Source organism: Devosia sp. (assembly GCF_041917035.1).
Taxonomy (GTDB): domain Bacteria; phylum Pseudomonadota; class Alphaproteobacteria; order Rhizobiales; family Devosiaceae; genus Devosia_A.
In genome coordinates this window covers 1-54,682 of sequence record NZ_JAYRYM010000002.1, presented here as the reverse complement: position 1 = coordinate 54,682, position 54,682 = coordinate 1, and the positions used below count along the sequence as shown (strand labels likewise).

Sequence of the window (54,682 nt, the reverse complement as noted above, 5' to 3'; positions counted from 1 at the left end):
CAAGGACAACCAGCAGAGCTGGGAGGTATTGCCTGATGGCAGTTCGGACCGCGTGCGGCTGCAGGAGGGCGATGAGCCGTTCAGCGCGCACGAGTACTTCATGACGAATGCGAGCCTCTCGGGCCGCGGCAGCGCCTCCAAGCGCGACAGCGAGGACAGCGACGATTGAATCAGTACTGGGGCGTTGATGCCGACCCCACAGCGCAGGGCCGAATCAAGGGTGCTCGCCCAGTGGCCGTGCTCGACATCGGCTCGAACTCGGTGCGGCTGGTCGTCTACGAGCGGCACGCGCGCTCGCTGACGGCCCTGTACAACGAGAAGTCGGCGTGCTCGCTCGGGCGGGGCCTCGCTCAGTCCGGCCGGATCGCCTACGAGAATATCGATCGGGCGCTGACCGCCATCCAGCGCTTTGCACTGGTGTGCAGGCTGATGAAGGTCGGCAGGACCTTCGTGCTCGCCACCTCGGCCGTGCGCGAGGCCGCCAACTCGGCCAGCTTCGTCACCGCCGTCGAAGAACTGATGAACGCACCGGTGAACGTCCTGAGCGGCGAGGAGGAGGCGCATTTCGCCGCCCTCGGCGCGATTTCCGGAATGCCGGATTTCGCCGGTCTCGTCGGCGACCTGGGGGGCGGCAGCCTCGAGCTGTCGATGATCCGGTCGGGACTCGATTCGACCGGCGAGACACACGGCCTTGGCGTCATCCGCATTCAGGACGACTCGCAGAACAGCCCGTCCAAGGCCCAGGCGGTTGCCCGGCAGAGGCTGAAGCGGTCGGAACTGTTGACCGGGCAGGGGGGCGTCTTCTGCGCCATCGGCGGCACCTGGCGGTCGCTGGCGAAGGTGCACCAGATTCTCCGCGGGTACCCGTTGCACATGGTGCAGCACTATTCAGCGCGTGCCGCCGACATCCTCAAGCTGTGCGAGGACATCGTCGCGGCAAATGCCGCCGGCAAGCCGTACCCGGGGGCCGAGGTGGCCAGTTCCGGACGGCGCGACCTTGTGCCGTACGGGGCCGCCGTGATGATCGAGGTGCTGCGGGCCGGGCGCTTCGACTCGGTTGTGTTCTCGGCACTCGGCGTGCGGGAGGGGTACCTCTACGGGCTGCTGGACGAGCGGGAACGCCGGCTCGATCCGCTCATCCAGGCCGCCGAGGAAATGAACGTGCTGCGCTCGCGCGCGCCCGAGCATGCCAGCGACCTCGTCACCTTCACCTCGGGCCTGCTGCACGCCCTCGGCATCGTCGAGACGGCGGCGGAAAACCGGCTGCGCACGGTTGCCTGCCTGCTTGCCGATATCGGCTGGCGCGGCCATCCCGACTATCGCGGCGAACAGGCCGTCGACATGGTGGCCTATGGCTCGATGACCGGCGTCGACCACCCTGGTCGCGCCTTCCTCGCCGAGGTGCTGGCCGTGCGCTACATGGGGCTCAAGCAGAAATCCATCAGCCAGGACGTGCTGGCGCTGGCCGGCCCGACGGCGAGCCAACGGGCCCGCCTGCTGGGGGCGGCGCTGCGGGTGGCCTACCCGATGTCCGCCGCCATGCCGGGGGTGCTGGGGAAGACCCGTTTTGCGCTGGACAAGGGCAGCCTGCATCTGCACCTGGCGCCAGAGCTCGCGTTCCTCGACGGCGAGCACCTGCGGGGTCGCCTCGACCAGCTGGCCGGCGTGGCGGGGATCAAGGCGATGGCCGTGGTTACGGGATAGGGCCGTAGGCGGCAATCATGGCATCGACGGCGCGTTCGAGGGGACCGAGGTCGTCCTTGTAGATGTTCTAGAGCACGTCGGGCTGAACCGAGTGGTAGACGTGACGCAGGATGTTCCCGATACCGTGAACCTGCTGCCAGGGTACGTCGGGGTGTTGCGCCTTCCATTCGGCGGGGATGTGGCGCGATGCTTCGCTTATGATCTCGATCAGGCGTTCAAAGGCGGCCCTAACGACGAAATCCGTTCCTAGGTCGGCGACCACCCTGTCTTTCAGCAACGTTCTGATCTGCTGGGCGGCTACCTGGATATGCTCCAGTCGCCATAGCGCGCGTTCTGCGTCGCTGCTCAAAATACGGTCACCTGATCGCGTTCGACCCTTTGCTTGAACCTGCCCTCGAGGCTGCCTCTCGTGGTGATGTGCGCTGGCAGGCCGATGCGGTCCTCCACGAGGTCGTGAAAGCCGACGATGTCGAGGAGCGACAGGCCACGACTGTCATCGAGATCGACGATCAGGTCGATGTCGCTGTCGGGGCGGTTGTCGCGGCGTGCCCGCGAGCCGAACAGCGCCATATGCCTGACGCCTCCCTTCTCGAGCTCCGGCTTCAGCCGCAGCAACTCGGCGATGAGTTCTTCGCGGGCGATGTCGCGCATGATCGGACCTCGACTGCGGGACATGTAGCATTTCGCGGGTGCTTTCGCCACCCGAGGACCCCGTCCCCCGGTTCGACGGGGTGACCACGGCGGGCGAGGGACGGGCTGCGTTCGAACCTCGGATGGGTCCAGCGGACGACTCGACCCCGCGGGGCGATTCTCACTCGTCGTCGTCGATGATCTCGATCTCGATCACGCCGCCCTTGCCGGCGGCGAGGCCGATGCGCCCGTGCTTGAGCGCCAGGGCCTTGTCGCCGAACAGCTTGCGGCGCCAGCCCTTGAGGGCTGGCACGTCGGCGTCGTCGTCGAGCACCAAGGCGTCGATCTCGTCGGACGTGGCGATGATGCGCGAGGCGACGCGGTTATCCTCGGCGACGGATTTGAGCAGCACGCGGATGAGATCGCCGACGGCTCCCTTGGGGGAGGGGCCGCGATAGCGTTCCGGCAGTTTGGGCAGGTCCGATTTCGGCAGCGCTTCGACGTCCTTGAGGATGCCAATGATCTCGGCGGCCGCCGAGGAGCGCCCGTAGCCGCGCTGAACGGCCCGCAGCTTGTCGAAGGCCTCGGGGGAGGTCGGGCGCTGCATGGCCAGTTCGACCAGGGCGTCGTCCTTGAGGACCCGGCTGCGCGGCTGGTCCGCGTCCTGGGCGCGCCGTTCGCGCCACGCCGCGAGGGCCTTCAGCGCCGCCACGTCGCGCGGCTTGTTGAGCTTGGCCTTCAGCCGTTCCCAGGCGTGCTCGGGCTGCACGACGTAGGTGTGGATGGATTCGAGCACCGCCAGTTCGTCCTCGACCCAGTCCCAGCGACCGGTGTCGTCGACCTGCTTGAGCAACGAGGCGTAGACGTCGCGCAGGTGGGTGACGTCGGCGAGCGCATAGACCTTCTGCTTCTCGCTCAGCGGTCGCGCCGCCCAGTCGGTGAAGCGCGACGACTTGTCGAGCTCCACTCCGGTGATCGAGCGCACCAGGTTGTCGTAGGAGACGCTGTCGCCGAAGCCGCAGACCGAGGCCGCGATCTGCGTGTCGAAGATGTTCGATGGCACCTTGCCGGTCAGCTTGACGAAGATCTCGATGTCCTGCCGCGCGGCATGGAAGACCTTTCGGACCGTCTCGTTGCCGAGCAGTTCGAGGAAGGGCTGCAGGTCAAGGTCCGGCGCCAGGGGATCGACCAGTACCGCCTCGTCGAGGGTGGCGACCTGCAGCAGGCACAATTTGGGCCAGTAGGTGGTCTCGCGGAGGAACTCGGTGTCGACCGTCACGAAATCATAGCCGGCGGCCCGCACACAGAAGGCTGCGAGCACGTCGGTCGAGGTAATGAGTTCCATCAGGACTCTTTCGCCAACCAGACTGTGGAATCTGAATAACAGGCGAATCCCCGGCCTGCCAGCAGCGAATCGCTGGGCCCGCCGGTCGCCCCCGGCAACTTGACAAAGTCTGGCGTGCATGCGCTTGTCCCGCGCCTGAATCCGCCGCTTTCCGAGAACCGAAATGACCGAGATGCACCGCTATCGCTCCCACACCTGTGCCGCCCTCCGGACCGGTGACGTGGGCAATAATGTGCGCCTTTCGGGCTGGGTGCACCGGGTGCGCGACCATGGCGGCCTGCTGTTCATCGACCTGCGCGACCACTACGGGCTGACCCAGCTGGTCGTCGATCCCGATTCCAGCGCCTTCAAGCTGGCCGAGACCGTGCGCTCGGAATGGGTGATCCGGGTCGACGGCGAGGTGAAGGCGCGGACCCCCGAGACGGTGAACGCCAAGCAGCCGACCGGCGCGGTGGAAGTCTTCATCCGCGAGCTCGAGGTGCTGAGCGAGGCCACTGAGCTGCCGCTGCCGGTGTTCGGGGAGCCGGACTATCCCGAGGACATCCGCCTGCGCTACCGCTTCCTCGATCTGAGACGCGAGACGCTGCACGCCAACATCGTCAAGCGCACCCGGGTCATTTCGTCGATGCGCCGGCGGATGGGCGAGATCGGCTTCGCCGAATACTCGACCCCGATCCTCACCGCCTCCTCGCCTGAGGGTGCGCGCGACTTCCTCGTGCCGAGCCGGATTCACGCCGGCAAGTTCTTCGCGCTGCCGCAGGCGCCGCAGCAGTACAAGCAGCTGCTGATGGTGGCCGGCTTCGACCGCTATTTCCAGATCGCGCCGTGCTTCCGCGACGAGGATCCGCGCGCCGACCGCCTGCCGGGCGAGTTCTACCAGCTCGACCTCGAGATGAGCTTCGTCACCCAGGAAGAGATCTGGGCGACGATGGAGCCGGTGATCACCTCGGTGTTCGAGGAGTTCGGCGACGGCAAGCCGGTGACGAGGGGCTGGCCGCGCATTCCGTACCAGGAGGCGGTACGCAAGTACGGCTCGGACAAGCCCGACCTGCGCAATCCCATCGAGATGCAGGGCGTGACGGAGCATTTCCGCGGCTCGGGCTTCGGCGTGTTCGCCAACCAGATCGCCACCGACGACAAGGTCGAGGTCTGGGCCATCCCCGCCAAGGGCGGCGGCAGCCGCGCCTTCTGCGATCGCATGAACGCCTGGGCACAGGGGCAGGGCCAGCCCGGGCTCGGCTACATCTTTTTCAAGGACGGCGCCGGCTCGGGCCCGATCGCCAAGAACATCGGCGAGGAACGGACGGCCGCGATCCGTACCCAGCTCGGTCTGGGCGATGGCGACGCCGTGTTCTTCGTGCTCGGCCGGCCCGAGAAGATGTACCGCTTCGCCGGCGAGGCGCGGGTCAAGGTCGGGCTCGACCTGAACCTGACGCAGCTCGACCGCTTCGCGTTCTGCTGGATCGTCGATTTCCCGTTCTACGAGTGGAACGAGGACGAGAAGCGCGTCGACTTCGCGCACAACCCGTTCTCGATGCCGCAGGGTGGGATCGAGGCGCTCAACACGCAGGACCCGCTGACCATCAAGGCCTACCAGTACGATGCGGTGTGCAACGGGTTCGAGATCGCCTCGGGCTCGATCCGCAACCAGTTGCCCGAAACCATGGTCAGGGCCTTCGAGATCACCGGCAAGTCGCGCGAGGAAGTGATCGAGCAGTTCGGCGGCATGTACCGGGCGTTCCAGTTCGGTGCGCCGCCGCACGGTGGCGCCGCCTTCGGCATCGACCGGGTGGTGATGCTGCTGTGCGGGGCACAGAACCTGCGCGAGATCACGCTGTTCCCGATGAACCAGCAGGCGGAAGACCTGCTGATGGGCGCGCCGAGTCCGGCGTCGCCGAAGCAACTGCGCGAGCTGAGCATCCGCGTCATCGCCGACAAGTAGCGGGCTGGACGCGCCGTCCCATCCCGGCACGCCGCGGACATTTCGTTGACACTCCCTTAAACCGAGCCCTGCTAGGCATTTGTTGCCTAGCACCCGGGCCTGGATTCGAGGCGACGTGAAGTCGAAATACGCGCATGTGCTGACACTGATCGCGGCGATAGCCGCGTTCCTGCCGGTCATGGCGGTGGATTTCCTGCTCGATTCCTACGTGCGGGTGCGGGAACGGGCCGTGCTGCAGGGGACAGCCGACGCGGTGGCGGCGCGCGTTCAGGCGACGGTCTACGATGCCATCGGCTCGCTGCGGCACATCCTCGCCGACAGTGCATCGCTGTGCACGCCCGGCTTCGTCGCCAGCGTGCACCAGCAGATGGAGCGCAGCCTCTACCTCAAGCAGGTGCTGGTCGAGAATTATGACGGCGTGCAGTACTGCGACGCGCTGGGCAAGCAGGTGCAGCATGCCCCGCTGACCAAGCCGTTCAGCATCCCGAGCCAGACCGAGACGATGGAGGTGGTTCGCTTCGCCGATCTGGCGGCGCCCTTCATCAAGGTCACGCAGGGCTTCGGCCAGTCGCGCAAGGTCTCGACCTTCGTGCCGGTGATCGCGGCGGAGGCGGCCAGCCTGCTCAACGGCCTGAAGCCGACCAGCGTGGTGCGGATCGCACTCTCCGACGGCACCGCCATGCTGACAGCCGGCGACTCGGCAGGCTACGACGCGCGGGGAACGACCGAGTTCCTGTCCGTCGAGAGCTTTGCGGGCTCCCTGCCGATCCGCGTCATGGCCGCAGTGCCCTTCGCCATCGTGCGGGCCGACTACGCCGATCTCGATACCAGCTTCACCATCATCTCCAGCCTGATGAGCGCGGCGTTCCTCATCCTGGCGCTTCAGTACGTGCGACGCTCCGACCTGCCCGCGTTCGACCTCGAGCGTGCGATCAAGGCGGGCGAGATCAAGCCCTACTACCAGCCGGTCATCAACCTCAGGACGGGGGGACTGGCCGGCTGCGAGGTGCTCGCCCGCTGGGAGAAACGATCGGGCGAGGTGGTGTCGCCGGGCGCCTTCATCGAGTACGCGGAGGTGACCGGTCTCGCCATTCCGATGACGATCAGCCTGATGCAGCAGGCGCGCGACGACCTCGCCGACCTCTGCCGGGAGATGCCGGAGCTCAAGATCTCGATCAACCTGTTCGAGGGGCACTTTCGCGACGGCAACGTGGTCGACGACGTGCACACGATCTTTGCCGGCACGACCATCTCGTTCCGGCAACTCGTGTTCGAACTGACCGAGCGCCAGCCGATGGACCGGATGGCCACGGCTCCCGGCGTCATTGCCGGGCTGCATGCGCTGGGCTGCCGGATCGCCATGGACGATGCCGGCACCGGACACTCCAATCTCGCCTACCTGCAGCCGCTGGGTGTCGATGTCATCAAGATCGACCGCATCTTCGTCGACATGATCAAGCCCGGGCTCACCCAGGTGCCGGTGCTGGACGGCCTGATCTCGATGGCACGCGACCTCGGCACCGAGATCGTTGCCGAAGGCGTCGAGAACGAGGAGCAGGCGGTCTACCTCAGGTCCCATGGCGTCACCCTGGCCCAGGGCTACCTCTTTGCGCCGCCGCTCAAGGGCACCGCCTTCCGGGAACTGGCTCTGGCGCTCAACGGGTCGGCGCGGCCCGCCGACCTGCCGAGGGCGGCGGCCTGAGCCGAGGCCGGGCCGAACAGCCGCTTTCCATTCGGCGCGATTAGTGGCACTCACTCAGCCCTTGCGATGAGGGCCAAAGATGTCCGCCGACCTGACCGAACAGAGAAAGGCGCTGCGCGAAGCGGCGCTGCATTTCCACCAGTATCCCAAGCCCGGCAAGCTCGAGATCCAGGCCACCAAGCCACTGGGCAACCAGCGCGACCTGTCGCTGGCCTATTCGCCCGGCGTGGCGGCGCCGTGCGAGGAAATCGCCGCCGATCCGGATGCCGTGACCCGATACACGTCACGCGGCAACCTCGTCGCCGTCATCTCGAACGGCACCGCGGTGCTGGGTCTGGGCAATATCGGCGCCCTCGCCAGCAAGCCGGTGATGGAGGGCAAGGCGGTCCTGTTCAAGAAGTTCGCCGGCATCGACGTCTTCGACATCGAGGTGGACGAGACCGACCCCAAGAAGTTCATCGAGGTGGTACGGCCGCTGGAGCCGACCTTCGGCGGCATCAACCTCGAGGACATCAAGGCGCCGGAGTGCTTCGAGATCGAGGAAGCGCTGCGCGAACGCATGAAGATCCCGGTCTTCCACGACGATCAGCACGGCACGGCCATCATCGTCGGCGCGGCGGTGTTGAACGGACTGGAACTGAGCGGCAAGAGGATCGAGGAGGTGAAGATCTGCACCTCCGGCGCCGGGGCGGCGGCGATTGCCTGCCTCAACGTGCTGCTGGCGCTGGGCGCCCGGCTCGAGAACATCTGGGTGGCCGACAAGGACGGCCTGCTCACCTACAAGCGCAACGACGTCAACGACCGGTGGCGGGGCAAGTTCTGCCGGCCCGACAGCGAGGCGACGACGCTGGCCGAGGTGTTCGATGGCGCCGACGTCTTCCTCGGGCTGTCCGCCGCAGGGGCGCTAAAGCCAGAGATGCTGGCCAGGATGGCGGCCAACCCGCTGATCCTGGCACTCGCCAACCCCGTGCCGGAGATCATGCCGGAAGTGGCGCGGGAACTGAGGCCCGACGCCATGGTCTGCACCGGGCGGTCGGACTATTCCAACCAGGTCAACAACGTCCTCTGCTTCCCCTACATGTTCCGCGGCGCGCTTGACGTGGGCGCGACGGCGATCAACGAGGAGATGAAGCTCGCGGCGGTGAAGGCCATCGCCAAGCTGGCGCACGATCCGGGGCTGGAAGTCTCGCCCTCCGGCCAGCCGGCGGTTTTCGGCCCCGACCACATCATCCCCAACCCCTTCGACCAGCGGCTGATCCTGAGGATCGCGCCGGCGGTGGCGCGGGCGGCGATGGAGAGCGGCGTCGCCAAGCGGCCGATCCTCGACTTCGATGCCTACCACGACAGCCTCAATCGCTTCGTGTTCCGCTCCGGACTGGTGATGAAGCCGGTGATCGACCGGGTGCAGGGACACAACAAGCGCATCGCCTTCGCCGACGGCGAGGACGAGCGCGTGCTGCGCGCCGCGCAGGTGCTGATCGAGGACCGCGTGGCGCAGCCGATCCTGATCGGCCGGCCGCAGGTGATCGAGAGCCGGCTGCAGCGTTTCGGGCTGACCATCAAGCCGGGGCGCGACTTCGAGGTGGTGAACCCCGAGGACGACCCGCGCTATCGCGACTATGTCACGCTTTTCCATTCGCTGGTGGGCCGCAGCGGAGTGACGCCGGACATCGCCCGCACCATCGTGCGCACCAACACCACGGTGATCGCGGCACTGAGCGTCAAGCGCGGCGAAGCCGACGCCATGCTGTGCGGCTTCCAGGGGCGCTTCATCAAGCACGTGCGCGACATCCGCTCGATCATCGGCCTGCAGGACGGGGTGCGGGACGTGTCGGCGCTGTCGATGCTGATCATGCCGCGCGGGGTGTTCTTCCTTGCCGACACCTACGTCAACGTCGACCCGACGCCGGACGAGTTGGTCAGCATCGCCCTGCAGGCGCGGGATCATCTCAAGCGCTTCAACATCGAGGCCAAGGCGGCCCTGCTCAGCTACTCTAATTTCGGCTCGCGCGACGGCGAGAGCGCCTTCAAGATGCGCGAGACCTACCGCAAGCTGAAGGCCGTGGCGCCCGAGATGATCGTCGAGGGCGAGATGCAGGGCGACGTGGCGCTGAACGAGGAACTGCGCCGCCGCTACGTCCCCGACTCGGTGCTGGGTGGCGAGGCGAACCTGCTGCTGTTTCCCACGCTCGACAGCGCCAACCTGTCGATGACGCTGCTCAAGGAGATGAACAACGCCCTGGCGGTCGGCCCGATCCTGATGGGTCCGCGCGCTCCGGCGCACATCCTGGCCCCCTCGACCACCAGCCGCGGAATCGTCAATATGGCGGCAATCGCCGCCAGCGAAGCGGTGGCGCTGGAGGAGGAGACGGCATGATCCGGCACAGCGTGATATTCGTCCTCAAGCACGCGCACGGCTCCCTGCAGGAGAAGGCGTTCCTGCGCGACGCCAAGGTGCTGGCCGGCATTCCGGGCGTCGAGAAGTTCGAGCAGCTCAAGCAGGTGAGCCGAAAGAACGATTACGAGTTCGGCTTCTCGATGGAGTTCAGGGACCAGGCCGCCTACGACGCCTACAACGAGCACCCCGTGCACGTGAAGTTCGTCAAGGAGCGCTGGGAGCGCGAGGTGGAGCGGTTTCTGGAGATCGACTACGAGAGGGTGTGAGGGGATGCCGCTCGCCTCTCCGTTTCACATCATCGCCCATCGAGGTGCCAGCGGCTACGCGCCGGAGAACACGATGGCCAGCTTCCGGCGTGCCGTGGACCTGGGGGCCACCGAAGTCGAGACCGACGTCGCCTTCACCAGGGACGGTGAACTCCTGCTGTTTCACGACGAGACGCTGGAGCGGACCACCAATGGCAGCGGGCTGCCGGAGGACCACACGCTGGCCCAACTGCTCGAGCTCGATGCCGGCTCGTGGCACGATCCGAGGCTCAACTGGGATCGAGGCTATGCGGGCGAGAAGCTGATCACGCTGGGGCAGCTGTTTGCGGAGTTTGGCGATACGCTGACCTACCATGTCGAATTGAAGAAGCCGATGGCGGGACTGGTGGAGGCGGTGGTCGCCTGCATCGCAGAGTTTGGCTTGGCCGAGCAGGTCTACCTGTTCTCGATCGTCGATGAAGCCGGCCTCAAGCGCGCCAAGCAGCTGGAGCCGCTGCTGCGCATCGCGTGGGCGCCGGAGGAACTGCTGCGAACCGACCCAACCGAGGCCGTTCGCCGCTGCGCCCGCAACAACTTCTCGATGATCACTCTCAACGCCGCCAACCAGTCCCGCGAGATCGTCGATCTCGCCCACTCGCTGGGCCTCGAGGCCCGCAGTTCCGGCATCTCCAGCCGCGAAAAAATGGTCGCCGCCGCCGAGCTCGGCTGCAACGGCATGACCATCAACTGGCCGGACTGGCTGATCGGGTATGTGCGGGAACAGGGGTAGGTCTTGGGGGTGAAGCAGCTCGGCGACCTACTCCTTAGGCCACGACCTCGGATCGAGTTCGCCTACCCCTCGGATCTACGACACGAGATCTGGAAGCGACTCATGCACCACTACCCAAATCGTCGGCATGTCGAGGTGGCCGTAGTCGTGAACGATCAGGTTTCCTAGTCCGCGTATCTTGTTCCACGGCCAATCAGGATGCCTGCCACAAAGTCCGGCGAGCGCCTCTCGATCCGGGCGGTCGCCTCGCCAATAAGGGCCATACACATGGCGCAAGCCATCCGTGTCGTTGTCGATTGGAGAAATTCGGCCTCGGACATTCCTGCGACAAACGAGATTGCATCGGCGGCGGCCTGTTTCATGCCGTCCAGGCTCAACGCGACACGCTCGTCGATCATACTGGCAACGCCTCTGCCAACACCTTGTCTCGAATGAAGCGGTGCAACCCCGTCGACGCAACGATGTCCACGCGCACCCCGAGGGCCGCTTCAAGGTCGCTCTGCAGGCCGGTCAGGTCGAACAGGCTTGTTCCCGGCACAATATCGACCATAATGTCGATGTCGCTATCGTTCCTGTCGTCCCCGTGCAGCACAGAACCAAAGATGCGTGGATTCGCAACGCGGTAGCGTGCGGCCACCTTGCGGATCAAAGCTCTGTTTCTGCTCGAACACCTCGGACGGACGCATCTCTAGTCTCCAAGCTCAGGCTAAAGCACCGAAGCCCGACTGCAAACCCGCTCGCGGAAACGCGGTTCCGGGGGCTCCTTGAATTGCGCTTGCGGGATGTCGAATTGCCCACCTTGCGATCCTCCCAATCAACTGCTTGGAAGTGGAGCGGTTCTTGGACATCGACCACGAGCCGGTGTGAGGGGGGCTAGTCCTTCGGCCGCGGCTGCGGTTCAAGCTCGCCGATCCTGTGCCTCACCTCAGCCAGGACCCTTTCGACAACTACGCACGCCCGTGGTTGTCGAGCCTCTCGACCAACACTCCGGCAAGCACAGGTACTTCTACAACGGCGGCTCTCCAGACCACCTCATGGTCGAGTTCGAAGTAGCTGTGGGCAATTCGATTGCGCAGACCGCGAATGTCTCTCCAGGCCACGTCAGACACGGCCGCAACGAACTCCGGGTGTTCATTCTGGAGCCGGGTTGCCAGGTCGGCAACCATGTAGAGGCTGTGGACCAAACCGCGCGCAGCGAACAAGTTCGCCTTGACCTGCTCCTGCGAGTTGGCGGCAACAAACTCCGCGATCTCTGCGGCCACGTCGCGGATATGCCAGACGAGAACGCGCAGCCGATTGTCGATCACACTGGCTGCGCCTCTGCCAGGACCTTGTCGCGAAAATAGCGGGATAGCTCACGCGGTGTCACCACCTGCACGGTGACACCGAGCCTTTCGGCGAGGTCCTCCTGGAGCCCGCCCAGGTCGAACAACGTCGTGTCGGGCAGGGTATCGACCAGGAGATCGATGTCGCTCCCCTCCGTGTCGGTTCCATGCAGTACCGAGCCAAAAACTCGCGGATTCGTCATCCGGCGGCGGACAGTCAGCTCGCGGATCAACTCCCGGTTCTGCTCGAACACCACGGATGGGCGCATTCTTCGTCTCCTGCCCCTTAGGATAGGACCCGCCCGGCCAAATGCAAGGCGCCTACTGGAACGCCGTCTCCGCGAAGCTCCTCAGCTTGCGCGAGTGCAGCCGTTCCGGCGGCTGGTCGCGGAGGATTTCCATGGCCCTGAGGCCGATCTGGAAGTGGCGGTTGACCTGGGTGCGATAGAAGTCCGAGGCCATGCCCGGCAGCTTCAGCTCGCCGTGGAGAGGCTTGTCCGAGACGCAGAGCAGGGTGCCGTAGGGGACGCGGAAGCGGAAGCCGTTGGCGGCGATGGTGGCCGATTCCATGTCGAGCGCCACGGCGCGCGACTGGCTGAGCTGCCGGGTGATCGAGGCCTGGTCGCGCAGTTCCCAGTTGCGGTTGTCGAAGGTGGCGACGGTGCCGGTGCGCATGATGCGCTTGGTCTCGATGCCCTCGAGATGGGTGATCTCGGCGACGGCCTTCTCGAGCGCCACCTGCACTTCGGCGAGCGCCGGAATCGGCACGGTGACCGGCAGGTCGGCATCGAGCACGTGATCCTCGCGCAGATAGGCGTGGGCCAGGACGTAGTCGCCCAGCTCCTGGCTGTTCCTGAGGCCGGCGCAGTGGCCGAGCATGATCCAGGCATGCGGGCGCAGGACGGCGATGTGGTCGGTGATGGTCTTGGCGTTGGATGGCCCGACGCCGATGTTGACGATGGTGATGCCGCGATTGCGCGGCATGGTGAGATGCAGTGCCGGCATTTGCGGGATGCGGGTGGCGCGGGTGCCCGCCGTGCCGCCGCCGAGCCGGCTGTTGCGCGTCAAATGACCTCCCGGCTCGACGAAGCCGTCATAGTCGGGGTGACCCTCCTCCATGTAGCGCAGGGCGGTGCGCGCGAACTCGTCCATGTAGAAGCCGTAGTTCGTGAAGATCACGAAGTTCTGGAAGTGCTCGGCCTCGGTGCCGGTGTAGTGGCTGAGCCGCTGCAGCGAGTAGTCGACGCGCGGCGCGGTGAAATGCGCCAGGGGGTAGGGCCCTCCGACCGGCGGAATGAACGTGCCATTGGCGATCTCGTCGTCGGTATCCTGCAGGTCGGGCACATCGAAGAGGTCGCGCAGCGGGATCGGCAGGGCATTGATCGCCTCGCCGTCGATGCGTTCTGTGGTGGGAATGGCGAAGTGCAGCGGGATGCGCGCACTCGACTCGCCGACCTCGATGGCGCCGCCATGGTTGGCGAGAATGACCTCGAACTGCTCGATCAGGTAGCGCTTGAACAGTTCGGGCGCAGTGACCGTGGTGCGGTAGATGCCGGGCGTATGGAGGTACCCGTAGGGAAGGGTGCTGTCCGTCTTGCCGTAACTGCGCGAGGTGACCTGCACCTCGGGGTAGAAGGCGCGCACGCGTCCCTTGGGCACGTGACCGCGCGTCAGCGCAATCAGGTGCTGGCGGATGAAGCCGGTATTGCGGTGGTAGATCTGGGCCAGGTAGGCCCAGGCGGCTTCCGGATCGGTGAAGGCCTTCTGCGCCAGGGGCGGTGGAGTGATGGTGTTCATGCTGTTCTCGCTGGCGCGGCAACCCCTCGACCGCCATGCGGCTCATAGTTAGGGGCTGTGCCGGTCTTGGGCAACGTGCCAGCTTACCGACTGTTCATGAACTTCACCTTCCGGTGATGGCTCTTTTCCTGCCGCAAAGCGCGCCCATCTCTAGTGGCAGTTCACTGGAATTCTGCAAACGACCCATGCACCGGTGAACGGTGAGAAGTTGCCGGCCGCTGCCCCCAAGCCCTCAACATGGCGGCCCGCGCTTCTCGGGGCCGCAGCATCGGAGACGGTGCTGCGGCCCTTTCATTGCCGCGCCCCGCAGGCGGCGGTCCTCAACCGTAATGGGCGCGCACCTCGCGGACCGAAAGCTCCATCAGCTCGCGCAGGACGCCCTGGTCAATATCGGACAGGCGCTTGACGTACAGACAGGCCTTGCCCATCCGGTGCTTGCCCAGCCGGGCGAGGAGAGCCTCCGCCTTGTCCTTGCTCTCGGGGAAGTAGACGCCCATCAGGTAGATCGAGAACTCCGCCTTGCGGGGCGAGAACCCGATCAGGGCCGCGTCGCCCTCGTGACCGGTCGGGTAGCGGTAGTGATAGCTGCCGAAGCCGACGATCGACGGCCCCCAAAGCACCGGACCTTCGCCGGCGATCTCGCTCATCAGCGCCACCAGCCGGGAGCAATCGGCCCGCCTGGCCTCGCCCTCGACCTGGGCGAGAAAGGCGCCGACGTCACTGCCCGTCGGCGTCGTCTTCTGCTGGCTCATCGAATCTCTCCTCCGGCAGCCGCTCGGGAACCTCGAGCACCCTGCCGCCGGCCACGATCCGCCAGGGGTTGACGGCTTCGTCGTAGCTTGCATCCACGTCGAACACATCGAGCACGAAGACCGGCCCCCGCTGCACCCAGGTGCTGTAGTCGGCGGCATCGCCCAGGCCCCGCCACTTGCCGGAGGCGCCGATCGTGCCGGTATCGGGATCGAACCAGGCATTGACCAGCCGGTTGGTCGCGCTCATCCCCCGGTAGGCGATGTCCAGGACGTCGCCGTCGAAATCGCCGCTCTCGTAGGTGATGTCGAATTCCGGACGGGCGAGGGACAGCGGGGCGAGACCGCTGAAGCTGTCCCATGTCAGGAACACCGAGATCACGTTGTAGGCGCCGGCGTCGCAGTTGAAGTGGTAGAGGCGGAAGGTCCGGTCCGGCTCGTCCGCCTCCTGGTAGCTGTCGCGATAGGTGAGGTCCCAGACTTCGGGCTCGGTGCCGAGCACGTCGCTCTCGATGGCAAGCCGGCACTGATCGGCATAGCCGAGGGCAAACAGGCGCTTGACCAGTTCAGTGTCGGGAGGAGTCTCCTCCAGCGTCGTGGTGAACCCCGGTTCGGGGACGAAGGTATCGAACGGGCCGCTCGGCATGCCGTCGGTCGATTGCGCCACCGCCGGCGCGGCGAGCAGGATGGCCCAAAGGCCTGAAATCGCGACGAATCCCAACGTCCTCAACACTTCCTCCTGCAGTCCGTGTGCCGAGAATGCCAGCTTCGCCGCCGCTTGGCGAGGGGCGCCACCGGGCGGTTTTCCCGCTTCCGGCCGCGCGCCGGGCGGTGCTATGGTCGCCGCCGACGAAGGGGAGGATACCGGTGAGATCGGTTGCCGCAATAGTGCTCGGCGTGCTCGCCTCGACGCCCGCCGGGGCCGTCGAGATGATCGATTCGGTGTTCGAGACGACCTTCACCTATGGCGGGGTGGAACAGCGGCTCGACGGCAGCCGCGTGCCGCTGGTGTCCGGAGCCTGCTACACTTGGTGGATCCGCCTCGCCGAGGGGGACGCCCCCGCGACCGGCGTCGAGCGCCTGATCCTGCCGGCCGCCCCGGCGGACTGGGGCGACGCTGCCGTCAATGCCGATGACGGCATCGAGATCTCGGAGGATGGCCGCCTCGCCACCACGACCTTCGTTCCCGAGCTCAGCGACGGCTGGATCACCAATGGCTGGTGTGTGGCCGAGGGTGACCCGGCGGGACCGCACCGCATCGAGGTGGACCTGGACGGGGCAGAACTGGCCGCCTACGATTTCGAGCTGGTGCTGCCGGAGGACTATGCCTGGCCCGCCCTGCCGCAACCGGACCCGCATGAGCGCAGCGTCGATCACAGCTGGTAGACTTCCGACACAATACTGGGCCGTGCGCCCGCAATCCCGAGGGAAATGATGAGCCTGTCGATGTACGCGATCACCGTGCCGGTGTTCACGCGCTATCTCAACAACCTGGACGCGATCCTCGCCAAGGCCGAGGCCAACGCGGCCGAGCGGAAGATCAAGCCCGAGGTTCTGCCGGCCTCCCGGCTCGCGCCGGACATGCTGCCCCTGACCTTCCAGGTGCAATCGACGACGGACCGGATCAAGTTCGTACTGGCCCGGCTGACCGGCCGGACCCCGCCGAGCTGGGCCGACACCGAGGTCACGCTCGCGGATCTGCGGGCGCGTGTGCGCACCGCCCTCGACTACGTTGCGAGCTTCAGCCAGGCCGACCTCGCCGGCAGCGAGGACCGGCCGGTGACGCTCAAGGTGCGCGGCGAGGAGCAGAGCGTGCCGTCGGTTCCGCACGTGACGCTGAATGCCATCCCGCAGATCTATTTCCACCTGACGATGGCCTACGCCATCCTGCGGCACAACGGCGTGCCGGTGGGCAAGGGAGACTTCGTGGGCGGCTGACCCCTTGGCTGTCGCGCTGTTCATCGGCGCCGATGGCGTGCTTTCGGCCGGCGCCTTGCGGGGCTGGCTCGAGGCAGGAAACGTCGTGGCGGAGTACTGGACCGACTATCCGCCGCGGCCGCGGCCGAGCCTCGAATCGCTGCTCGCTCCCGACTGGACGGTGCGCGGGCTGCTGCGGCGGCACGGCATCGCCCAGCGCGCGGTTCGCCTCCGGGCGCTGGCTGATGCCCGAGCCGAGGTTCGCCGGCTGGCGGTCGACACGCTGATCACGGCCGTGACGATGCAGATTGTCCGGCCCGAGATCCTGGATCTCTTCGGGGCGCGGGCGGTGAACTTCCACCCCGCGCTCCTGCCGTTCTACCGGGGGCCGTCGCCGTTTCTCGGCACCATGCTCGACGAACGCGACGATTGTGCCGGCGCCACCCTGCACGTGCTCAGCCCGGGTATCGACGAGGGTCCGGTGATCGACCAGATCGCCGTGCCCTACGAGGCGACGGGGCGGCGATACGCCGCCTGGGTGGCGCGGCACGCACTGGCCTTTCGCCGACTGGCGCGCGACTCGTTGCCCAGCTACCTGCGCGGAGGGCTCTCCGCCCGGCCGCAGGCACCGGGCAGCTATCGCCGCGTCACCGAGGAGGCGATCCTCGGGGCCGGGGTGTCGCTCGATGAGGCACGCCGGAGGCTGCGACTGGCGGAACGCTCGCGGCGGCTGGTGACCATGGTTCCGGGCAGGTCCCGTCCGGTATCGCTGAAGCGGCTGCCGGCGGTGCTGGGGCCTTCGACCGGGGCCCGGCCGCGGCTCGGCCTCTTCTCGGTGGAGTTCGATCTCGCCGACGCGCGCGTGCGGATCGCCCGTACCACCGGCATCGATCGACAGCTCGATCGCGTCGAGAGCCTGGCCGAGCTGCTGGGCGCTCAGCTGTAGCGCTCCTCCTTCCAGGGGTCGGCGTGGTTGTGATAGCCGCGCACCTCCCAGAAGCCGAGGTGGTCGCGTTCGGCAAACTCGATGCGGCGCAGCCACTTGGGGCTCTTCCAGAAATACAGGTGCGGCACCACGAGGCGCACGGGCCCGCCGTGTTCCAGAGTCAGCGGTTCGCCTTCCCAGCTGTGAACGACCATGGCGTCGTCGGACGCGAAATCCTCGATGGCCATGTTCGTCGTGTAGCCGTCGTTCGAGGTCAACAGCACATGTCGTGCCGTCGCCTTGACGCCCACCACCTCCATCAGCTGGTGCGTGGTCACGCCCTTCCAGCGGTTGTCGTATCGCGACCAGCTGGTGACGCAGTGGATGTCGGTGGTTCTCTCCGACTGCGGCTGTGCCATCAGGTCGTCGAAGCTCCAGCTCTGCGGGTGCTCGACCTCGCCGCCGATGTCGAGCCGCCAGACCTGCCTGGGCACGTTCGGCGTCTGCCCCAGGTCGAGCACCGGCCATGTCTTGACGAGATGCTGGCCCGGCGGCAGGCGGTCGTCCTCGGCGCGGCTGAGCTTGCCGGTGAGGAACTTGCCCATCTCCGCCCAGCGGGACTTGGCCTTCGTCAGCTTGCTGTCTTCGGGAGGATCGTCGTCGGCCATTCTCGCCTCGCAATTTCCGGCGGGAGGGTGAACCAGCGGCGGCGCATGTCAATGCACATCTGGCGCAACGCCCGGTTGCGCAAGGACCGATTTCGCGGGGGCAGGGCATTGTCGGGGGGCACGGTGGTCCCCATGTCATCGGCAGACGCTCAACATCGGAGACTGATGATGCTGAACCCTGAAGACCGCCGTGCCATCGAAGGCCTGTTCGACCGCCTGGCCGAGGCCGAGCGCCGCGCGCCGGATCGGGACCGCGAGGCCGACGAACTGATCCGCGGCGAGATTGGCCGGCTGCCCAACGCTCCCTACTACATGGCTCAGACCATCGTGGTGCAGCAGCAGGCGCTCGAGGCGGCCGAGAAGCGCATCAAGGAGCTCGAACAGGAGGCGCGCGGCCGCGAAGCGCGTCGCGGCCCGTGGGATCGCGCGCAGGACGATGGCTACGACCAGCGGCAGCGCGGCGGCGGCTTCGGTGGCGGCGGCTTTCTCGGCGGCGCCATGCAGACCGCCCTGGGCGTGGCCGGCGGTGTCCTGCTGGGCAGCGCGATCGGCTCGCTGTTCGGCGCCGGCGGAGCGCATGCGGCCGAGGCCCCCGCGGACAGCGGTCAGGATGCCGGTGGGCAGGACGACACCAACGATGCCGGTGGCGGAGACGACATGGGCGGTGACGACTTCGGCGGTGACGGCGGTTTCGACATGGGGGGCGACTTCTGACGGGAAGGTGATGGGTTGCCTAACCGGGGAATCGACTGGCACTATCCGCGGCGATGGCAGATCCCCAGCTTGACGTGACCGCGGCCGAAAAGCGCGAGAGCCCCGATTTCCGGCTCTCGACGCTGCTGACCGAGATCGCCACCGGCAGCGAGGACGATCGCATTTCCATCGGCGACCTGCTTGCGGCGATGAACCAGCGGGCGCTGGGGGCGATGATCTTCATCTTCGCGGTCCCCGTGGCGCTGCCGCTCCCGCCGGGCGTCTCGACCATTTTCGGGGCGCCGCTGCTGTTTCTGACCGCGCAGTTGATGCTCGGCCTCAAGCCCTGGCTGCCGCGGTTGATCACCGACCGGTCGCTGACGCGGCGGGAGTTCGGCAAGATCGTCACGACCGTCACGCCCTGGTTGCTGCGGGCGGAGAGCGTGATGCGGCCGCGGCTGAGCTTCGTCGGTGGGCCGCCCTTCGTCTACCTGCTGGGCTTTGTCTGCCTGATCGAGTCGATCATCCTGTTCCTGCCCATTCCGCTCGGCAACATGTTGCCGGCCCTTGCCGTGAGCATCATGTCGCTGGGGCTGCTGGCCCGAGACGGCCTGTGGATGCTGATCGGCCTGCTGACCGGCGTCGTCGCCGTGGTGATCGTCTGGGGCGTTCTGTGGGCCATGGTGTTCGCCGCGCTGTTCGTGATCGGCAACGTGCTCGGCATCACCTTCTAGGGCGCGTTCCGGAGAATTGGCAGCCGTTTTCCGGATCGGAAGCGCGACAAATCAAAGGCTTGGGCGATTTCAGTGTTTCAAGGAAACGGTGAAATCCCGCAGGCGGCCAGGGCGCTACCAGTAGGCGAGCATCGAGAACGGGTTGTTGGTGAAGGTGCCGGCCTTGCGCTTCTCGTAGAAGCTGTTTCCGCCCGCTTCGAGCACATAGTACATGTTGTCGTAGGGGAAACTGTGGCCGGCGGTATGGAAGTGCTTCACCTCGCGGCTCAGCGTCGCGTGGCGGGCTCCCGAGAGGACGCGGTCGGCGACGCGGTAGGCGCGTTCCTTCGAGGCCTTTTCCTTCATCGGCTTGACGAGGACACCGGGCGCGAACTGGTTCTTCTGGCCGACGACGCCGCAGACGGTCTTGGGGTAGGCCTTGTCGGCGACACGGTTCATCACCACCGTGCCCACCGCCAGCATGCCTTCGTCGCTCGAGCGGTTGGACTCGAAGTACATGGCGCGGGCGAGACAATCCCGAGACGACAGGTGCGCAAAGGGCGACAGAGTCCCGCACCCCGCCAGGAGGGAAGCGAACAGCGGTACCGCCAGCAGCAGTCCTTTTCGGGGGAACACGTGGAACTCCGGAAGGCAGCATAGACACGGAAGTCGGGCCGCAAGGGCCCGATTGCCGGAAGATGTACCGGTTCCGGTTAAGGGCTGGTTTGCGCGGGTGTCGGCGGCCTGCGCCTTCGGTGGCGTCGGGCACGCCAGGCGGAGCTGTCCTGCCGAAAGGCCGTGGGACAGTCTCGCTCGTCGCGGGTTCCGGAATGGGCGAGGGCAGGGCCACGGCCGGTGGCTTGTCCTGCCCTCTACTTAAGCGCCGCCAGATTGCTACGAGTTTGTTGACGAGGCGTTAACGGTGGCCGGAAGGCAGCACGCCACGCCGGTAGAGGTGCCAGGTCGCGTGCCCGAGGACCGGTACCACGATGCACAGGCCGATCAGCATGGGCAGGGAGCCGAGCATCAGCAGTGCCGCGACGACGATCCCCCAGGTGGCGGCCACCAGCGGGCTGCGCATGACCAGCCGCACCGATGTCAGCACGGCGATGGCCGCGCCGACATCGCGATCCAGCAGCAGAGGGACGGCGACGATCGAGGTGGAGAGCACCACGACGGCGAAGCCCAGTCCCAGGAGGTTGCCCCACAGCATCAGGCTGGTGCCCTGGGCGGTGCCGAACACCTCCGCGACAAAAGCGGCCAGCGAGGGCGGCGAGCCTGGCCCGAAAAGGCTCTCGTAGAGGGACTGCGCCGTCATCAGCCACAGCGTGAACAGGACCAGCATCATGACGCCGACGGCCACGATGGAGGGGAAGGCCGGACTGCGGAATACGGACAATGTGGCGATCCAGCCGACATCGGGCTCGGTCTCCTGGCGTCGACTCATCTCGTAGATCGGCAGCGCCACAAGCGGGCCAACAAGGGCAAAACCGGAGATCAGGGGGAAGATGAGGGGCCAGGAATTGGTGCCCGAACTCCACACGGCCAGGGCCGCGCCGACGAGCGGGTAGATCAGCCCGAGAAAGGCGAGGTGCGAGGGACGGCGCCAGAAGTCCCGCCATCCCTGGGTGAGGGCAAAGCCGAGATCGGCGAACCGGAGGTGCCGCACCTGCGGGATGTCCAGCCGGTCGCCGGCCGCGGTGAGGACATGAAAGCCACCAGCCATTCGAACCTCCTCGACGAAGCCAATCGAGGCAGGTCAAACTCCGCTGGGCCAAGTCGCCGGGCGGAACCCGCACCTGCGTCCACGAGGTCGTCACTCTAGACCCATTCGCCGGTCGCAACAAATGGACTCTGCGTGATGGCCGGGATCGGTTCGTGCCGACTTGCGGGCCGCGGGTATCGCCCCCACATCTTGCGGAAGGCTTGTGCGAGGAAACCATGTCCAAGGAAAACGCCCGACTTCACCGCCAGTTCGATCGAATCGGGCGGGCCGTTCCGGCCTCGACCGGGTTTCTGAACTGGGTCCGTCAGCCGTCCTCGCGCTGGGTCCGCATTCCGCTCGGTATCGTGCTGATCCTGGGCGGCGTCTTCAGCTTCCTGCCGATACTGGGCGTCTGGATGCTTCCCCTCGGCCTGTTCCTGCTGGCCCTGGACCTGCCGTTCCTGCAGGGGCCGCTCAACCGGCTGACGCTCTGGGCGCAGCGCAAGTGGACCAACTGGCGGCGCAGCCGGCGCAAGTCCTGACCGTCACCCGAGAAGGTAATTGGCGGCGGCGGATTCGAGCACGTCGACGGCGTGGGCGAGCTTGCTGTCGATGACGTGCAGGTACTGCGTCCAGTCCTCCAGCCGACCCAGTTCGCGGTCGCCGTCCGAAATCCCCCGGATGGCGATCAACGGGACATCGAAGCGCTGGCACGCCCGCAGCACGGCGTAGGTTTCCATGTCGACCATGTCGGCCGCGATGTTGGCGTAGGCTGCCCCCGAGACGATGTTCGCCCCGGTCGACAGGGTGGCGGTTGCGAGACCCGGCACCAGCGGGGCCAGGGGCAGGGTGGCCTCCAGCCCGAGGAACGGCGTCACACCCGGCTCGAAGCCCAGCGGGGAGGCGTCCATGTCGCGGTAGCTGACCGAACGCGCCTGGTAGACGCCGGCCTGTTCGAGCCGCGCCGAGCCGGCGGAGCCGAGCGAAACGACGTAGTGGGGCAGCCTGCCGGCGTGGCGCAGCCGCTCGAGCGCCAGCGTCACGGTCACGGCGGCCTCCACCGGGCCGACGCCGGTCATCACGGGAGTGATGCGGGCACGAAGCTCGGGGCCGTACTCGTGATCCAGGGCCATCACGTAGAGCAGGTCGGCGGTGCGGGGGCGTAGGGCCATCGATCGAGCTCCGGTTTGGCATTTCCGGCCGCGAGGCGTAGTCTGCCCCGGTGGTGCATGCAAGGGAGGAAGCCATGCTTCAGAACCGCCGTGCCTACCCGACTATTCCGGCAAGCGACATCGAGCGCGCCAAGGCCTGGTACAGGGAGAAGCTGGGCCTCTCGCCCGCCTCGGAGGATCCTGCGGGCGTTCGCTACGCGCTGGGTGGAGGCACCGGCTTCCAGCTCTATCCGACAGGGGTCGCCGGGCAGGCCCCAAACACGCTGATGGTGTTCTCCTCCGAGGACATCGACGACGACGTGCGCACGCTGCGGGGGCGCGGCGTGGTGTTCGAGGACTATGACTTTCCGGGGCTGAAGACCGTGAACGGCATCGCCACTCTCGGTGCCGTGCATGCCGCCTGGTTCCGGGATTCCGAGGGCAACATCCTCGCCATCGGTGACGGGCCGAACTGATCATCGGCCCGACTGTCGCCTGTGGGCCGACTTGATCGGCCGACTGTCGCATTGACACGACGCGCGGCGGGCAACAGTCTGCCGCGCCATGACCGCTGCTCTCCCTTCGACCACTGCCCGACGGCTCGTCGCCGCCATTGATGCCCGCCGGGATGACCTGGTCGCGCTGACGCAGGACCTGATCCGGATTCCTACCGTCAACCCGCCCGGGAACAACTACCGGGAGATCTGTGACTACCTCTCGAACAGGCTAAAGAAATCTGGCTACTCGACTGAGATCATTCGTGCCGATGGGGCCGTAGGCGATATCGACAAGTACCCGCGCTGGAACGTCGTCGCTCGGCGCGAGGGCGCGTCTGCGGGCGAGACCGTGCACTTCAACTCGCATCACGACGTGGTCGAGGTCGGTCGCGGCTGGACGGTCGATCCGTTCGGGGCCGAACTGAGGGACGGTCGCATCTACGGGCGCGGCACCTGCGACATGAAGGGCGGCCTCGCCGCCTCGATCATCGCGGCGGAGGCCTTTGCCGCGGTCGTGCCGGACTATCGCGGCGCCATCGAGATTTCGGGGACAGCGGACGAGGAGACGGGCGGCTACGGCGGCGTCGCCTACCTGGCGGAGCAGGGCTACTTCTCGCCGCAGAGGGTGCAGCACGTCATCATCCCCGAACCGCTGAACAAGGACCGGATCTGCCTGGGGCACCGTGGCGTGTGGTGGGCCGAGATCGAGACATTCGGCCGGATCGCGCATGGTTCGATGCCGTTCCTGGGCGACAGCGCCATCCGGCACATGGCGGCCGTGCTGCGCGCGTTCGAGGATGTGCTCTACCCGGCGCTGAGCCGCAAGCACACGGCGATGCCGGTGGTGCCGCCCGGCGCGCGGCAGTCGACGATGAACATCAACTCGATCCACGGCGGCCAGGCGGAGCCCGAGGGCGGCTACACCGGTTTCCCGGCGCCGGTGGTGGCCCATTCCGCCCGGATCGTCATCGACCGCCGTTACCTGATCGAGGAGAGCCCCGCTGCCGTGCGGCAGGAGGTCATCGATCTGCTGGAGCGGCTGAGGGCCGAGCGGCCGGGGTTCAGCTACGAGGTCCGCGACCTGTGGACCATCCCGCCGACCATGACCGAGAAGGACGCGCCGGTGGTGCGCTCCGTCGCCCGCGCCATCGGCGCGGTCATGGGCGTTTCCCCCGAATATGTCGTCTCGCCGGGCACCTACGACCAGAAGCACATCGATCGCATCGGCCGGCTGAAGAACTGCATCGCCTACGGGCCGGGTATCCTCGACCTGGCCCACCAGCCCGACGAGTGGGTCGGCGTCGACGACATGCTGGACTCGGCCAAGGTCATGGCCCTGACGCTCGATGACCTGCTCGGGCGCAAGCAATAGAACGACTTTCCCGGGTTCGGCCGCCCCGCGTAAAAACGACGCTATGCAACCGGTTCACGCGACGCCCGAAGAGTCCTAGGATCAGCTCAGGGCCGCGACAGGGATCGGCCTGCAACAGAAGGGAACACCATGCGCAACTCATTGGTCGTGCTGGCACTTGCCGGCGCACTGGCAATGACCACGGCGTTGACTCCGGCATTCGCGCAGGCCCGGACCGACGTCAAGATCGGCCTCGTGCTGGAGCCGCCCAGCCTCGATCCGACCGCCGAGGCCGCCGCCGCCGTCGACGAAGTCGTGTACGCGAACGTCTTCGAGGGACTGACCCGCTTTGCCGCCGACGGCTCGATCATTCCGGCGCTCGCTAAGTCCTGGGATATCTCCGCGGACGGGCTGACCTACACGTTCCACCTCGTCGAGGGGGCCAAGTTCCACGACGGGACCGACTTCAACGCCGACGACGTCAAGTTCTCGCTCGATCGCATCAATGCCGAGGGGTCGTTGAACGCCCAGAAGGCCCTCTACGCCTCCATCGCCTCGGTGGAGGTCGTCGATCCGGCCACGGTCAAGCTGTCGCTCAAGCAGCCGGATGGCAACCTGATCTACAACCTCGCCTGGGGCGATGCGGTGATGGTGGCGCCCGAGAGCGCCGACAACAACAAGGTGAACCCGATCGGCACCGGGCCGTTCGTGTTCAAGGACCGCGTCGAAGGCGACCACATCACGCTGGAAAAGAACGGCGCCTACTGGGGCGCGCCGGTCGCGCTCGACGCGGCGACATTCCGCTTCATCGCCGATCCCACCGCGGCCTTCGCGGCGCTGCAGGCCGGCGATGTCGACAGCTTCCCCAACTTCCCGGCGCCCGAGACGGTGGCGCAGTTCCAGAGCGACCCGCGCTTCCGTGTGGTGGTCGGGGCGACGCAGGGCGAGACCGTGCTGTCGATCAACAACGCCAAGGCGCCGCTGGACAACGTCAAGGTGCGCCAGGCCATCGCCCATGCCATCGACCGCCAGGCGATCATCGACGGGGCGATGTTCGGCTACGGCACGCCGATCGGCACCTTCATGTCGCCGGCCAGCCCGGACTATGTCGATCTGACCGCGCAGTCGAACTACGATCCGGAAAAGTCCAAGGCGCTGCTCGCCGAGGCCGGGATCACCGACCTGACGCTGTCGCTGAAGTTGCCGCCGGTCGAGGGCTATGCCCGCCGCGGCGGCGAGATCATCGCCAACCAGCTGGCCGCGGTCGGCATCAAGACCGAGACCACCAACGTCGAATGGGCGCAGTGGCTGGGTGAGGTGTTCACCGACAAGAACTACGACCTGACGATCGTCTCGCACACCGAGCCGAACGATATCGGGATCTTTGCCCGCGAAGGCTACTACTTCCAGTACAACAACGCCGCCTTCAACCAGATCATTGCCGACCTGGCGGTGACCTCGGACCCGGCCAAGCGCTCGGAACTGCTGAAGGCCGCGCAGCAGAACCTCGCCGACAACTACGCCGTCGGGTTCCTGTTCGAACTGGCCAAGGTCGGCGTCGAGAACGCCAAGCTCAAGGGCATGTGGGAGAACGCGCCGACCCAGGCGACCGACCTCACCGGGGTCTCCTGGGAACCGTGATCGTGACGGGGCGGGCCGCTGGCCCGCCCCATTTCCCGAGTTGACCAACCGATCCTCCCACAACCACGGCGTCACCGGCGCGTGTGGCCGCGCCGGTGAATCCAGCTGATGTCCTCGTTCCTTCTCGGGCGGCTCGTCTCGCTGGTGCTCAGCCTCGTGGCTGCGAGCATCGTGATCTTTCTCGTCATCGAGGTGGTCCCGGGCGATCCGGCCCAGTTCATGCTGGGCCTCAATGCCACGCCCGAGGCGGCCGAGACGCTGCGCCAGGCGCTCGGGCTGAACGGACCGCCGCTCGAGCGCTACGCCACCTGGGTGCTGGGGCTGCTGCGCGGCGATTTCGGCATCAGCTACACCTACAAGGTGCCGGTGGCGCAACTGATTGCGGATCGCATCTGGATCAGCCTGCCGCTGGCGCTCTATGCGCTGGCCCTGTCCACGCTGATCGCCTTCCCGGTCGGCATCCTCGCGGCGGTGCGGCGAAACTCGGCGACCGACGTCACCATCATGGGGGCGACGCAACTGGGGGTGGCGGTGCCGAACTTCTGGTTCGCCATGCTGCTGGTGCTGCTGTTCTCGATCACGCTGCGCTGGTTCAACGCCGGCGGCTTCGCCGGCTGGCAGGATCCACTGATGGCGATGAAGTCGCTGACCCTGCCGGCCATCGCCCTGGCGCTGCCGCAGGCCTCGATCCTCGCGCGGGTGATGCGGTCCTCCCTGCTCGATACGCTCGGCGAGGATTACATCCGCTCGGCCCGCGCCAAGGGCCTGAGCCGGTGGCAGACGCTATGGCGGCACGCGCTGCGCAACGCCCTGATCCCGGTGCTGACCATCATCGGGCTGCAGTTCAGCTTCCTGCTCGCCGGTGCCATCATCATCGAGAACGTCTTCTTTTTGCCCGGGCTCGGCCGGCTGGTGTTCCAGGGCATTACCTCGCGCGACCTGATCGTGGTGAAGTCGGTGGTGATGCTGCTGGTGTTCGCCGTGATCCTCGTCACCTTCCTCGTCGATGTGACCTACGCGCTGGTCGACCCGCGACTGCGGAGGGCAGCGCGATGAGCGCCATTGCCGCGGCTCGCGCATCGGACAGCCTGTGGCGGGCAGCCCTGCGCTCGCCGAACTTTCTCATCGGCGCCACCATCACGGCGGTCTTTGTCCTGCTGGCACTTGTCTCGTTCGCCTGGACGCCGTTCGAGGTGACGGTGCAGAACATCCCCAACAAGCTCAAGCCGCCGACGCTGGAGCACTGGCTGGGGACCGACCATTTCGGGCGCGACATCTTCTCGATGATCATGGTCGGGGCGCGCACCTCGATCGCCGTGGCCTTCGTGGCGGTCAGCATCGCCATGCTGGTCGGGGTGCCGGTCGGGTTGCTGGCCGCCGCGAAACGGGGCACGCTGCTCGACGACGTGCTGATGCGCTCCAACGACCTCGTTTTCGCTTTTCCGGCCCTGCTGATCGCCATTCTGATCACCGCCGTGTTCGGGCCGGGGGCGATCAACGCCATCATCGCGGTGGGGCTCTACAACATGCCGGTCTTCGCGAGGCTGGCGCGGGCGGGCGCGCTGAGCCTGTGGCAGCGCGAGTTCATCATGGCGGCACGCGTGGCGGGCAAGGGGGCGGCGCGGATTTCGGTCGAGCACATCCTGCCCAACATCCTCAACACGCTGGTGGTGCAGGCGACGATCCAGTTTGCCCTCGGCATCCTGGCCGAGGCGGCCCTCGCCTATGTGGGGCTCGGCGTGCAGCCGCCGACCCCGAGCTGGGGCAAGATGCTGGCCGACAGCCAGACCATGATCTCGCTGGCACCGCACGTCGCGCTGGTTCCGGGAATCACCATTGTCCTCATGGTGCTGGGCGTGAACCTTCTGGGCGACGGGCTGCGCGACGTGTTCGATCCCAGGCTGAGGCGAAGCCGCTGATGGCGCTGCTCGAGGTTCACCATCTGTCGCTTCGTATCGGCTCGACGAGCATCCTCAAGCATATCGACCTCGCGGTCGATGCCGGGGAGATCCTCGGCGTGATCGGGGAGTCCGGGTCCGGCAAGTCGATGACGGCGCTCTCGATCATGCAATTGCTGCCGGCCGGAGCGACGACGACGGGATCGATCGCCTTCGAGGGGCGCGAGGTGCTGGGCCTGCCCGACGCCGAGATGCGGAAGATCCGGGGCGACCGCATCGGCATGGTGTTCCAGGAGCCGATGACGGCCCTCAATCCGGTCAAGACCATCGGCGAGCAGATTGCCGAGACGGCGCGCGTCCATGGCAGGATGAACCGGCACGATGCGATGATCGTGGCGCGCGAGACGATGGAGCGCGTCGAACTGCCGGTCGAGCGGTTTCCGCTCGACCGCTATCCGCACGAGTTGAGCGGGGGCCAGCGCCAGCGCGTCGTCATCGCCATGGCCATCGCCATGCGACCGAAGCTGCTGATCGCCGACGAGCCGACCACGGCGCTCGACGTCACCACGCAGGCACAGATCCTCAGGCTCCTCAACAGGCTGGTCGACGAGGATGGGATGGGGATGATCTTCATCACCCACGACCTCGGGGTGGTCGCCGGGCTGGCCGACAAGGTGGCCATCATGCGGCAGGGAGAAGTGGTCGAGGCGGGGCCGACCGTCGCCCTGTTCCGCAACCTCCGGCACCCGTACTCGAAGGCGCTGTTTGAGGCCTCCTCGCACGTGCCGCCGCGGGTGCCTCCCGCCATGTCGGGTGGCGTTCCGGTGCTGTCGGTCGACAATGTGGTGCGGGAGTATCCACTGCCGCGCCGCAGCCTGTTCGCACCCCGCCAGGTGCTGCGGGCGGTGAACCGCGTCAGTCTGCGCATCGAGCGGGGTGAGAACGTCGGCCTGGTAGGGGAATCGGGCTGCGGAAAATCGACGCTGGCCCGGGCGATCATGGCGCTCGAGCCGATCGAGGGCGGGGCGATCAGCATCGATGGCGAGGCCGTCGATCCGCGCCGCGGGGCCCTGCCGGCGACGCGGCGCAAGCTGCAGGTGGTGTTCCAGGATCCCTATGGCAGCTTCAACCCGCGGCATCGGGTCGATCGCCTGGTCAGCGAGCCGTTCCATCTGCTGGGCAGCGCGGCGCCGACCGGGGCGGAACGCGACCGCCGGGTCGCTCGCGCGCTCGACGAGGTCGGTCTGGCGGCGTCGGATGCCGACAAGTACATCCACGAGTTCTCCGGTGGACAGCGGCAGCGCATCGCCATCGCGCGGGCGCTGATCATCGAGCCCAGGCTGATCATCCTCGACGAGGCGGTCTCGGCGCTGGACGTGTCGATCCGGGCGCAGATTCTCGACCTGCTCGCCGACCTGTCGGACAGGCTGCAACTGAGCTATCTGTTCATCTCGCACGATCTGGCGGTGGTGCGCTCGATCACCGATCGGGTGCTGGTCATGCGGCGCGGCGAGATCGTCGAGAGCGGCGAGACCGAGGCGGTGTTCCGCAATCCACAGCACCCCTATACGCAGGAACTTCTGGCGGCGACGCCGAACCTGGAGGCGGCGCTGGCGGCGCGGGAGAGCGATGGCCGCTGACGACGAAATGGCCCGAAGGCGTGTGACGACCAGTCCGTCGTCGCCCTGTGACGAGTGACAAGAATGAGCGAGCTGAACCTGTTTTTCGATCCGACCAAGTGCTTCATCGGCGGGCGCTGGGTGGCGCCGCTGGGCGGCGACTACCTGCCGATCGAGGACCCTTCGACCGGCGCCACCATCGGCGCCGTCCCGAGGGGGCAATCCGCCGACGTCGATGCGGCAGTGGCGGCCGCCCATGCTGCCCTCGCGGGGGACTGGGGACGGACCCCGGCGGCGGAGCGTGGCCGCATCCTGACGCGGATCGGGCAGAAGGTGCTCGAACGGGTCGACGACCTGGCCCGCATCGAGGCGATGGATGTCGGCAAGCCGCTCAAGCAGGCGCGGGCCGACGCCCTGGCGCTCGCCCGCTACCTCGAGTTCTATGGCGGCGCCTGCGACAAGATCATGGGCGAGACCATTCCCTATCTCGACGGCTACACGGTCTATACGCTGCGCGAGCCGCACGGGGTGACGGCACACATCATCCCGTGGAACTACCCGATGCAGATCATCGGCCGCTCGGTGACCGGGGCGCTCGCCATGGGCAATGCGGCGGTACTGAAACCGGCCGAGGAGGCCTGCCTCACCGCCATCGCCTTTGCCAGGATCGCCGAGGAAGCGGGACTGCCGGCGGGTGCGCTGAACGTCGTGCCCGGGCTCGGCGAGGAAGCGGGCGCGGCGCTGACGGCACACCGGGGAATCAACCATATCTCGTTCACCGGGTCGGTGGGGGTCGGCCGTCTCATCCAGCACGCCGCGGCCGAGAATGTCGTGCCGGTGACGCTGGAGCTGGGGGGGAAGTCGCCGCAGGTGGTGTTCGAGGATGCCGACCTCGACAGGGCGCTGCCGTTCCTCGTCAATGCCGGTATCCAGAATGCCGGGCAGACCTGCTCGGCAAGCTCCCGCATCCTCGTGCACCGGTCGATCCACGACGAAGTGCTGGAGCGGATGGCAGCGCGCTATAACGGGCTGCGGGTGGGACCGGCAATTGCCGATCTCGACCTCGGGCCGCTGGTGTCCGAGCGGCAGAAGGAGATCGTCGGCGGCTTCCTCGGCGATCTCGGCGGCGGCGAGGTGGCGGGGCAGGGGACGATCGTCGGCGACGCTCCGCGCGCCGGGCACTACCTCGCGCCAACGCTGGTGGCGAGGGTGCGCCCGGACGACCGGCTGGCGCAGGACGAGATCTTCGGCCCGGTGCAGGTGGTGATCCCGTTCGAGGACGAGGCCGAAGCGGTGGCGATCGCCAACGGCACCGACTACGGGCTGGTTGCGGGCGTGTGGACGCGCGACGGCGGGCGCCAGATGCGCATGGCCAAGGCGATCAAGACCGGGCAGGTCTTTCTCAACAATTACGGTGCCGGCGGCGGCGTGGAGCTGCCGTTCGGCGGTGTGGGCAAGTCCGGGCACGGTCGGGAAAAGGGATTCGAGGCGCTGTATGGCTTCTCGGTGTTGAAGACGGTGGCGGCCTGGCATGGGTAACTGGGAACGGCCCCTCACCCCGCCCTTCGGGCACCCCTCTCCCTCAAGGGGAGAGGGGAGGTGTGGGGCAAATCTTCCCTCTCCCCTTGAGGGAGAGGGTGGTCGCGCAGCGACCGGGTGAGGGGAAGAATCGAGGAAAGCATGAGACTTGAAAACAAGGTCGCCATCGTGACCGGCGGCGCATCAGGGTTCGGCGCCGGCATCGTGCGCAAGTTCGCGGCCGAGGGCGCGCGGGTGCTGATCGCCGACATCAACCTCGAGGGTGCGGAGGCGCTGGCGCGGGAGCTGGGGCAGAAGGCCGGGCACGTGGACGTCAGCAAGGACGCGAGCGTCAACCAGCTGGCGGCAGCGGCGCTGATGGCGTTCGGCAAGGTCGACATTCTCGTCAACAATGCCGGCGTGTCGCACCTGCCGGCGGCGCTGGACGAGATTTCGGAGGCGGATTTCGATCGCGTGTTCAATGTGAACATGAAGTCGGTCTACCTGACGGCGCGCCACCTGGTGCCGCATTTCAAGGCGCGCAGGACCGGGGCGATCCTCAACGTGGCCTCCACGGCGGCGGTGAGCCCGCGGCCCCGGCTGAGCTGGTACAATGCCAGCAAGGGCTGGATGGTGACGGCAACCAAGTCGATGGCGATCGAACTGGCGCCGCTCGGCGTGCGCGTCAACGCGATCAATCCGGTGGCCGGTGAGACTCCGCTGCTGAAGACCTTCATGGGCGAGGACACGCCTGAGATCCGGGCGAAATTCCTGTCGACCATCCCGCTGGGACGCTTCTCGACCCCCGAGGACATGGGCAATGCCGCCTGCTTCCTCTGCTCGGACGAGGCCAGCATGATCACCGGGGTGGCCCTTGAGGTGGATGGGGGCCGGGTGATCTAGCCGGGCCGGGCAGGAACTGGGGATAGACACTTTCCGGCCCCCCGGGGAGCGCTGTAAGTCCTTGTGGCGCAAGCGATCTTGAGTGCGCTCGCCATGATTCGGCCACGTTTGTGAACGGCCGTATCCCCGGACACTCCGCAATGTCAGCGTGTCGCGTGGACAGCGCCACGGGTGGGTCTATATTTGACCATGTGGACAAATCGTGTGGGCCAGCATGGCACAGGACGCTCTCGGCAATGACGTCAGTATCGCCGATGCCGCGACGCTCGCAGGTATCGACGACTTCGTTCTGGGCTTTCTCGGCTATGAGAAGAAGGCGGCGAACATCCTCGCCTCGGCCGACGCGGCGCCCGACTCGACCCTCGCCAACGTCTATGCCGGCTTCATCTGGATGTTCCTCGAGGCATCGGCGGCACCGGCCATGGCGCGGCGCTACCTCGAGGCAGCGACCAGGGCCTCGCCGGGGGCCAACGAGCGCGAGCGGATGCTGCTGGCCCAGCTCGAGCGCTGGGTGGCGAACGACGTCCCCGCGGTGCAGGCGATCGGGGACGAGATCGTCGCGCGGTTCCCCCGTGACCTGGCTGCGGTGAAGCTGCACCAGTATCACAGCTTCAACCGTGGGGATGCAGCGGGCATGCTGCGGATCGGCAAGGCCGCAGAGGCGGCGAACCGCGACAATGCCCACCTGCACGGCATGCTCGCCTTCGCCCACGAGCAATCGCACCAGCTGGAGGCGGCCGAGCGCGAGGCCCGTCTGGCACTCGAGCTCAGGCAGAAAGAACCCTGGGCGCAACACGCGCTGGCCCATGTCATGCTCGGCCAGGGCCGAGTGAGGGAAGGCGTCGCCTTCCTGACGGAGGCGCAACGGACCTGGGTCGACCTCAACTCCTTCATGTACACGCACAACTGGTGGCACAAGGCGCTGTTTCACCTCAGCGAGGGCGACAACCAGGCGGTGTTCGACGCCTACGACAACCATGTCTGGGGCATCGAGCCGGACTACTCGCAGGACCAGGTCGGCGCGGTGTCGCTGCTGGCCCGAATGGAGGTCGCCGGGCTCGATGTCGGCGATCGCTGGCAGGATGTCGCCGAGCACATGAGGGGGCGCGCGGGCGACACGGTGCAGCCGTTCCTGACCCTGCAGTACCTCTATGGCCTCGCAAGGGCGGAGTATGCCGAGGCCGACCTGCTGCTGCAGGCGGTGGAGGACAAGGCGGCTCGTTCGACGGCGTTCGATCGGCTGGTCTGGCAGCAGGTGGCGCTGCCGGCGGCACGCGGTGTGCTGGCGCATGCGCGCCGCGACTACGCCGGGGCGGTGCACTGGCTGTCGATCGCCAATCCGCGCCTGACCGAGATCGGCGGCAGCCACGCCCAGCGCGACCTGTTCGGACAATTGCTGCTGGATGCCCATCTCAAGCAGGGCAACTGGGCGGTGGCGCGGCAGATGCTGGACGTACGGCGCACCTGGGACCCGGACGGCGTACCGCTCAACCGGGCGCTGGAACTGGTCAACGCGAAGCTGGCGGCGGCCTAACCGGCTGCTCTACACAACCAAGACAAGGAGCCCGGATGCGAACCGGACCACGCAACCTGATCACCGATGTCGAGGGACTCCTCGTCGGCAATGCCGAGGACTACCGGATCAAGACCGGCACCACAGTGTTGGTGGCGGACCGTCCGTTTCGCGCTTCGGTCGACGTCATGGGTGGCTCGCCCGGTGCGCGCGAGACCGAACTCCTCGCGCCCGACAAGCTGGTGGAGGATATCGACGCGCTGGTGCTTTCCGGTGGTTCGGCCTTTGGTCTCGACGCCGCGTCGGGAGTGACTGACGGCCTGCGGAAGCTGGGCCGCGGGTTCCGCGTCGAGAAGGCAACCGTGCCGATCGTTCCGGGAGCGATCATCTTCGATCTGCTGAATGAAGGCGACAAGGACTGGGACGAGAACCCCTATCGGGATCTGGGACGGCAGGCTCTGGCTGCGGCCGGGCGGGACTTCGCGCTTGGTACGGCGGGCGCCGGCGTGGGGGCTCTGACGGCCAACCTGAAGGGCGGCCTCGGCTCGGCCTCACTTCAGATTCCCGGCGGGTACACGGTCGGCGCCCTGGTTGCCGCCAATCCGACCGGCAGTGTCACCATGGGCGACACCCGGCACTTCTGGGCCGCACCGTTCGAGGTCGGCGACGAGTTCGGCGGACTCGGCTGCTTCTCTGGGCCGCTGGACTTCGCCCAGACGGCCCGCTCCAAGCGGGACTGGGTGAACCCCATCGCCAACACCACGATCGCCATCGTCGCCACCGACGCCGACCTGACCAAGGCGCAACTCAAGCGGCTGGCGGTGGCAGCGCAGGACGGCATCGCGCGCGGCGCCAGCCCGTCGCATACGCAGGTGGACGGCGACCTGATCTTCTCGGTGTCCACCGGGGCACGGGCGCTCGACAATCCCATCGCCAACGTCATGCATATCGGCCACGCCGCTGCGGTTTGCCTGGCCCGGGCGATGGCGCGCGCGGTCTATCTCGCCAGTCCCGCGCCCCGCGACGTGGTGCCGACCTGGCGCGAGAGATGGGGGCGATAGCGGCCGCTCCTCAGGGCTTCTGCTTCACATGGTAGCAGAAGTCGCAGTGGCCATCGCCGTTCATGCAGGTCTTGCTGCGCTCGAGCCGCAGGCCGAGTTCATCGGCCATCGCGTAGTCGCCATCGCAGATCAGCAACTCGCCAAGGTCGCGAGCACCGATCTGCTCCATGAACTCGGCATAGTCGCAGTGATTGACCTGGTTGCGCAGCAGCGAGTCGGTCTGTTCCAGCGTCTCGAATTCGTAGCGGATGCCGGCGCCGAAGCCGGCGAATTCGGCGGCGAGGGTGGGAATGTCGAGCAAGCTGCCGCGCTGGGCGACCATGGCGCGATTGGCCTGGTCGAGCGCCTCGCGCACCAGTTGGTGCGCCCGCTCCTTGCCGAGGGCTGCCTCCATGGCGCGGACGAGCGGCACCTGCGCCTGCACCTGCAGGGTAATGCGCTGGAACGGGGTCAGTTCAGGCATGTGCGTCTCCAATCGGCCCGCCATGATGCCACCGGAGCTGCCCGAGGGGAAGGTTTCGAAGGGTTCAGTTGCGGCCGCAGCGCAACAGGGTTTCGCGCTTGCCGTCATCGACAACGAGGTTGATACCGTCGCCGCTCGGGGCGAAAACCGGCGTCAGATGAAGCGTCTCCTCGCCACAGGCGGCGGCAAAGCTTCCGTCGTTGTTGTCGACAAGCGTGATATCGCAGGTCCGCGCCGCAGACGTCAGCCTGCCGGCGGAAATGACGACGACCGATCGCTGGTCGCCGCAGGTGGTGAGATCGGCCGACCAGGTCCCGAGCAATGGCTGTGCCCCTAGAGGCAGCCTTGTCGGGGTGGACGGCTTCGATACGGCCGGCTCTACGGGGGCGGTCTTCGCCGGAGCCTCGACCGCAGGTCTCGGGGCGGGTTCGGCGCTGCCGCAGGCGGCAACCGTCAGCGTCGCGGCAGCGAGCAGTAGTCCTGTTGTGACACGCATGGTCGAATCCCGGGCCGTTTTTCTGCGGCCAAGCGATGGACGGCCATTGCGGCCTCAATGTGAGACGCGATAGCCGGTTGGACGAAGCGGAGGCAATTGGATGCCCGAAATCTACGTGGACGCCGATGCCTGCCCGGTCAAGGACGAGGTGCTGCGAGTCGCCGGGCGCCACGGGGTGGTCACGATCTTCGTCGCCAATTTCGGCCTTCGGCCCTCGCGCGACCCGATGATCCGCAACGTCATGGTCCCCCAGGGAGCGGACGCGGCCGACGACTGGATCGTCAGCCACATCGCCGCGGGTGATCTGGTGGTAACCTCGGACATCCCGCTGGCCGGCCGGGCTCTGCAGCAGGGCGCGATCGTCCTCGGGCCGACGGGCCGGCCGTTCACCGCGCAATCGATCGGCATGGCGCTCGCCATGCGGGAGCTGAACCAGCACCTGAGGGAGACCGGAGAGAGCCGGGGCTTCAACGCCGGGTTCAGTGCGAAAGAACGCCAGGCCTTCCTGCAGGCCTTCGACGAAGCGGTGCAGCGAGCGCTGCGCGGGCAGGCAAGTCGGTAGACCTCAGGCCTACCAGTTCGCTGCCCTGTCCCCTCCGACGAACTGGGCGCTGCGCGAGGTGTACTCGAAGAGCTCGATCTTCACGCCGTTCGGATCCGCGGTCCAGGCCTGCCAGGTGTCATCGACGCCGAGCTTCTTGTCGGTGATGGCCACACCCTGCGCCCGGATCGCGGCGATGGCGTCGTCCAGTGAGTGCACCTCGAGGCAGATGTGGTTGATCTGATCGGTCTCGGCAAAGGCCGCAGCAGCCTTGAGGAACACCTCGATGTTCGTCGTGCCGCCGGCGGTGAGATAGAATCCGTAGGGCGCACCGTTGCGGGTGAAGCGGAACGCCACGGGCAGGCCGAGGACGCCCGACCAGAACGCCTCGGTCGCGTCGAGGTCGCGTGCGAAGATGCACACATGCGCCACTTGCCTGACGATTGCCACCACGGTTCCCACCTCGAGAGAAAAACATCCTAGGTTTCGAGGCGCATATTAACGATAAAACAGCCGCTCGAGCAAGGGTGCGCTGTCGTTCAATCGGAACCGAAGCCGACGCCGGCACGTTCCGGCAGGACCATCCAACAAAGGAGACGCTCCATGACAACGCTCAGCGGCCACACCAGTGCCATTCGTGCTTCGCTCGTGATCGGCACCGACGTGAAGGACAACGAGGGCAACGTGATCGGCAAGATCGAGGACGTGGTGCTCGACAAGACCCAGAACGCCGTCATGTTCGCGGTGGTGGGATTTGGCGGGCTGCTCGGCATCGGCGAGAAGTACCATCCGCTTCCGTGGTCGGTGCTCGACTACGACGAGGCCGAACAGGCCTATGTCGTGCCCTACACCAAGGAGCAGCTGAAGGCCGCGCCCAGCGACACCATCAACGCGCTGACCCGCGACGACGGTGCGGCGCATCGGGACCGGGCATTCGACTACTATCAGGTTCCGAAATACTGGAACTGACGGCGCGCCCAGGTCGATGGGGGAGGGCGGTGCACGCGCGCCGCCCTTTTCACTGTAGAGGCGTGGTCGGGCTGGTGCGATTTCGGCCAGCCCGCGATAGTCTGCCCGCGAATTTGCGTGGGAGGCGGATATGGCGCGCGTGGTCATCATCGGAGGCAGCGGGCATGTCGGGACCTACCTGGTGCCACGGCTGGTCGAGGCCGGTCACGCCGTCGTCAACGTGACGCGCGGCCAGCGCGCGCCGTACCAGGCTCATGGGGCCTGGAAGTGGGTCGAGACGGTGCATATCGACCGCGCGGCCGCAGAGTCCGACGACAGCTTCGGAACCGCCATTGCAGCACTTGGCGGCGACGTGGTGATCGACATGATCTGCTTCACCCTCGGCAGCGCTCGGCACCTGGTCGAGGCGCTGCGGGGAAGGGTGCAGCACTTCCTCCATTGCGGCACGATCTGGGTCTACGGCCACAATGCCGCGGTGCCGGCAACCGAGGATCAGCCGCACAATGCCTTCGGTGCCTACGGGACGCAGAAGGCGGCGATCGAGGCCTTTCTGCTCGGCGAGGCGCGGCGCGCGGGGTTTCCGGCGACGGTGTTCCGGCCGGGACACATCGTCGGGCCGGGATGGGATCCGCTGAATCCGGCCGGGCATTTCAATTCTGCCGTGTTCTCGCAGATCGCACGGGGCGAAGAACTCCTGCTGCCGAATTTCGGGCTCGAGACGGTGCACCACGTGCATGCGGACGACGTGGCACAGCTCGTTACGAGAGCGATGGCCAACTGGAGCGGCTCGATCGGGGAGGCGTTCAACGCCGTGTCGCCGCAGGCGGTGAACCTCAGGGGCTATGCCGAGCACATGTACCGATTCTTCGGGCATGAGCCCCGGCTGAACTACCTCCCGTTCGAGCAGTGGAAAACGACGCAGCCGGACGAGGAGGCGCAGGCCACCTGGGAGCACATCGCACGCAGCCCCAGCCACTCGATCGCCAAGGGGCAGCGGCTGCTCGGCTACCAGCCGCGCTATTCCTCCCTGGCTGCCGTCGAAGAGGCGGTGACCTGGCTCTTGGCGAACGGGCGAATAGACGGAGCACACGCGGCGCGCTGACAAAAATCCGGCCGGCCCCTCTTCCAGTTGTCACAACCCTGGTCTAGCAAGGCCTGAAGCACAGATCGCAGTTCAAGGGGCAGCACATGTCAACGATCATCGACATCACCGGCCGGCAGGTCTTCGACAGCCGCGGCAATCCGACCGTGGAAGTCGATGTCGTGCTGGACGATGGCAGTTTCGGCCGCGCCATCGTGCCGTCGGGCGCCTCGACCGGCGCACATGAAGCGGTGGAACTGCGCGACGGCGGCAAGCCCTTTCTCGGCAAGGGCGTGACCAAGGCCGTCGACTTCGTCAACACCGAGATCTTCAACGAGATCCAGGGCCTCGACGCGCTCGACCAGATCGAGGTCGACCGTGCGATGATCGAGCTGGATGGCACTCCGAACAAGAGCCGATTGGGCGCCAACGCCATCCTCGGCGTCTCGCTGGCGGTGGCCAAGGCCGCAGCGGAATCGAGCGAACTGCCGCTCTACCGCTACCTGGGCGGGCCGAACGCGCATGTGCTGCCGGTTCCCATGATGAACATCATCAATGGCGGCGCCCACGCCGACAATCCGATCGACATGCAGGAATTCATGATCCTGCCGGTGGGCGCGGAATCGATCGCGCACGCCGTGCAGATCGGGTCGGAGATCTTCCACACGCTGAAGAAGGGCCTCGCGGCCGACGGTCACAACACCAATGTCGGCGACGAAGGCGGCTTTGCGCCGAACCTGAAATCGGCCGAGGCGGCCCTCGAGTACATCGTCAAGTCGATCGAAAAGGCCGGCTATACGGCGGGCAAGGACGTCTATCTCGGGCTCGACTGCGCCTCGACCGAGTACTTCAAGGGCGGCAAGTACGTGATGGAAGGCGAGGGCAAGACCCTGTCGTCCGAGGACAATGCGCGGTTTCTCGCCGGCCTCGTCGACCGGTTCCCGATCATCACCATCGAAGACGGCATGGCCGAGGACGACTGGGACGGCTGGAAGGTCCTGACGGACCTGCTGGGCAAGAAGGTGCAACTGGTCGGCGACGACCTGTTCGTCACCAATACCGAGCGGCTGCGTTCGGGCATCAAGATGGGTGTCGCCAACTCGATCCTCGTCAAGGTGAACCAGATCGGCTCCTTGTCCGAGACGCTCGATGCCGTCGACACCGCGCATCGCGCCGCCTACACCTCGGTGATGTCGCACCGCTCCGGCGAGACAGAGGATTCGACCATTGCCGACCTCGCCGTGGCGGTGAACTCCGGCCAGATCAAGACCGGCTCGTTGTCCCGGTCGGACCGGCTGGCAAAGTACAACCAGTTGATCCGGATCGAGGAGCAACTCGGCGGCGCGGCGAAGTATGCCGGGCGCAGCGTACTGAAGGGCTAGGGCGGAGAGGCACGAAGCATGCGTCGAGAAGTCGACGGCAGGGGAAGGGTAGCGGTTTCCGTGTGGGTGCGCCTCGGGGCGGTCCCGGTGGCGGTTGCGTTGCTCGGCGGACCGCTTGTCCTGCCCGCCATTGCCGACGACTACGATGACGCGCTCCGCTGCGTCGTCCTGATCGGACAGGCCAAGGACAGCTACACGGCCGCGAATGTCGACGCGTTGCGCGAGGCCGGCGATCGGCTGCAGGCGCGGGCCGACGCGGCACGGCCGTCGGACCTGACCGACCAGCAGAAGGTCGATCGTCTCGTCGCCGTCATCGATGAGATCAATGCAGAAGGCGGCATTCAGAACGAATGGCTGCGTGGTGAGGCGGTGTTCTGCGCCAACATGGTCGAAGTGGACCTCAGCCTGCCGGAGGGGAACTAGGAGCCTATCGTCACGCGATTGCCAATCCTCGCGGAAGCGATAAGCTCGCTGCCAACAATGGGGGTGGGTTTTGCTTGTCAGCGCGCGACTGCATTTCCTGGCCCTTCTGTTTCTCACGTCCCTCTCGTTGCTTCTCGCGTCCCCTGCCTTGGCGCAGTGGCAGATGCTGGAGGAGGTCGACGTCTCCGGACAGCCGACCTACACGCTTCGGGCAGCGCTGAGCGACAAGGTCTTCTTCCAGGTCTGGTGCCGTGCCTCGGAGCGCCAGATCGCGCTTCTCACCTATGACGGCGAGAACGCCGAAACCTGGCCGAACGCAGAGCCGGTGGCGCTCCGTGTACAGTCGGATACCGGTCAGAGTTGGCAGAGCGCGGCCGAGTACTACCGACATGCCCCGGGTTGGCTCGGCACCCGCTATCGCAACGGCCTCGCCGACGCCCGGGCCATCGTGGAGGATATCGTCGCCGCCAAGTCGAGCATCAGCGTGGTGCTGGTGCAGACTACCAGCGGCGCTGAGCACCCGATGTCGCTTGGCGCCAAGGGATCGACCGCGGCGGGCAGGGCCTTCATCGCGAAGTGCTTCGGGAGTGCTCCCGTGGCGCAACCCGCCATGGCCCTGTCAGCCTGGGGCGTCACGGTGGAGCCCGACCCCGTCAATGGCGGGACGCAGGCGACGCTGGTCGGCGACCTGGACCAGGGCGGCTTCTTCCATGCCTATTGCGACGGACTGAGGCGACCCGAAGTGGCGTTTCTTTCGACCAATCCCTCGACCTTTCCATATGAGGCGGGAGATGTCGGCCTGACGCTGAGGATCGAGGTCGACGGCGATCAGCGCAGCGCCCCCGGGGAGCACTTCGCGCGGTCCGACGGCTCCGCCGGTGTCCGCTACTACTCCGAGCCCGAGTACGTTCAGGGCCTGATCGAGGCCGTCGGCTCCGCCACCACCGAAGTCGCCATGACCATCGAGAGCTACACGAGCGGCATGGTGACCCGCTGGCCGGCAAAGAACCTGCAGGGTCTCGCTCAGGCGGTCGCCCAGTTCCGGTCGCAGTGCTTCGACGCGGCACCGGCAGTGGCAGACACGCCGGCAGCCCCGGAGGCAGCCACTCCCGATCGCGTCGTCGCGGAATGGACGTTGCGGAGCAAGCCCAGTGATGCGCTTCCGGACCACACTCTGGTCGTCAGTACGGAGGACGGCAAGGCATCGGTACTGCTGGCCTGCGACGCTGCCGGCCAGCCATTCTTCGGCATCGAGGTGAACCCCGGCCTGATCGCCGATACCGGGCCGGCCACCGACTCCGTGGCCGTCCTGGTTGACGACTCCGACTTCAGGTTCATCGCCGAGAGCTGGAGCGAGGGGCCGTTGCGCTACCTGCAGAGCACCAATGTCTACCAGATCAGCGACATGGTCGTGCGGCTTGCCAACAGCGCCGAGGACATTCGGCTCAACATCGTGACAACCTCGGGCGTCGTCTACACCGGACAGCTTCCCAAAGGGGAACGGGCGGAGGCGGCGGCCAGGGATTTCGCCAGGCTCTGCCTGGCCCCGGACGAGTACGATCGCATCGCCAACCCCCTTCCTTCACCCGTGGTGGGCTGGGAGCTACTCGATGGCGAGGTGGCCGAAGCGCTTGGTGCGCTGGCGGTCCTTCGCGCCAATGCTGCACCGTCCGGCGGTTGGGTCGAGTTCAGGTGCTTCCCGGGGACGGGCGCGCACGAACTGGCCTTCTATTCCGACGATTTCCAGAAGCAGGATGCGCTCGAGGCCGCGTTCCGGCTGGAGTTGGCAATCTTCATCGGCGACGATGGCTACTGGCCGATCAATGAAGCGGGCTACGCCCAGTCGCTGGGCGATCTGGGCATCGGGACGACCGATCAGGCAGTCGTCGAAGAGATACTGGATGTGCTGTTCGAGGTCGCGCCCGCCGAAATGACGATCTCGACGCGGACGGACTTCGATGACTACGAGCCCCACAAGGTACCGCTCGCCAACAGCTTTCTCGTCGAACTCTACCGCGAGACCTGCGGGTGAGGTGAGGTGGCCGCTGCTTGTCCACCGCCTGTTAAGGTGCGGCAAACTATAAGGACAGTGCCTATACGCGAACATGGCGCATACATGTCCACCCGCCTCAAACGTCCCGCCTTCTGGCGTCACCTGCTGATGACTTCGGGGCTCCTGGCGTTCCAGGGCTACCTTGGCTACAGCTTCTTCACCGGGCAGTTCGGGATCGAGAGTCAGGATGTGCTGGAGGCCGAGATCGACGAACTCGGTGCCAGATCGGCCGCACTGCAGGCCGAAATCGACTCATACCGGCATCGGATCGGGCTGTTCAGATCGTCCAGCCTTGACCCTGACCTGGTTTCAGAGCGTGCCCGTGCATTGCTATCCCTGGCGCAGCCGGGCGACATCCTTGTGATGCTGGACCCCGTCACTGGTCAACCGATTTTCGGTTCAGCCAATGCATCAACCGCAGATCAGTTAACCGACAAAATCGAAGTCGGAATAGACTGATAGCTGCGTTCCCTAACGCGCCGGGGGAGTTAGCCTTTTCGGGACGTTTCGGCTATTGTACGGCGATATCGGCCCAGCGGTCGAGTATGGCCATTCCACTCGGAGTCCTCGCCCATGGCGCGTAAGCCCGCGGCCAAATCGGCCCAGTCCAATGTCCCCGAACTCAGCAAGGCGCAGGAACTCGAGGCCTATCGCGACATGCTGCTCATTCGCCGCTTCGAGGAGAAGGCCGGCCAGATGTACGGCATGGGCCTGATCGGGGGTTTCTGTCACCTCTACATCGGCCAGGAAGCAGTGGTGACCGGAGTCACCATGGCATCCCAGAAGGGCAAGGACGCGCAGATCACCGGCTACCGTGACCATGGCCACATGCTGGTCATGGGTCTCGACCCCAAGGGCGTGATGGCCGAGCTGACCGGACGGAAGGGCGGGTTGTCCAAGGGTAAGGGCGGCTCGATGCACATGTTCTCGAACGAGCATCGCTTCTACGGCGGCAACGGCATCGTCGGGGCGCAGGCCTCGCTCGGCACTGGCCTGGGGTTTGCCTCCAAGTACCGCGAAGACGGCACCGTTGCGATCGCCTATTTCGGTGACGGGGCCGCCAACCAGGGTCAGGTCTACGAGAGCTTCAACATGGCGAAGCTGTGGAACCTGCCGGTGGTCTACATCATCGAGAACAACCGATACGGGATGGGAACGGCGGTCGAGCGGGCGTCGGGCCAACCGAACCTGTCCAGACGCGGCATTTCCTTCGGCATAGATGGCGAGCAGGTCGACGGCATGGATGTGCGCATGACCTATGACGCCGCCAAGCGCGCGATCGAACATGCCCGCTCCGGCAAGGGGCCGTACATCCTCGAGATGCTGACCTACCGCTATCGCGGCCACTCCATGTCCGACCCGGCCAAGTACCGCAGCAAGGACGAAGTGGCGACGATGCGCGCCGAGCACGACCCTATCGAACAGGTGAAGAGCCGCATCATCGAGAAGGGCCATGCGACAGAGGAAGCACTGAAACAGGTCGAGACAGAGATCCGGGCCATCGTCACCGAGGCCGCGGATTTTGCCACGACCGACCCCGAGCCGGATGCCTCGGAGCTGTGGACGGATGTCTACGCGGCATGATGGCGATGGCGATCCTCGCCGGACGGCGCATGAGCCGCGACGCGGAGCATCTGTCCGCATCGGTGGCGGAGCGCGGCAAGAACCATGAGTGGACTGGACGACTGGACGGCGTGGGCGCTGGCGGGTGGTGTCGCGGCCCTGTTTGCGGCCTATTTCGCGTGGGTCGGTCGCAGCCTGTTCGCGTCGCTCCGACGACTGATCGACACCATCCAGAACTGGCCGCAGATTCGCCGCGCCATGGTCGAGGCAGAGGCGCGGGCCGGCGGACGTTATCCGCTGTGGTTTCGCGCATTGCGCGGCATCACACTTCTGGCGCTGTTCGGCCTGGTGGCGCTGCTGGTGTGGCGCAAGTTCGTCTGAGGACGACGGACGCGGAATGGCCTGGTGCAGTTCACTCGCCGAAACCTTTCAATAGCCGCGGCATGGCCGCCTGATCGCCCTGCGGAGCAAGAGATGCCCACAATCCTGATGCCTGCCCTGTCGCCGACCATGGAAGAGGGCAAACTGTCGAAGTGGCTGGTCAAGCAGGGGGACGTCGTCAAGCCGGGCGACGTCATCGCCGAGATCGAGACCGACAAGGCGACGATGGAGGTCGAGAGCGTCGACAGCGGCACGGTGGTTGCGATCCTGGTTGCCGAGGGCAGCGAGGGCGTCAAGGTGAATACCCCCATCGCTCAGGTGCAGGCCGACGGCGAGGCCGCGGCGCCGTCGGCGCCGGCAGCCCCGACGGTTCCGGAGCCTGCGGCGGCTCCCCTGGCGCCGGTGCGGGAGGCCGCCGCCGCAGCTCCCTCCCTGGCCGCCGCGCCCATGGCCCCCAGGTTCGAGGCGGCGGCCGATCCCGACCTGCCCGCCGGCGTCGAGATGGTGGAAATGACCGTCCGACAGGCCCTCAACGAGGCGATGGCCGAAGAGATGCGGCGCGACAAGGACGTCTTCCTCATGGGCGAGGAAGTGGCCGAGTACCAGGGCGCCTACAAGATCAGCCAGGGGCTGCTGCAGGAGTTCGGCCCGAAGCGGGTCATCGATACCCCGATCACAGAGCATGGCTTTGCCGGGCTGGCCGTCGGCGCCGCGTTCGCCGGCCTGCGCCCGATCGTCGAGTTCATGACCTGGAACTTCGCCATGCAGGCGATCGACCAGATCATCAACTCGGCGGCAAAGCAGCTCTACATGTCCGGCGGACAGGTGACCGCACCGATCGTCTTCCGCGGTCCGAACGGTGCCGCGGCACGGGTCGGCGCGCAGCACAGCCAGGACTATTCGGCCTGGTACAGCCATGTCCCCGGGCTCTGGGTGGTGGCGCCCTTCAGCGCGGCCGATGCCAAGGGGCTGCTCAAGGCTGCGATCCGCTCGAACAACCCGATCGTCTTCCTCGAGAACGAGATCCTCTATGGCTCGACGGGGCTGGTGCCCAAGGTCGAGGACTACGTGCTGCCGATCGGCAAGGCACGGATTGCCCGGGCGGGCAGGGACGTCACCATCGTCTCGTTCTCGATGGGCATGCGCTATGCCACCCAGGCCACCGAGAAGCTGGTCGCGGCGGGCATCGATGTCGAACTGATCGACCTGCGCACCCTGCGTCCCATGGACAGCGCCAGTGTCGTCGAATCGGTGAAGAAGACCGGGCGGCTGGTGACGGTGGAAGAGGGCTGGCCACAGGGTGGCATCGGAGCCGAACTGTCGGCGCGAGTCGTCGCCGAGGCCTTCGACTACCTCGACGCGCCTCCCACCCGTATCACCGGCAAGGACGTGCCGATGCCCTACGCGGCAAATCTCGAGAAGCTTGCGCTGCCGAACGTGGATGAAGTGATCGCGGCGGTAAATGCCGTGATGTACCGGAGCTGACCATGGCCACCCAGCAGGAACTCGACAGGAAGTTTCTCGACGAGGCCTACGCCGAGGCCCAGAAGGGCCTGTCCGAGGGGGGCATCCCGATCGGCTCGGTGCTGGTGCGCAACGGCGAGATCATCGGGCGCGGGCACAATCGGCGGGTGCAGAAGGGTGATCCGATCCTGCACGGGGAGATGGACGCGATCCAGAATGCCGGTCGCCAGAAGACCTATCGCGACGTCACCTGCTATACAACGCTCTCGCCCTGCATGATGTGCACGGGTACGATCATCCAGTTCGGGATTTCCCGCGTGGTCGTCGCGGAGAGCAAGAACTTCAAAGGCTTTCAGGACGTGCTGTCGCTGGCCGGAGTTGAGGTCGTCGACCACCACGAGCCCCGATGCGAGCACATGATGGCGGAGTTCATCGAGAAGAACCCGCACTTGTGGAACGAAGATATCGGCGAGTAGGGAACGACATGAGCATAAACATCACCATGCCCGCGCTCTCCCCCACGATGGAGGAGGGCAAGCTTGCCAAGTGGCACGTGAAGGAGGGCGACAGCGTGTCCTCCGGCGACGTGATTGCCGAGATCGAGACCGACAAGGCGACGATGGAAGTCGAGGCGGTCGACGAGGGCAAGATCGGCAAGATCATGGTGCCCGAGGGTACCGAGAACGTGAAGGTCAACGCGGTGATCGCGGTGCTGCTGATCGACGGAGAGAGCGCCGGTGCCGCGGGTGCCACCCCGGCGGCTGCCGTGCCCGCTCCGGCGGCGGCTCCGGCGCCTGCCGCTAAGGCGGCCAATGATCCCGCCCCAGCTATGCCGGCCCCGGCGCCGGCTGAAGTCGAGGCCGAGCGGCGGGCCCTGAGCGCGGCAGCTGCCAGTGCGACTGCAAAGGCGGCAAACGGTGCGGCCAACGGATCTGCACGTGTCTTCGCTTCGCCGCTGGCCAAGCGGTTGGCCAAGGAAGCCGGTATCGACGTTTCGGCTATCACTGGTACCGGGCCGCGCGGTCGTGTCGTGAAGTCCGATGTCGAGGCGGCCAGATCGGGCAAGGCCCCGCTCAAGGCAGCCGCCCCGGCGGCAGTGCCGGGTCCGGCGGCGCCGGCCACGGTTCCGGCCGGAGGCATGAGCAAGGCGCAGGTGCTGGCGCTCTATCCGGAGGGTACGTACGATCTCGTGCCGAACGACGGCATGCGCAAGGTCGTGGCAGCACGCCTCACCGAGTCCAAGCAGACGGTGCCGCACTTCTACCTGACGCTCGATTGCCGGATCGATGCGCTGCTGGCCGCGCGCGAACAGATCAACAGCGCGGCGCCGGTCAAGGATGGCAAGCCGGCCTACAAGCTGTCGGTCAACGACTTCGTCATGAAGGCCTGGGCGGCGGCGCTGATGAAGGTGCCGACGGCCAATGCCACCTGGGCCGGTGACTCGATCCTCTACCACAAGCACGCCGACGTGGCGGTGGCCGTGTCGGTGCCGGGCGGACTGTTCACCCCGGTGGTGAAGGCGTGCGAGACCAAGTCGCTTCGCCAGATCTCCGAAGAGGTGAAGGACCTTGCGGGACGTGCCCGCTCGAAAAAGCTGATGCCGGCGGAGTACCAGGGAGGCACCTCGTCGGTTTCCAACCTGGGCATGTTCGGGATCAAGGAGTTCGCCGCCGTGATCAACCCGCCGCATGGCACCATCCTTGCGGTGGGTGTCGGCGAAGAGCGGGTCTATGCCGAGAAGGGCCAGGTCAAGGTAGGGAACTTCATGACCGTGACGCTCTCCTGTGATCACCGCGCCGTTGATGGCGCACTGGGCGCCGAGCTGCTGGCGGCGTTCAAGGCGCTGATCGAGACTCCCGTGATGATGCTGGCTTGAGCCCGATGCACACCGTGCTCTGCTACGGGGACAGCCTGACCTGGGGGGTGAACGCCCACACGGGCGGGCGTCATCGCCATCAAGACCGGTGGCCGTCGGTGCTCGAGGCAGGGCTCGGCGGCGGGGCAGTCGTCGTCAATGCCGGTCTCAACGGCCGAACCACAATGTTTGACGACTACGGAGTCGCTGCGGATCGCAATGGGGTAAGGGTACTGCCGACCATTCTTGCGACCTTCGAGCCCATCGACGTTGTCGTGTTCATGCTCGGCACCAACGACCTCAAGACTTTCGTGTCCGGGTCCGCTGTCGCCGTTGCCCAGGGGATCAAGCGGCTGGTCGAAATTGCGCGGTCAACGCCGCAATCCGAAGCCGTTCCGGCGCCCGGAATAGTCGTCGTGTCACCGCCTGAGCCCCTGTCGCTCGGACCCGTTCCGTCCTTCCCGTTGCTCTCGCCGCGGACCGCCGAATGGGGTGCGCTCGCACCCGGCCTGGGGCAGTTGTGTCGCGACCTGAGCGTCGGTTTTTTCGACGCGGCCACGGTCGCAAGCGCCGCAGGTGGCGGCGACGGCATTCACCTGGATGTACCCAATACCAGGGCTATCGGCGCGGCACTCGTTCCAGTCGTTGCCGATATGCTCGCTCAACGAGAGGCGCGCGCCGCATGAAGACCATCCTCGCCTACGGCGACAGCCTCACCTTCGGCGCCAACCCGATCCCGGGCGGCCCTCGCCATGCCCATGAGGACCGCTGGCCCGCGGCCCTCGAGCGTGCGCTGGGGGGAGCGGCGCGGGTCATTGCCGAGGGACTTGGCGGGCGGACGACCGTGCATGACGACGGCTGGGCCGCCGCGGACAGGAACGGCGCTCGCATCCTGCCGACGCTGCTCGAGAGCCATTCGCCGCTCGACCTCGTGATCATCATGCTCGGCACGAATGACCTGAAGCCATTCCATGGGCGGACCGCTCAGGAGGCGGCCAACGGCATGCGCCGGCTGGTACAGATCGTGCGCGGACACTACGTCAAGCCGAGCGACGTCGCGCCGCGGATCATCCTGGTGTCACCGCCCCACATCATTCACTCCGACCATCCGGAGATGATCCCGCATTTTGGCGGCCGCGCCGTCATCGCCGAGTCACAGGAACTGGCGCGCTGGTACAAGCTTCGCGCCGACGAGTATGGCTGTGGCTTCTTCGATGCCGCGACAGTGGCGAAAGCGCATCCTGCTGACGGTGTGCATCTCGATGCCGAGAACACCCGCAAGATCGGCGAAGCGCTGGCGCCGCTGGTCAAATCAACCCTCGGACTCTGACCCTTCGACTGAAAGGCAAGGCCAAATGGCTGACACTTACGACCTGATCGTGATCGGGGCCGGACCGGGCGGCTATGTCGCGGCAATCCGTGCCTCGCAGCTCGGCATGAAGACGGCGATCGTCGAGCGCGAGCACATGGCGGGCATCTGCTCGAACTGGGGCTGCATTCCGACCAAGGCGCTGCTTCGCTCGGCGGAAATCTATGGCCACATGGGCCATGCCAAGGACTACGGCCTCAAGGCCGACGGACTTGGTTTCGACATCGACGCGATTGTGAAGCGCTCACGCCAGATCGCGGGGCAGATGAACAACGGCGTCCAGTTCCTGATGAAGAAGAACAAGGTCGACATCATCTGGGGTGAGGCCCAACTTACGGCGCCGGGAGAGATCGTGGTCAAGAAGATGACCAAGAAGCCGGTCGAGCCGCAGCACCCGGCGCCGAAATCGGTACTGCCGGAAGGAACCTACAAGGCAAAGCACATCATCATCGCCACGGGTGCCCGGCCGCGGGTGCTGCCGGGAATCGAGCCGGACGGCGAGCGGATATGGACCTATTTCGAGGCCATGAAGCCGGCGAAGTTCCCCAAGTCACTGGTGATCATGGGTTCGGGCGCCATCGGCATGGAGTTCGCCTCGTTCTACCGTTCCCTCGGGGCCGAAGTGACAGTGGTGGAACTGCTGCCCACTATCCTGCCGGTCGAGGATGCCGAGATCGCGGCCCATGTGAAGAAGCGCTTCGAGAAGCGTGGCATCAAGATCATCACCGACGCCAAGGTGGCAAAGGTCGACAAGACGGCAGCAGGGATTACCGCCTACATCGAACCGAAGACCGGGGAGAAGCTCTCGATAGCGGCGGATGCGCTCATTTCGGCGGTTGGCGTGCAGTGCAACACCGAGAACCTGGGGCTGGAGAAGCTCGGGGTCAAGATCGAGCGCGGTGCAATTGCCGTGGATCACTACGGTCGCACCAGCGTTCCGGGTATCTGGGCCATCGGCGATGTCGCCGGCCCCCCCATGCTGGCGCACAAGGCCGAGCATGAGGCGGTGATCACGGTCGAGACGATTGCCGGCGTCAAGGGAGTGCACGGCCTCGACAAGGGGAAGGTGCCGGGCTGCACATATTGCGAGCCACAGATCGCGAGCGTCGGACTCACCGAGGCGAAGGCGAAGGAAGCCGGCCGAGAGATCAAGGTTGGCCGTTTCCCCTTTGTCGGCAATGGCAAGGCCATCGCGCTGGGCGAACCGGAGGGACTGGTCAAGACCATCTTCGACGCCAAGACCGGCGAGTTGATCGGCGCGCATATGGTGGGCGCGGAAGTCACTGAACTGATCCAGGGCTTCGTCGTCGCCATGGGCCTCGAGACCACCGAAGAGGACCTGATCCACGCCATCTTCCCGCATCCCACGCTCAGCGAGACGATGAAGGAGAGCGTGCTCGACGCCTACGGTCGCGCGCTGAACATCTGACGTGGCCGACCACCCGGTTCCACCAGCGGATATCCCCTACATGTCACAAGACCTCGTCCAGTTGCTCATCCTGCTTGGCATCGGCCTGGTGGCCGGCTGGCTTGCCGGGCTGGTCATGGGCGGAGGCGGCCTGCTCCGCAACCTCATCGCCGGCGTCATTGGTGTGTTCGTCGGCGGCTATGTTCTGAAGCTCGCCGCCGTGAACCTGCCGATCGACAATCCCTATCTCAGCCAGATCATCACCGGCGCCATCGGGGCGGTCATCGTGATCGTCGTGGCGCGGCTGATCGCGCGGTAGCGCAGATGATCGAGATCTTGAACCTCCGCCGTCGCAACGCGATATCGCACAGCAGCAGTTCGGGGTATGAAGATGGGCGTGCCTGAGAAGCAGTTCGGGAGAGAAGAAATGAATCGGCTGGACGCTCGCTCGCTCGTCATCTTTCTGGCCATTGGCGTCGTTGCCGGTTTCCTCGCCAGCCTGGTCGTTGGTGGCGGTGGTCTCGTCACGTACCTCATCAGCGGCGTCATCGGGTCGTTCGTCGGCGGCTACCTGTTCTCCGCGCTCAAGGTCGACCTGAAGATCGCCAGTCCGATCGTCAGCCAGATCATCACGTCCACGATTGGCGCCATCATCGTGGTCATCATCGCCCGGCTGATTGCCGGCTAGGACATCCCTTGGTCACCCTGATCGACAGTCTAGAGTCGCGCCCGCGGCACCCAGAGAAGGCCAGCCGGCCCGACAACGAAATGCTGCGAAAGCCGGACTGGATCCGCGTTCGTGCGCCCGGGTCACCGGTCTATCGGGAGACCCAGACCATCGTGCGCGAGAACAATCTCGTCACGGTGTGCGAGGAGGCGGGCTGCCCGAACATCGGGGAGTGCTGGAGCAAGAAGCACGCGACCATGATGATCATGGGCGAAATCTGCACGCGGGCCTGTGCCTTCTGCAACGTGCGTACCGGCCTGCCGACGGCGCTCGACCCGTCGGAACCGGAGAACGTGGCGACGGCCGTCGCCAAGCTCGAGCTGGCGCATGTGGTGATCACGTCGGTCGATCGGGACGACCTGCCGGATGGAGGGGCCGAGCACTTCGCCCAGGTGATCCGCGCCATCAGGGCTCGCACTCCGAGGACGACGATCGAGGTGCTGACCCCGGATTTCCTGCGCAAGGAGGGGGCGCTCGAGATCGTGGTGGCGGCGAAGCCCGATGTCTTCAACCACAATCTGGAGACTGTCCCTTCCAAGTACCTCAAGGTCCGGCCGGGCGCGCGCTACTTCCACTCGATCCGCCTGCTGCAGCGCGTCAAGGAGCTGGATCCGGGCATGTTCACCAAGTCGGGCATCATGGTCGGGCTGGGCGAGGAACGGAACGAGGTCCTGCAACTGATGGACGACCTGAGGTCCGCCGACGTCGATTTTCTGACGATCGGCCAGTATCTGGCACCGACCAAGAAGCACCATCCGGTCGATCGGTTCGTGACCCCGGAGGAATTCAAGTCCTACGCCACGGTCGCGATGACCAAGGGCTTCCTGCTGGTCTCGTCGAGCCCGCTGACCCGCTCGTCCCACCACGCCGGTGAGGACTTCGAGCGCCTGAGGGCGGCGCGCATGGCCAAGCTCGCCCATGCCTGACCTCTTCTTCGAGCGGCACGTGCCGCACCTGCCGCGCAGGATGTTCGACCTCGTTTCGGACCTGGAGGCCTATCCACGGTTCATCCCGAATTGCCGGCAAATGGACGTGCGGGTCGGCCCGGACAATGCGCGGCTGGCGAAGATGACGATCCAGTTCGGCCCCATCACCCAGTCCTACACCAGCAGGGTTGTGGCGGATCCGGGCGCGATGACCATCACCGCAGTGGCCATCGACGGTCCGTTCGCCTACCTCGACAGCAAGTGGAGCTTCGAGCCTGAAGGGCAGGGGACGCGTATCCGCTTCGATGTCGATTTCAAGTTCTCGAACCCGCTGATCGCGGCGGTGGCCGAGCCGGCGTTCGCCGCCAAGCAGGACGAGATCATCGATGCGTTTGCCGACGAAGCGGACCGACGGTTCGGCTGATCCGATCAGCGGCCGGCCGCTGCGTCCAGGGCCTTCTCCGCCGGAACGCCGAACAGGTCATACTCGTCGGAATCAGTCACCGTCACGGAGACCATGTCGCCGGGCTTGATGCCGTCCGCCTCGTGGACGATCACGGTGCCGTCGATCTCCGGCGCGTCCCACTGGCTGCGGCCGATGGCCCTGCCGGTCGCGGGATCGACGTCATCGACGAGCACATCGATGGTGCGCCCGACCTTGCGCCCGAGCTTGTCGGCCGAGATGTCCTGGGCCAGCTCCATCAGCCGCTCGTAGCGCTCGCGCTTGACTTCGTCGGGGACCAGACCGTCGAGTTCGTTTGCCGGGGCGCCTGTCACCGGCTCATACTCGAAGCAACCGATCCGGTCGATCTCGGCCTCCTCCAGCCAATCGAGGAGAAACTCGAAATCCTCTTCGGTCTCCCCGGGAAAGCCGACAATGAAGTTCGAGCGGATGGCGAGGTCCGGCGCGACGGCGCGCCAGGACTTGATCCGATCGAGCGTCTTTACCTGGTTCGCCGGACGGCGCATCGCCTTGAGAACGGCGGGCGAGGCATGCTGGAACGGAATGTCCAGGTAGGGGAGGATCCTGCCCTCGGCCATCAGCGGGATAACGCCATCGACATGCGGGTAGGGGTAGACGTAGTGCAGCCTCGTCCAGACGCCGAGCCTGCCCATCTCCTCGGCCAGCGTCTGGAACCGGGCCTCGATGTCGCGGCCGCGGAACTTGCTGCTGGCATACTTGATGTCGATCCCGTAGGCCGAGGTGTCCTGCGAGATCACCATGATCTCCCTGACGCCGGTAGCAACCAGGCGTTCCGCTTCATAGAGAACAGAGGCGATCGGACGGGAGACGAGGTCCCCGCGGATCTGCGGGATGATGCAGAACGAGCAGCGATTGTTGCAGCCCTCGGAAATCTTCATGTAGGCGTAGTGCCGTGGCGTCAGCTTCAGGCCGGCCTCCGGCACGAGGTCAACGAACCGGTTGGGAACCGGCGGCAGATGCGCGTTCACCGCATTGACGACGTCCTCGTACTGATGCGGCCCGGTCACCGCGAGAACCGACGGGTGCGCGTCGCGGATCATCTGTTCCTCGACGCCAAGGCATCCGGTGACGATCACCCGCCCGTTCTCTCCGAGGGCCTCGCCAATCGCTTCCAGGCTTTCCTTCTTGGCACTGTCGAGAAAGCCGCAGGTATTGACCAGCACGATGTCGGCGCCGGCGTAGTCGCGCGAGAACGCATAGCCCTGCGCCCGCAGGGTGGTCATGATGCGTTCGGAATCGACGAGTGCCTTCGGGCAGCCGAGGCTGACGAGGCCGATCTTGGGAGCTTGGGTCATGGGGGCGTGGCTATACGCCAATTGGCCAAAAAGCAACGATCGGTACTCTACGATGTCGCAATGCGCTCCTGGCACAGCGCGGACCGCAGAGCCGCCTGCTACAATTCCGGCGTGCCGGCCGGTGGCGTTCGCCTGGCTGTCCGGCGGGGAGGAGCGGGCGGGGCCTCGGGTGCAACATCCTCGCCGTAGGCGTCGTCCTGAGCGATCTCGTGGATCGCCTCCTTGACCTCATCCATCAGAGTTCCCGGCATTCGGCTGAGGCTGACGGTACGGGTGGCCGTCTCGTTGGCCTTGAAGAAGACCAGGAGCAGCTCGCAGATGACCCGCAGCGCCACCATCCCGAGTGCGCCGAAGACCGCAATCTCGAGGATACCCCACAGCCCATCGCCGAAATTGCGACCGAAGGTCAGGAACAGGTGTCCAACCGCCCAGAGCAGCAACGCCGCCATGCCCGTGCCATACAGGATCGGTACCAACCGCGGCGACAGAATGGTGTCGAGCCGGAACAGCGCCGGCGAAAGGAAGATCTTCTTGAGGTCTTCGAGCATTGTCCTACCCCCAGCCAGACTCGGGCCTGTGTTCAAAATGCGGTGCTCAGGCCGCTGTTACAAGGGCCTCCGGAGGCATACCTGCCGTGGGGCCGAAGCGCTTCTCGAATGCGCGACGCAGGGCCGTGTCCACCTCTGCCATCGAAACCAGCTGGCCGAGGTCTTCAATGCTGGTCACCCCCTGATCGGAGATACCGCAGGGCACGATGCCGCCGAAGTGGTCGAGTTCGGGCATCACGTTGATCGCGATACCGTGGAAGCTGACCCACCGACTGACTCGAACGCCGATGGCCGCGATCTTGTCCTCACGCGCCGGTCCCTTGTCAGGACGCCGAACCCAGACGCCAACGCGCCCTTCGCGGCGCTCTCCGCGGATGTTGAAGGCACCGAGCGTGTCGATGATGAGCCCCTCGAGGCCCCGGACCAGGCATCGCACGTCGCGCCCACGCTGCCTGAGGTCGAGCATGACGTAGACGACGCGCTGTCCGGGACCGTGATAAGTGTACTGGCCACCGCGACCGGCGTCGTACACGGGGAAGCGATCCGGCGACAACAGGTCGTCGGTGCTTGCCGAGGTGCCGGCGGTGTAGAGGGGCGGGTGCTCCAGCAGCCAGATTCTCTCGCCCGCCTCGCCGGCGGCAATTGCCGCGGCCCTGGTCCGCATGGCTTCGAGGGCGAAGGGATACGGCACCAGTTCGTCGGATACCACCCACTCGGCCGGAACATTGTCCGGGCGGAGCAACTTGCTGCCGGTGTCGCAGTCTGGAGCATCTGTTAACGCTTCGGTAAGCATGGCCGGCGGATGTTCTACCTGTGGGGCACCGGCCTGATTCAGCCGAGCGGGGGTGTTCGTT

The 54,682-nt window shown here is 66.2% G+C and carries 61 protein-coding genes and 2 pseudogenes (1 of these 63 cut by a window edge); 42 read left to right on the top strand and 21 right to left on the bottom strand.

Features of this window, described 5'->3' with window-relative positions; all coding sequences use genetic code 11:
• Positions 1–169, top strand: partial view of an RNA degradosome polyphosphate kinase gene (locus ACE3TU_RS00865; protein ID WP_374618965.1) — the 3' end only. 2,000 nt of this gene lie to the left of the window's left edge; only the last 169 of its 2,169 coding nucleotides appear in the window; the start codon falls outside the window, past its left edge; the stop codon is at positions 167–169.
• A gap of 62 nt (positions 170–231) precedes the next feature.
• Positions 232–1,704, top strand: a complete 1,473-nt coding sequence (locus tag ACE3TU_RS00860) for an exopolyphosphatase (protein WP_374618963.1) — start codon at positions 232–234, stop codon at positions 1,702–1,704.
• Between the two features lie 67 nt (positions 1,705–1,771).
• Here the strand turns inward: ACE3TU_RS00860 and ACE3TU_RS00855 are convergent, their stop codons facing one another.
• From ACE3TU_RS00855 to rnd, 3 genes are all read right to left on the bottom strand, one after another.
• On the bottom strand, positions 1,772–2,053 hold the full coding sequence (locus ACE3TU_RS00855) for a DUF86 domain-containing protein (protein WP_374618960.1): 282 nt from the start codon (positions 2,051–2,053) through the stop codon (positions 1,772–1,774).
• Positions 2,050–2,355: a nucleotidyltransferase family protein gene (locus ACE3TU_RS00850; protein ID WP_374618958.1), complete on the bottom strand. Its 306-nt coding sequence runs from the start codon at positions 2,353–2,355 to the stop codon at positions 2,050–2,052. Before ACE3TU_RS00850 ends, ACE3TU_RS00855 begins: the two co-directional genes overlap by 4 nt.
• Before the next feature lie 160 nt (positions 2,356–2,515).
• Entirely contained in the window at positions 2,516–3,679 is a 1,164-nt protein-coding gene (gene rnd / locus ACE3TU_RS00845; protein WP_374618955.1) for a ribonuclease D, read from the bottom strand.
• Between the two features lie 172 nt (positions 3,680–3,851).
• On the opposite strand from rnd, the gene aspS reads away from it, so the two are divergent.
• From aspS to ACE3TU_RS00820, 5 genes are all read left to right on the top strand, one after another.
• A complete protein-coding gene (aspS, locus tag ACE3TU_RS00840; RefSeq protein WP_374619016.1) occupies positions 3,852–5,621 on the top strand; it encodes an aspartate--tRNA ligase in 1,770 nt (589 codons plus the stop codon).
• A gap of 115 nt (positions 5,622–5,736) precedes the next feature.
• Positions 5,737–7,323: an EAL domain-containing protein gene (locus ACE3TU_RS00835; RefSeq protein WP_374618952.1), complete on the top strand. Its 1,587-nt coding sequence runs from the start codon at positions 5,737–5,739 to the stop codon at positions 7,321–7,323.
• Positions 7,324–7,402: 79 nt separating this feature from the next.
• Positions 7,403–9,700, top strand: coding sequence for an NADP-dependent malic enzyme (locus ACE3TU_RS00830; protein ID WP_374618949.1), 2,298 nt, complete (start codon positions 7,403–7,405; stop codon positions 9,698–9,700).
• Positions 9,697–9,987 (top strand): Dabb family protein, encoded by a 291-nt coding sequence (locus tag ACE3TU_RS00825; protein ID WP_374618946.1) that lies wholly within the window; start codon positions 9,697–9,699, stop codon positions 9,985–9,987. Before ACE3TU_RS00830 ends, ACE3TU_RS00825 begins: the two co-directional genes overlap by 4 nt.
• 4 nt (positions 9,988–9,991) lie before the next feature.
• Positions 9,992–10,756: a glycerophosphodiester phosphodiesterase gene (locus ACE3TU_RS00820; protein ID WP_374618943.1), complete on the top strand. Its 765-nt coding sequence runs from the start codon at positions 9,992–9,994 to the stop codon at positions 10,754–10,756.
• Between the two features lie 75 nt (positions 10,757–10,831).
• Here ACE3TU_RS00820 and ACE3TU_RS00815 read toward each other — a convergent pair whose 3' ends face one another.
• The 8 genes and pseudogenes from ACE3TU_RS00815 to ACE3TU_RS00780 all read right to left on the bottom strand — a co-directional run bounded on the left by ACE3TU_RS00815 (position 10,832) and on the right by ACE3TU_RS00780 (position 15,357).
• Positions 10,832–10,912 carry a hypothetical protein gene (locus ACE3TU_RS00815; protein WP_374619014.1) on the bottom strand — a complete coding sequence of 27 codons (81 nt, stop codon included), beginning with the start codon at positions 10,910–10,912 and terminating at the stop codon, positions 10,832–10,834.
• A gap of 8 nt (positions 10,913–10,920) precedes the next feature.
• A complete protein-coding gene (locus ACE3TU_RS00810; protein ID WP_374618940.1) occupies positions 10,921–11,154 on the bottom strand; it encodes a DUF86 domain-containing protein in 234 nt (77 codons plus the stop codon).
• A pseudogene (locus ACE3TU_RS00805) lies at positions 11,151–11,442 on the bottom strand (nucleotidyltransferase family protein). The gene ACE3TU_RS00810 and the pseudogene ACE3TU_RS00805 overlap by 4 nt, the downstream one beginning before the upstream one ends.
• Positions 11,443–11,703: 261 nt before the next feature.
• On the bottom strand, positions 11,704–12,063 hold the full coding sequence (locus ACE3TU_RS00800; protein WP_374618938.1) for a DUF86 domain-containing protein: 360 nt from the start codon (positions 12,061–12,063) through the stop codon (positions 11,704–11,706).
• Entirely contained in the window at positions 12,060–12,350 is a 291-nt protein-coding gene (locus tag ACE3TU_RS00795) for a nucleotidyltransferase family protein (RefSeq protein ID WP_374618935.1), read from the bottom strand. The genes ACE3TU_RS00800 and ACE3TU_RS00795 overlap by 4 nt, the downstream gene beginning before the upstream one ends.
• A gap of 52 nt (positions 12,351–12,402) precedes the next feature.
• Complete coding sequence (locus tag ACE3TU_RS00790; protein ID WP_374618932.1) at positions 12,403–13,878, bottom strand: AMP nucleosidase; 1,476 nt, start codon at positions 13,876–13,878, stop codon at positions 12,403–12,405.
• A gap of 320 nt (positions 13,879–14,198) precedes the next feature.
• Complete coding sequence (locus tag ACE3TU_RS00785) at positions 14,199–14,630, bottom strand: DUF1801 domain-containing protein (RefSeq protein ID WP_374618929.1); 432 nt, start codon at positions 14,628–14,630, stop codon at positions 14,199–14,201.
• Positions 14,596–15,357 (bottom strand): DUF1176 domain-containing protein, encoded by a 762-nt coding sequence (locus tag ACE3TU_RS00780; protein WP_374618926.1) that lies wholly within the window; start codon positions 15,355–15,357, stop codon positions 14,596–14,598. The genes ACE3TU_RS00785 and ACE3TU_RS00780 overlap by 35 nt, the downstream gene beginning before the upstream one ends.
• Before the next feature lie 137 nt (positions 15,358–15,494).
• Between ACE3TU_RS00780 and ACE3TU_RS00775 the strand changes: the two genes are divergently transcribed.
• Genes ACE3TU_RS00775 through ACE3TU_RS00765 form a run of 3 tightly spaced genes read left to right on the top strand, consistent with a single transcriptional unit; the run spans position 15,495 to position 17,490 of the window.
• Entirely contained in the window at positions 15,495–16,013 is a 519-nt protein-coding gene (locus ACE3TU_RS00775) for a hypothetical protein (protein ID WP_374618923.1), read from the top strand.
• 48 nt (positions 16,014–16,061) lie between these two features.
• Positions 16,062–16,565 carry a DUF1993 family protein gene (locus tag ACE3TU_RS00770; RefSeq protein WP_374618920.1) on the top strand — a complete coding sequence of 168 codons (504 nt, stop codon included), beginning with the start codon at positions 16,062–16,064 and terminating at the stop codon, positions 16,563–16,565.
• A 4-nt stretch (positions 16,566–16,569) separates the two neighbouring features.
• Positions 16,570–17,490 carry a formyltransferase family protein gene (locus ACE3TU_RS00765; RefSeq protein WP_374618917.1) on the top strand — a complete coding sequence of 307 codons (921 nt, stop codon included), beginning with the start codon at positions 16,570–16,572 and terminating at the stop codon, positions 17,488–17,490.
• On the opposite strand, the gene ACE3TU_RS00760 is transcribed toward ACE3TU_RS00765, so the two are convergent.
• Complete coding sequence (locus ACE3TU_RS00760) at positions 17,481–18,137, bottom strand: sulfite oxidase-like oxidoreductase (RefSeq protein ID WP_374618914.1); 657 nt, start codon at positions 18,135–18,137, stop codon at positions 17,481–17,483. The genes ACE3TU_RS00765 and ACE3TU_RS00760 overlap by 10 nt on opposite strands.
• Before the next feature lie 168 nt (positions 18,138–18,305).
• On the opposite strand from ACE3TU_RS00760, the gene ACE3TU_RS00755 reads away from it, so the two are divergent.
• A complete protein-coding gene (locus ACE3TU_RS00755; RefSeq protein ID WP_374618911.1) occupies positions 18,306–18,851 on the top strand; it encodes a DUF2076 domain-containing protein in 546 nt (181 codons plus the stop codon).
• Between the two features lie 53 nt (positions 18,852–18,904).
• Complete coding sequence (locus ACE3TU_RS00750) at positions 18,905–19,564, top strand: exopolysaccharide biosynthesis protein (protein ID WP_374618909.1); 660 nt, start codon at positions 18,905–18,907, stop codon at positions 19,562–19,564.
• Positions 19,565–19,729: 165 nt separating this feature from the next.
• Here the strand turns inward: ACE3TU_RS00750 and ACE3TU_RS00745 are convergent.
• Both ACE3TU_RS00745 and ACE3TU_RS00740 read right to left on the bottom strand, forming a co-directional pair.
• A pseudogene (locus ACE3TU_RS00745) lies at positions 19,730–20,143 on the bottom strand (cell wall hydrolase); the annotation flags it as partial.
• A 316-nt stretch (positions 20,144–20,459) separates the two neighbouring features.
• Positions 20,460–21,269: a DUF2189 domain-containing protein gene (locus tag ACE3TU_RS00740; protein WP_374618907.1), complete on the bottom strand. Its 810-nt coding sequence runs from the start codon at positions 21,267–21,269 to the stop codon at positions 20,460–20,462.
• A gap of 215 nt (positions 21,270–21,484) precedes the next feature.
• On the opposite strand from ACE3TU_RS00740, the gene ACE3TU_RS00735 reads away from it, so the two are divergent.
• Positions 21,485–21,790 carry a hypothetical protein gene (locus ACE3TU_RS00735; protein WP_374618905.1) on the top strand — a complete coding sequence of 102 codons (306 nt, stop codon included), beginning with the start codon at positions 21,485–21,487 and terminating at the stop codon, positions 21,788–21,790.
• A 3-nt stretch (positions 21,791–21,793) separates the two neighbouring features.
• Here ACE3TU_RS00735 and ACE3TU_RS00730 read toward each other — a convergent pair whose 3' ends face one another.
• A complete protein-coding gene (locus ACE3TU_RS00730; protein ID WP_374618903.1) occupies positions 21,794–22,420 on the bottom strand; it encodes a 5'-methylthioadenosine/S-adenosylhomocysteine nucleosidase in 627 nt (208 codons plus the stop codon).
• Between the two features lie 74 nt (positions 22,421–22,494).
• Between ACE3TU_RS00730 and ACE3TU_RS00725 the strand changes: the two genes are divergently transcribed.
• The 10 genes from ACE3TU_RS00725 (at position 22,495) to ACE3TU_RS00680 (ending at position 34,400) form a co-directional block, all read left to right on the top strand.
• On the top strand, positions 22,495–22,875 hold the full coding sequence (locus ACE3TU_RS00725) for a VOC family protein (protein WP_374618901.1): 381 nt from the start codon (positions 22,495–22,497) through the stop codon (positions 22,873–22,875).
• Between the two features lie 88 nt (positions 22,876–22,963).
• Positions 22,964–24,268 (top strand): acetylornithine deacetylase/succinyl-diaminopimelate desuccinylase family protein, encoded by a 1,305-nt coding sequence (locus ACE3TU_RS00720; protein WP_374618898.1) that lies wholly within the window; start codon positions 22,964–22,966, stop codon positions 24,266–24,268.
• Positions 24,269–24,397: 129 nt separating this feature from the next.
• Positions 24,398–25,888, top strand: coding sequence for an ABC transporter substrate-binding protein (locus ACE3TU_RS00715; protein WP_374618895.1), 1,491 nt, complete (start codon positions 24,398–24,400; stop codon positions 25,886–25,888).
• A 108-nt stretch (positions 25,889–25,996) separates the two neighbouring features.
• Positions 25,997–26,944 carry an ABC transporter permease gene (locus tag ACE3TU_RS00710; RefSeq protein WP_374618893.1) on the top strand — a complete coding sequence of 316 codons (948 nt, stop codon included), beginning with the start codon at positions 25,997–25,999 and terminating at the stop codon, positions 26,942–26,944.
• On the top strand, positions 26,941–27,807 hold the full coding sequence (locus ACE3TU_RS00705; protein ID WP_374618891.1) for an ABC transporter permease: 867 nt from the start codon (positions 26,941–26,943) through the stop codon (positions 27,805–27,807). Before ACE3TU_RS00710 ends, ACE3TU_RS00705 begins: the two co-directional genes overlap by 4 nt.
• Entirely contained in the window at positions 27,807–29,426 is a 1,620-nt protein-coding gene (locus ACE3TU_RS00700) for an ABC transporter ATP-binding protein (RefSeq protein ID WP_374618888.1), read from the top strand. Before ACE3TU_RS00705 ends, ACE3TU_RS00700 begins: the two co-directional genes overlap by 1 nt.
• 63 nt (positions 29,427–29,489) lie before the next feature.
• Positions 29,490–30,944: an aldehyde dehydrogenase family protein gene (locus ACE3TU_RS00695; protein ID WP_374618885.1), complete on the top strand. Its 1,455-nt coding sequence runs from the start codon at positions 29,490–29,492 to the stop codon at positions 30,942–30,944.
• A 141-nt stretch (positions 30,945–31,085) separates the two neighbouring features.
• Complete coding sequence (locus ACE3TU_RS00690; protein WP_374618882.1) at positions 31,086–31,826, top strand: SDR family oxidoreductase; 741 nt, start codon at positions 31,086–31,088, stop codon at positions 31,824–31,826.
• Positions 31,827–32,040: 214 nt separating this feature from the next.
• On the top strand, positions 32,041–33,360 hold the full coding sequence (locus ACE3TU_RS00685) for a tetratricopeptide repeat protein (RefSeq protein ID WP_374618880.1): 1,320 nt from the start codon (positions 32,041–32,043) through the stop codon (positions 33,358–33,360).
• A 35-nt stretch (positions 33,361–33,395) separates the two neighbouring features.
• Positions 33,396–34,400, top strand: a complete 1,005-nt coding sequence (locus ACE3TU_RS00680) for a P1 family peptidase (protein ID WP_374618877.1) — start codon at positions 33,396–33,398, stop codon at positions 34,398–34,400.
• Between the two features lie 10 nt (positions 34,401–34,410).
• Here ACE3TU_RS00680 and ACE3TU_RS00675 read toward each other — a convergent pair whose 3' ends face one another.
• Both ACE3TU_RS00675 and ACE3TU_RS00670 read right to left on the bottom strand, forming a co-directional pair.
• Positions 34,411–34,863, bottom strand: a complete 453-nt coding sequence (locus ACE3TU_RS00675; RefSeq protein WP_374618875.1) for an L-2-amino-thiazoline-4-carboxylic acid hydrolase — start codon at positions 34,861–34,863, stop codon at positions 34,411–34,413.
• A gap of 64 nt (positions 34,864–34,927) precedes the next feature.
• A complete protein-coding gene (locus tag ACE3TU_RS00670; RefSeq protein ID WP_374618872.1) occupies positions 34,928–35,359 on the bottom strand; it encodes a hypothetical protein in 432 nt (143 codons plus the stop codon).
• Between the two features lie 100 nt (positions 35,360–35,459).
• Here ACE3TU_RS00670 and ACE3TU_RS00665 point away from each other — a divergent pair, with 100 nt between their 5' ends.
• A complete protein-coding gene (locus ACE3TU_RS00665) occupies positions 35,460–35,921 on the top strand; it encodes a YaiI/YqxD family protein (RefSeq protein ID WP_374618870.1) in 462 nt (153 codons plus the stop codon).
• Positions 35,922–35,930: 9 nt separating this feature from the next.
• Here ACE3TU_RS00665 and ACE3TU_RS00660 read toward each other — a convergent pair whose 3' ends face one another.
• Positions 35,931–36,350 (bottom strand): VOC family protein, encoded by a 420-nt coding sequence (locus ACE3TU_RS00660; RefSeq protein ID WP_374618867.1) that lies wholly within the window; start codon positions 36,348–36,350, stop codon positions 35,931–35,933.
• A 153-nt stretch (positions 36,351–36,503) separates the two neighbouring features.
• On the opposite strand from ACE3TU_RS00660, the gene ACE3TU_RS00655 reads away from it, so the two are divergent.
• The 18 genes from ACE3TU_RS00655 (at position 36,504) to ACE3TU_RS00570 (ending at position 51,925) form a co-directional block, all read left to right on the top strand.
• On the top strand, positions 36,504–36,869 hold the full coding sequence (locus ACE3TU_RS00655) for a PRC-barrel domain-containing protein (protein ID WP_374618864.1): 366 nt from the start codon (positions 36,504–36,506) through the stop codon (positions 36,867–36,869).
• A 130-nt stretch (positions 36,870–36,999) separates the two neighbouring features.
• Positions 37,000–37,971: an NAD-dependent epimerase/dehydratase family protein gene (locus tag ACE3TU_RS00650; protein ID WP_374618862.1), complete on the top strand. Its 972-nt coding sequence runs from the start codon at positions 37,000–37,002 to the stop codon at positions 37,969–37,971.
• 86 nt (positions 37,972–38,057) lie between these two features.
• Positions 38,058–39,332 carry a phosphopyruvate hydratase gene (eno, locus tag ACE3TU_RS00645; RefSeq protein ID WP_374618859.1) on the top strand — a complete coding sequence of 425 codons (1,275 nt, stop codon included), beginning with the start codon at positions 38,058–38,060 and terminating at the stop codon, positions 39,330–39,332.
• An 18-nt stretch (positions 39,333–39,350) separates the two neighbouring features.
• Positions 39,351–39,755, top strand: coding sequence for a hypothetical protein (locus ACE3TU_RS00640; protein ID WP_374618857.1), 405 nt, complete (start codon positions 39,351–39,353; stop codon positions 39,753–39,755).
• A gap of 163 nt (positions 39,756–39,918) precedes the next feature.
• Positions 39,919–41,787, top strand: coding sequence for a hypothetical protein (locus ACE3TU_RS00635; RefSeq protein ID WP_374618855.1), 1,869 nt, complete (start codon positions 39,919–39,921; stop codon positions 41,785–41,787).
• Between the two features lie 84 nt (positions 41,788–41,871).
• Complete coding sequence (locus ACE3TU_RS00630) at positions 41,872–42,267, top strand: septum formation initiator family protein (protein WP_374618852.1); 396 nt, start codon at positions 41,872–41,874, stop codon at positions 42,265–42,267.
• 114 nt (positions 42,268–42,381) lie between these two features.
• Positions 42,382–43,392 (top strand): pyruvate dehydrogenase (acetyl-transferring) E1 component subunit alpha, encoded by a 1,011-nt coding sequence (pdhA, locus tag ACE3TU_RS00625; RefSeq protein WP_374618849.1) that lies wholly within the window; start codon positions 42,382–42,384, stop codon positions 43,390–43,392.
• A gap of 84 nt (positions 43,393–43,476) precedes the next feature.
• A complete protein-coding gene (locus ACE3TU_RS00620; RefSeq protein WP_374618846.1) occupies positions 43,477–43,752 on the top strand; it encodes a hypothetical protein in 276 nt (91 codons plus the stop codon).
• Between the two features lie 93 nt (positions 43,753–43,845).
• Complete coding sequence (locus ACE3TU_RS00615; protein WP_374618844.1) at positions 43,846–45,237, top strand: pyruvate dehydrogenase complex E1 component subunit beta; 1,392 nt, start codon at positions 43,846–43,848, stop codon at positions 45,235–45,237.
• Between the two features lie 2 nt (positions 45,238–45,239).
• A complete protein-coding gene (locus ACE3TU_RS00610) occupies positions 45,240–45,692 on the top strand; it encodes a nucleoside deaminase (protein ID WP_374618842.1) in 453 nt (150 codons plus the stop codon).
• An 8-nt stretch (positions 45,693–45,700) separates the two neighbouring features.
• Entirely contained in the window at positions 45,701–47,092 is a 1,392-nt protein-coding gene (locus ACE3TU_RS00605) for a pyruvate dehydrogenase complex dihydrolipoamide acetyltransferase (protein ID WP_374618839.1), read from the top strand.
• 5 nt (positions 47,093–47,097) lie between these two features.
• Positions 47,098–47,757 (top strand): SGNH/GDSL hydrolase family protein, encoded by a 660-nt coding sequence (locus tag ACE3TU_RS00600; protein ID WP_374618836.1) that lies wholly within the window; start codon positions 47,098–47,100, stop codon positions 47,755–47,757.
• Positions 47,754–48,401 carry an SGNH/GDSL hydrolase family protein gene (locus ACE3TU_RS00595; protein WP_374618833.1) on the top strand — a complete coding sequence of 216 codons (648 nt, stop codon included), beginning with the start codon at positions 47,754–47,756 and terminating at the stop codon, positions 48,399–48,401. Before ACE3TU_RS00600 ends, ACE3TU_RS00595 begins: the two co-directional genes overlap by 4 nt.
• Positions 48,402–48,426: 25 nt before the next feature.
• Entirely contained in the window at positions 48,427–49,869 is a 1,443-nt protein-coding gene (gene lpdA, locus ACE3TU_RS00590; RefSeq protein WP_374618831.1) for a dihydrolipoyl dehydrogenase, read from the top strand.
• A 40-nt stretch (positions 49,870–49,909) separates the two neighbouring features.
• Positions 49,910–50,167, top strand: coding sequence for a GlsB/YeaQ/YmgE family stress response membrane protein (locus tag ACE3TU_RS00585; protein WP_374618828.1), 258 nt, complete (start codon positions 49,910–49,912; stop codon positions 50,165–50,167).
• Positions 50,168–50,275: 108 nt separating this feature from the next.
• The gene (locus tag ACE3TU_RS00580; RefSeq protein WP_374618827.1) at positions 50,276–50,536 is read left to right on the top strand and encodes a GlsB/YeaQ/YmgE family stress response membrane protein; all 261 of its coding nucleotides are present in this window, start codon (positions 50,276–50,278) and stop codon (positions 50,534–50,536) included.
• 8 nt (positions 50,537–50,544) lie between these two features.
• Positions 50,545–51,501, top strand: a complete 957-nt coding sequence (gene lipA / locus ACE3TU_RS00575) for a lipoyl synthase (protein ID WP_374618825.1) — start codon at positions 50,545–50,547, stop codon at positions 51,499–51,501.
• A complete protein-coding gene (locus tag ACE3TU_RS00570) occupies positions 51,494–51,925 on the top strand; it encodes a type II toxin-antitoxin system RatA family toxin (RefSeq protein ID WP_374618822.1) in 432 nt (143 codons plus the stop codon). The genes lipA and ACE3TU_RS00570 overlap by 8 nt, the downstream gene beginning before the upstream one ends.
• Before the next feature lie 5 nt (positions 51,926–51,930).
• Here ACE3TU_RS00570 and rimO read toward each other — a convergent pair whose 3' ends face one another.
• The 3 genes from rimO to lipB form a co-directional block, all read right to left on the bottom strand.
• Positions 51,931–53,280 (bottom strand): 30S ribosomal protein S12 methylthiotransferase RimO, encoded by a 1,350-nt coding sequence (rimO, locus tag ACE3TU_RS00565; RefSeq protein ID WP_374618819.1) that lies wholly within the window; start codon positions 53,278–53,280, stop codon positions 51,931–51,933.
• 98 nt (positions 53,281–53,378) lie between these two features.
• A complete protein-coding gene (locus ACE3TU_RS00560) occupies positions 53,379–53,828 on the bottom strand; it encodes a DUF4282 domain-containing protein (protein ID WP_374618817.1) in 450 nt (149 codons plus the stop codon).
• A 46-nt stretch (positions 53,829–53,874) separates the two neighbouring features.
• Complete coding sequence (lipB, locus tag ACE3TU_RS00555) at positions 53,875–54,621, bottom strand: lipoyl(octanoyl) transferase LipB (protein WP_374619011.1); 747 nt, start codon at positions 54,619–54,621, stop codon at positions 53,875–53,877.
• Between the last annotated feature and the right edge of the window lie 61 nt (positions 54,622–54,682).

Coding starts and splice junctions, on each gene's coding strand:
- ACE3TU_RS00850 (WP_374618958.1), bottom strand. CDS start 2,355: ATGCGCGACATCGCCCGCGAAGAACTCATCGCCGAGTTGCTGCGGCTG.
- rnd (WP_374618955.1), bottom strand. CDS start 3,679: ATGGAACTCATTACCTCGACCGACGTGCTCGCAGCCTTCTGTGTGCGG.
- aspS (WP_374619016.1), top strand. CDS start 3,852: ATGCACCGCTATCGCTCCCACACCTGTGCCGCCCTCCGGACCGGTGAC.
- ACE3TU_RS00830 (WP_374618949.1), top strand. CDS start 7,403: ATGTCCGCCGACCTGACCGAACAGAGAAAGGCGCTGCGCGAAGCGGCG.
- ACE3TU_RS00825 (WP_374618946.1), top strand. CDS start 9,697: ATGATCCGGCACAGCGTGATATTCGTCCTCAAGCACGCGCACGGCTCC.
- ACE3TU_RS00820 (WP_374618943.1), top strand. CDS start 9,992: ATGCCGCTCGCCTCTCCGTTTCACATCATCGCCCATCGAGGTGCCAGC.
- ACE3TU_RS00810 (WP_374618940.1), bottom strand. CDS start 11,154: ATGATCGACGAGCGTGTCGCGTTGAGCCTGGACGGCATGAAACAGGCC.
- ACE3TU_RS00795 (WP_374618935.1), bottom strand. CDS start 12,350: ATGCGCCCATCCGTGGTGTTCGAGCAGAACCGGGAGTTGATCCGCGAG.
- ACE3TU_RS00790 (WP_374618932.1), bottom strand. CDS start 13,878: ATGAACACCATCACTCCACCGCCCCTGGCGCAGAAGGCCTTCACCGAT.
- ACE3TU_RS00785 (WP_374618929.1), bottom strand. CDS start 14,630: ATGAGCCAGCAGAAGACGACGCCGACGGGCAGTGACGTCGGCGCCTTT.
- ACE3TU_RS00770 (WP_374618920.1), top strand. CDS start 16,062: ATGAGCCTGTCGATGTACGCGATCACCGTGCCGGTGTTCACGCGCTAT.
- ACE3TU_RS00760 (WP_374618914.1), bottom strand. CDS start 18,137: ATGGCCGACGACGATCCTCCCGAAGACAGCAAGCTGACGAAGGCCAAG.
- ACE3TU_RS00755 (WP_374618911.1), top strand. CDS start 18,306: ATGCTGAACCCTGAAGACCGCCGTGCCATCGAAGGCCTGTTCGACCGC.
- ACE3TU_RS00750 (WP_374618909.1), top strand. CDS start 18,905: ATGGCAGATCCCCAGCTTGACGTGACCGCGGCCGAAAAGCGCGAGAGC.
- ACE3TU_RS00740 (WP_374618907.1), bottom strand. CDS start 21,269: ATGGCTGGTGGCTTTCATGTCCTCACCGCGGCCGGCGACCGGCTGGAC.
- ACE3TU_RS00735 (WP_374618905.1), top strand. CDS start 21,485: ATGTCCAAGGAAAACGCCCGACTTCACCGCCAGTTCGATCGAATCGGG.
- ACE3TU_RS00730 (WP_374618903.1), bottom strand. CDS start 22,420: ATGGCCCTACGCCCCCGCACCGCCGACCTGCTCTACGTGATGGCCCTG.
- ACE3TU_RS00725 (WP_374618901.1), top strand. CDS start 22,495: ATGCTTCAGAACCGCCGTGCCTACCCGACTATTCCGGCAAGCGACATC.
- ACE3TU_RS00720 (WP_374618898.1), top strand. CDS start 22,964: ATGACCGCTGCTCTCCCTTCGACCACTGCCCGACGGCTCGTCGCCGCC.
- ACE3TU_RS00715 (WP_374618895.1), top strand. CDS start 24,398: ATGCGCAACTCATTGGTCGTGCTGGCACTTGCCGGCGCACTGGCAATG.
- ACE3TU_RS00710 (WP_374618893.1), top strand. CDS start 25,997: ATGTCCTCGTTCCTTCTCGGGCGGCTCGTCTCGCTGGTGCTCAGCCTC.
- ACE3TU_RS00705 (WP_374618891.1), top strand. CDS start 26,941: ATGAGCGCCATTGCCGCGGCTCGCGCATCGGACAGCCTGTGGCGGGCA.
- ACE3TU_RS00700 (WP_374618888.1), top strand. CDS start 27,807: ATGGCGCTGCTCGAGGTTCACCATCTGTCGCTTCGTATCGGCTCGACG.
- ACE3TU_RS00695 (WP_374618885.1), top strand. CDS start 29,490: ATGAGCGAGCTGAACCTGTTTTTCGATCCGACCAAGTGCTTCATCGGC.
- ACE3TU_RS00690 (WP_374618882.1), top strand. CDS start 31,086: ATGAGACTTGAAAACAAGGTCGCCATCGTGACCGGCGGCGCATCAGGG.
- ACE3TU_RS00685 (WP_374618880.1), top strand. CDS start 32,041: ATGGCACAGGACGCTCTCGGCAATGACGTCAGTATCGCCGATGCCGCG.
- ACE3TU_RS00680 (WP_374618877.1), top strand. CDS start 33,396: ATGCGAACCGGACCACGCAACCTGATCACCGATGTCGAGGGACTCCTC.
- ACE3TU_RS00675 (WP_374618875.1), bottom strand. CDS start 34,863: ATGCCTGAACTGACCCCGTTCCAGCGCATTACCCTGCAGGTGCAGGCG.
- ACE3TU_RS00670 (WP_374618872.1), bottom strand. CDS start 35,359: ATGCGTGTCACAACAGGACTACTGCTCGCTGCCGCGACGCTGACGGTT.
- ACE3TU_RS00665 (WP_374618870.1), top strand. CDS start 35,460: ATGCCCGAAATCTACGTGGACGCCGATGCCTGCCCGGTCAAGGACGAG.
- ACE3TU_RS00655 (WP_374618864.1), top strand. CDS start 36,504: ATGACAACGCTCAGCGGCCACACCAGTGCCATTCGTGCTTCGCTCGTG.
- ACE3TU_RS00650 (WP_374618862.1), top strand. CDS start 37,000: ATGGCGCGCGTGGTCATCATCGGAGGCAGCGGGCATGTCGGGACCTAC.
- eno (WP_374618859.1), top strand. CDS start 38,058: ATGTCAACGATCATCGACATCACCGGCCGGCAGGTCTTCGACAGCCGC.
- ACE3TU_RS00640 (WP_374618857.1), top strand. CDS start 39,351: ATGCGTCGAGAAGTCGACGGCAGGGGAAGGGTAGCGGTTTCCGTGTGG.
- ACE3TU_RS00635 (WP_374618855.1), top strand. CDS start 39,919: ATGCTGGAGGAGGTCGACGTCTCCGGACAGCCGACCTACACGCTTCGG.
- ACE3TU_RS00630 (WP_374618852.1), top strand. CDS start 41,872: ATGTCCACCCGCCTCAAACGTCCCGCCTTCTGGCGTCACCTGCTGATG.
- pdhA (WP_374618849.1), top strand. CDS start 42,382: ATGGCGCGTAAGCCCGCGGCCAAATCGGCCCAGTCCAATGTCCCCGAA.
- ACE3TU_RS00620 (WP_374618846.1), top strand. CDS start 43,477: ATGAGTGGACTGGACGACTGGACGGCGTGGGCGCTGGCGGGTGGTGTC.
- ACE3TU_RS00615 (WP_374618844.1), top strand. CDS start 43,846: ATGCCCACAATCCTGATGCCTGCCCTGTCGCCGACCATGGAAGAGGGC.
- ACE3TU_RS00610 (WP_374618842.1), top strand. CDS start 45,240: ATGGCCACCCAGCAGGAACTCGACAGGAAGTTTCTCGACGAGGCCTAC.
- ACE3TU_RS00605 (WP_374618839.1), top strand. CDS start 45,701: ATGAGCATAAACATCACCATGCCCGCGCTCTCCCCCACGATGGAGGAG.
- ACE3TU_RS00600 (WP_374618836.1), top strand. CDS start 47,098: ATGCACACCGTGCTCTGCTACGGGGACAGCCTGACCTGGGGGGTGAAC.
- ACE3TU_RS00595 (WP_374618833.1), top strand. CDS start 47,754: ATGAAGACCATCCTCGCCTACGGCGACAGCCTCACCTTCGGCGCCAAC.
- lpdA (WP_374618831.1), top strand. CDS start 48,427: ATGGCTGACACTTACGACCTGATCGTGATCGGGGCCGGACCGGGCGGC.
- ACE3TU_RS00585 (WP_374618828.1), top strand. CDS start 49,910: ATGTCACAAGACCTCGTCCAGTTGCTCATCCTGCTTGGCATCGGCCTG.
- ACE3TU_RS00580 (WP_374618827.1), top strand. CDS start 50,276: ATGAATCGGCTGGACGCTCGCTCGCTCGTCATCTTTCTGGCCATTGGC.
- ACE3TU_RS00570 (WP_374618822.1), top strand. CDS start 51,494: ATGCCTGACCTCTTCTTCGAGCGGCACGTGCCGCACCTGCCGCGCAGG.
- rimO (WP_374618819.1), bottom strand. CDS start 53,280: ATGACCCAAGCTCCCAAGATCGGCCTCGTCAGCCTCGGCTGCCCGAAG.
- ACE3TU_RS00560 (WP_374618817.1), bottom strand. CDS start 53,828: ATGCTCGAAGACCTCAAGAAGATCTTCCTTTCGCCGGCGCTGTTCCGG.
- lipB (WP_374619011.1), bottom strand. CDS start 54,621: ATGCTTACCGAAGCGTTAACAGATGCTCCAGACTGCGACACCGGCAGC.